Source organism: Bariatricus sp. SGI.161 (genome assembly GCF_050313695.1).
In the GTDB taxonomy this organism is placed as follows: domain Bacteria; phylum Bacillota; class Clostridia; order Lachnospirales; family Lachnospiraceae; genus JAFBIX01.
In genome coordinates, this window is record NZ_JBNPLX010000018.1 from 1 (window position 1) to 57,671 (window position 57,671).

Sequence of the window (57,671 nt, forward strand, 5' to 3'; positions counted from 1 at the left end):
GTCCTCTCACCGTACACACCCAATTATCGACTAACTCAACTAAATTCCCATCTAAAGCAACAACTCTTTTGCAACCCCTTCCAACGCACTCTTATAAGTAATTTCTTCTACCGTTTCCATCGCCAGAATATCTCTTTCTCCAATTTGATCTCCGTTCAAATAATATTGAATTTCTCCCAATTTATCACCTTTTTTCACAGGTGCTTTTATCTTCGAGTCAATGACTATCTTCCTTTCTATGGAATTTAAGTCAGAACCAGTCGTATCTATATAGGAAAAGGCGCCTTTCTGTTCTATTTTTACCTCTTTTTTCACACCTCGTTGTACAGATACAGGGGCTAATTTTTCCATATGCTCCTCTTTATATTTATTACATTTTCCAAATCCATAATTGAAAAGTGTAATTGCATCCTTTACGCGCGTTTTACTATCATCTGCCGCCATGATCACCGCAATCAAATCAATCTCATTCTTCTGCGCAGTTGCAGATACACAGAATTTTGCCTGACTAGTCGAACCGGTTTTTAAACCTGTCGCATATTCATATTGTCGAATTAGTTTATTGGTATTAGTCAATCCAAACTCAGAAGTACCTTTCTTTGTTGTGTGTGTGATATTTTCCATCCAGATTTTGCAATAATCGTATATTTGAGGATATGTAGTAATCAACTCTTTTGACATTAACGCAATGTCTCGCGCAGTCGTCAGATGTCCTTCTGCGTCTAGTCCATTACAATTTACAAAATGTGTATTTTTCATTTCCAGTTTTTCTGCCCTCTTATTCATTTGCTCTACAAATGCCTCTTCACTGCCACAGATATACTCCGCCATTGTTACGCAGGCATCATTAGCACTTGCAACAGATATACTTTTTATCAATGTATCAACCGTTTGCACTTCGCCAGGCTCCAGGAACACCTGTGAACCTCCCATAGATGCCGCATATTCTGAAGTTGTCACTTCATCTTCTAAACTAATCTTTCCTTCCTCTAGTGCATCAAAGATCAAGAGTAAAGTCATCACCTTTGTAACGCTGGCTGGTGGTCTCTGTGTATCAGCATCCTTTTCATAAATGACCTGTCCTGTCGAAGCCTCCATCAAGATTGCCGAGGGTGCACTAACTATAATTGATTCCTCCTTCGGACTTTCTGTTGTTTCCTGCGTATTTGTTGTTTCTTGCACATCCGTGTACAAAATTGGCCCTCTTATCTCCATAGCATATACAGGATGTACACATAATGCGACGCTTAGGATTACTGCCAGAACAAATTTCATACAACAACTCCTTCTGGATATTCGTCTATTACTACCATTCTAATAACAGCCTAAACAAATTATTCCAAATACATGCATACGATTTTACTATTGTTTTCTTCTTACAAAACTCCTATAATAGATTTCGAAAAAAGTTTATAGGAGGAACATTATGAAATTTATATATCCCGCAGTATTCCATAAGACAGAAGATGGAAAATACAAAGGGTACTTTCCAGATTTAGAATGTTGCTACGGAGAAGGTGAAACCTTGGATGATGCCATTGACAGTGCAAATGAAGCCGCCCGCGATTGGATTACATTAGAATTATCCGAAGAAGAACCTTTAATGCCCTATGTCTCAGATATTAGCGATATCGAACTTAAAGAAGGCGATATTGTAAGAAATATATCCGTAAACATCCGTTTTTATGAAGGCTGGGACGAATAGAACATTTTCTGTCATTCACTAAAATTCGAAAAAAGAAGAGCAGGTGGCAATATCGCCATCCTGCCCATATAGACCTCCACATTTTGTGGAGAAAGAAAGCGGAATTCATATCATATGTATTTCCGCTTATTAAATTGGACAGATTGTCCAATTGAACCCCTATCATAACCTCTACAAATCTCTGTAACATTTTGTATATATAGATTATCATAAACTGTCATAAATCTCAAATAATTTGTCTGATTTTTTATCGAAATATCATATTTTTTATCGACAATTTTTTACAATTTATTCATCTAGGTACACCACATTTTTCATTTAGGTACACCACAAAATGAAATTTGGGACGTAGACTTTTGCAAAAAGTCTACGTCCCAATTTCATTCATTTTTCTTATTTACCAGCCATCTGTTTTTCCTGCTGTTCGATCATTTTTTTAACCATATAACCACCAACAGAACCATTCTGTCTAGATGTCAGGTCTCCGTTGTAACCGTCTGTTAACGGTACGCCTAATTCGTTTGCAACCTCGTATTTAAACTTGTCTAATGCGCCTTTTGCTTCAGGCACGGCTGCTCTGTTTGATGAACTTGTCATTGTTATACTCCTCCTTTTGGTAACTTTGTAACTTTTGGTTTTGTTACAATCATAGTATATGGAGTATTTAGATTATTACACTAGTATTTCCTTCATAATTTGGAAGATTTTTCAACCAATCACACGCAGACTCTGTAAGGGTATCAGCGGCTTCATTTGCCATCTGTAATATCCGGGCATCCTGATATATATCGCCAAGTCTAAAATCCATCAGTCCACTCTGTCTAATTCCAAAGAGATCACCAGGTCCACGAAGTCTAAGATCTTCACTTGCTATCTTAAACCCGTCATTTGACTTATTTAATATATCCAGCCTTTCTTTGGTTTCTTTTGATTTTGAACCAGTCATAAAGATACAATAAGACTGGTGTTTCCCTCTCCCTACTCTACCGCGAAGCTGATGAAGTTGTGCCAATCCAAAACGTTCTGAGTTCTCGATCATCATAACCGTTGCATTTGGTACATCAATTCCCACTTCAATAACCGTTGTTGATACCAGAATCTGGATCTCATTCTTTCCGAATCGCTCCATAATGTCATCTTTTTCTGTCTGTTTCATCTTCCCATGAAGATAAGATACATTGATTTCTTCTCCCATTTCTTCTTGTAGTGCAGAAGCATAATCAATTACATTTTCAACTTCCAGATGTTCACTTTCCTCCACCATTGGACAAATAATGTAACATTGGCGCCCTTCGGCCACTTGTTTTCTCATAAATGAATAGGCTGTTTTCCTGTAACTGGTATCTACCACACAATTTTTTATTGGGAGTCGGTTTGCCGGCAATTCGTCGATCACAGAAATATCCAGATCACCATACAAGATAATTGCCAATGTTCTTGGTATTGGAGTCGCACTCATGACCAACACATGTGGCACTCTTCCTTTTTTGGCAAATGTCTCCCGCTGTTTCACACCAAAACGGTGCTGCTCATCTGTAACTACCAGCGCAAGGCAATCATAATTAACCCGATCTTGAATCAGCGCATGTGTGCCGATGATAATCTTCGCATATCCGCACTCGATCCTATCATAAGCTCTGCGCTTCTCCTTTGCCGTCATAGATCCCGTCAGCAATTCTACTTTTATCCGAATGTCGTATTCTTCAAATAACCTCGTAATCGATTCATAATGCTGCCTCGCCAACACTTCCGTAGGCGCCATCATTGCACCCTGATATCCATTCCATGCCGTATTCAACAACGCCAGGACTGCAACGATTGTCTTTCCTGAGCCAACATCTCCCTGCACCAAACGAGACATGGTCGTAACGGATGCCATATCAGAAGCAATCTCTTCCCACACTTTTCTCTGCGCATTCGTCAAACGATATGGTAAACGCCGGATAAACTCTTCTACCTCTGGTTTTTTGGAAATCACATATTCATTTTCCAACTTCTCATTCTTATCTTTTAGCTTTCGAAGTGTAAGAATAAATGCCAGGAATTCATCAAAGACCAGCCTCTCTCTTGCATGATAGAACACTTCTTTATCCTCTGGAAAATGAATTCCACGAATTGCGAAATTATATTCCGCCAGTCCATACCTCATTCGTATTTTGTCAGGCAAAAATTCTCGTGTCAGATCCAGACCATCCAAAGCCTGTTTGACTGCTTTTGATACCACATTATTCGACAATCCCGCTGTCAATCCATAGATTGGCTGCAAAGTGTTCAATTTCTCCTTATATTTTTCACTTGGATAAAAGATTTCCGGATGTTCCATTACCAAACCATCTCGTTTACGCACGACTCTTCCCCTTAGAGTAATCACACCACCTTTTGCAAGTGTATTCCGCAAAAAAGGCATACGAAACCAGATAACTTTTATTGTACCAGTCAAGTCTTTCACATACAGTGTAGTAACCTGCATACTTCTACTTCCGGACACTTGTATACGACCATAGACAGTACCAGTTATCGTCTGCGTCCTTCCCTCTTCTACCTCACTGACCGGCACCGCATCTTCATAGACATCATATCCTCTGGGATAGTATCGAATCAAATCCCCGACTGTGCTGACTCCGACTTTTTCAAATAACTTCTGTGTTTTCTCACCAATTCCTTTGATTTCTTTGATACTAGTCTGCTCTATCATATATGCTCCACCCGCAAAACCTTCCATCGAAAATTTTTCCAACTGTATGGCAATAAAAAGGCCAGCTCCGTTCCTAAGGGACAACGCCCTACAGTCACAGAAATCTGGCCCTGCCTATATATTATTTTATCTACCTGATGATTTATTTATTCAACTGCAAGAACATAATAGTATATTGGCTGTCCACCAAAATGTGCATCTACATCCACATCTGGATACAATTCTTCAATCTCTTGAATCAACTGTTCCGCATCTTCTTCCTTGACTTCCTCTCCGTAATAAAGACTGATCAATTCAGACTCCTTATCTACAAGTTGCTCCAACATTGCCTTCGTAGTCTCTTCAATTCCTTTTCCAACTGCAAGAATTCCTTTATCACCAATACCCATAATATCGCCTTCATGAATCTCTTTATCATCAATATGAGTATCTCTAACAGCATAAGTAACCTGACCAGATTTTACACGTTGAATCTCTTCAAGCATTGTCTCTTCGTTCATCTTCGCATCTGCATCTGGCATAAAGTTTATAATAGCAGTAATTCCTTGCGGTACAGTCTTGGTCGGGATTACAATGATTTCTTTATCTTCCACCAATGCTTTTGCCTGATTTGCAGCCAACACAATATTCTTATTATTTGGCAATATAAAGACTGTATCTGCATTCACTTGATCAATAGCATTCAGCATATCTTCCGTACTTGGATTCATTGTCTGTCCGCCTTCAATAATATAATCCGCTCCCAACTCTTTAAATATCTCATTCAATCCTTCTCCGATAGATACTGTAATAAATCCCATCGGTTTTCTTGGCTCTTTCGCTTTTTTCTGTGCTTCTTTTTCAGCCTCTTCGGCGGCCAATTTCTCTGCATCACGAATTAATTTTTCCTGATGTTCCTCGCGCATATTATCAATTTTCATACGCGACAGCTGTCCATATGTCAAAGCTCTTTGAATTGCCAGTCCCGGATCATTTGTATGCACATGAATCTTTACCACATCATCATCAGCGACACATACGATAGAATCACCGATAGAGGACAAATATGCCTTAAATTCATGCTCATCTGTTTCTGTAAATTCCTTCTCTGTCAGAATAATGAACTCAGTACAATAGCCAAACTTGATATCTGCTGTATCCTGTGCATTAATCTTCGTCACAGACATACCAGCGCTTGGGGAAATAGCACTATAGTCAATCTCTTTTCCCAAAAACGCATCATAAGCGCCCTTTATAACTTCTAAAAGACCTTGTCCGCCAGAATCTACAACTCCCGCTTCTTTCAATACAGGTAACATATCCGGTGTCTTGGCAAGCACTTCTTCAGCATGCTCAATGACTGCTGGGATAAAGACCTCAAGATCGTCTGTCTCTTCTGCCATCTGAGCCGCTTTATCTGCAATACCACTTGCAACTGTCAGAATCGTACCTTCTTTTGGTTTCATAACAGCTTTATACGCAGTATCTCTTGCTCTTGAGCAGGCAGCAGCCAATCCAAGAACATCAATCTCTTTTTCCTCACGGATAGATTTGGTAAATCCTCTTAATAACTGTGAAAGGATAACACCTGAGTTACCTCGTGCACCACGAAGGGATCCAGAAGAAATCGCTTTTGCCAGTTCTTTCATATCAGGTTTACTTAATGCAGTCACTTCTTTTGCTGCTGACATAATCGTAAGTGACATATTCGTTCCTGTATCTCCATCCGGTACCGGAAATACATTTAATTCATTGATAAATTCTTTCTTTGCCTCAATATTCTGTGCACCTGCCAAAAACATCTTTGCAAGCATGTCCACACTTATAGTTTTCGTAGCCACTTCTAATGCTCCTCCTTAACTAATCGATGACTCTGACGCCTTCAATGTAGACATTGATCTTATCTACCGGCATTCCCGAAAATTCTTCTACTTTATATTTTACATTACTGATCAAATTCTCAGTAACAGCAGAAATACTTACACCATATGCAACAATAATATGGAAGTTAATGCTGATATGATTATCATCTGAGATACCCACCTGAATTCCTCTGGTCAGACTCTCCTTTTTCAACAGATGAACCAAACCATCTTTTACATTTACTGCAGCCATTCCAACAATACCAAAACATTCCACTGCCACAGTTCCAGCATATTTTGCAATCACTTCAGAATCAATCGTCACAATACCAAGATCTGTACTCATACATCCCTTCATATCTAAAACCTCCAATTCTTCTCTAAACTTATGAAGTCATAATAATAAGCATATTATACTCTTTTTTTTTATATATTACAATACGAAAACGTTGATGCTTCGTATTACATAATTACTTTATTATATCAATTAATGGGCAATAAAAAACTCAGATTCCAAAGCGAAATCTGAGTTTTAACCTTCATTACGCACGCTCAACTCTGCCTGATTTTAAACAAGAAGTACAAACATACATTCTCTTTGTAGCTCCATTTTCTGTTTTAACACGAACAGATTTTACATTTGATTTCCACATCTTTGGTGATTTTCTATGAGAGTGGCTTACATTATTTCCAAAGTGAGCACCCTTTTCACAAATAGCACATTTTGCCATGACTGCACCTCCTAACGCTCATATATAGTCTGTTCTCCAGACTCACAACACTAGTTATTGTAACAGAAGAATATATGAATTGCAAGTATTATTTGCATTTTTCTTTGATTATAGTATCAATACAATGCACAAATCCACGATTCATCCTAGCATCATGCTTTGAAATAAGTATTAACAACAGAACAGGTTATATCCTGCTAATACACACAACAAGATGCATAACACTTCTATAAAAGTATTCGGCAAAATCAATGCCAGAATAATGCCAACTGCTACCCAGAACAAGGCAAAACCTACCACGCGCTTCATTGTCTTCACCTTTGCCTGCATTTTATATAATATATGCAAATTCATGCAAATTCATGACTAATCCTATTTTCCATCAGAATCCTGCTCTGCCTCATCCAGAATATCCATAACATCTTCTTCCGTCATCTTATCTTCTTTGTTCGAAGAAAATTTGTCAATAACGTCCGGTACCATATCCAGTATCTTGGTAATCGTATCCTGATTTTTTACATTGACAAGCTTAGTATGTCCATTCTGAATCACAAGCACTGCACTAGGAGTCATCTTTCCTCCCAATCCTCCGGCTCCTTTTTCTTTCTTATCTCCATTAAATGCTCCGGCTCCAATTGCAAATGATACATCCACCAACGGAAGAATAATGGTATCCCCTATATGAATTGCATCTCCAACAACCGTCTTTGAGGATACTACTCCATCCATTCCTTGAAAGAGCGCCTCAACCGTTCCTTTAAAATTATTATCTGCCATATCTTTCTTCCTCCTAAATGCTTATAATTCAAACTTCTTTATATCTCGATACGTCATTCGCACTTCCCTGCTCCAGATAAGACTCCACAAAAGTTTTATAAAAAAACTGCCTCGCATTTTTCCCGCTACATGCAGATTGCCTTCCAGAATCTGATTTTCAAAATCTGGTTCCACCCTAACATGGTCTTCTACGAAAGGATAGAGCATACTAAATCCTGCAAGCAACTGTCCTGTTCTGTAAGGGTCTTCAAAACCAAAACGAATGTCTGCTTCCAATCGCTTTGGTCTTAGCTTCCTCAAAAGACAAAAAACCTCATCTTTCACCTTGAGGAACGCTTTTTTATGAATCTCATCCGTGAGAAACATGCAGATTTTCTCTTTCTTTTCTAATAATGCTTTTATTTTATCACAGAAACCTTTGATTGTACATTTAATCTTCCGATAGATATCTTTTATCTTTTGAACACCTTTCTGATAGATTCCTGCAATTTTCTGCCATATGCGCTTCCGTTTTTTCTTACTGCCATCATCAGATTCTTCCCTTGCCTCATCAAAACAGGTTTCTGCTTCTTCCACTGCTTTTTGATCTTCTTGAAATTCTTCTGTAATTCTTTCAGATATTTGGGGTTCTTTTTTAATTTCTTCCGAAATGTCTTGATCGCTTTTACCGTGGACTTCCAGCCTTTCTTCCTGCTTCTTTTCCGACTCCTCTGAAGTTCCTTCTTCATCTTCCTCCAATAATTGTTCCAATTCTTTTTCATAAGATTCCACCTCTTCTTTCACAGATTGTGTTGATTCCTGCTCACTTTGAATATGCTTCCATGCAATCCTGATACACCAGAATAATTGTTTCTCCTCATAAGACGCCGTTATTTTTATCAGATGCAGCAACCAAGTCACTCTGGTTTTCGCTTTGACTCCGGAAAGGGTCCCATCACAAGAAGCTCCTACTTTGTATCTGATAGGAACAAAAAGGACAATACAAACCAGTAATACCAGTATCCCCAGTATCACTGCAATTATAATTCCTAGAATTTTCAAGATAAGCAATAGAATATGTAGCATCTTACTCTTCCTGTTCTTTTCTTAATATATAGGAACGAATATCTGCTCCTTTGGTCTCATTATACACTTCCTGAACAATTTCTTCCACAAGTTCCACCGCATCCTCATAATCTTTTGCGATTCCTACTACAAAGAAATCATCGTGAGGAAAATTCGGTTGTAATAATACTGCAGAATGATAGATTTCCAAATGGTTCTGTTTATTGTTTGCCAACGTCACAATATGAATATTCATCTGGAATTTATTGTTTTCCAGTTTTTCAATAATCTTTGACTTCTTTTTTTTCAGCCCTTCTGTCAGATACAAATGCCTATAGTACTGCATATTTCCACTCCTATGAACCCCGAATTAATAATAATATGCGTCAAATACTTGTTTTGCCACATTTACGGCTTTTGCAGAACCATCTGAAGCTTCAATAATTACGCTGATGACCAGTTCTGGATTATCTACATTCGACATTCCGATAAACCATGAATGATCCTTTTCCTTATCGGAACTATATTCTGCTGTTCCAGTCTTACCAGCCGCCGTATAGCTCTGTCCACTCAATACAGATGCTGTTCCATAATCTACCACACTCTTCATATATTGCTTTAATTGCGAAGCTTCTTCTTGCGTCATCAAAGTTTTATATTCTTCCGGAGTATTTTTCGTCACTTCCTGACCAGCATAATTCGTCACACAATCTACCAGATAAGGCTTCATTAATGTTCCCCCATTGGCAATCGCAGCTGTAATCAACGCCATATGATATGGGCTTACCTGCGTCTTTCCTTGTCCCATGGCTGTCATCATCTTATCTGCACTTCCATCACTAGTATTAAGTGAGAATTTACTCTTACTATATGATAACTCTGACGGAAGTTTTGAATCAAATAACAATTCCTTGGTTGTTTCCTGGAATTTGCTTACGTCTAATGACAAACCAATATTTGAAAATGATGTATTACATGAATAAGCCAGACTATCCTGAAAATCAACCTGACCATGCACATGACCGTTATAACAGTGAATAGAAACTCCATCCTGCTCTATGGTTCCCGTACAATTATAGCTGTATGTGTCATAATCTGCATGTTCCCGCATATATTCCAATGCCGTAATAACTTTAAAAGTTGATCCCGGCGCATACTGTCCCTGCGTAGCCCGGTTTAACAACACGCTATTTTCATCTGTATTTAAGGTTTCCCAGTTCTGTTCTACTGTATTCGGATCAAAATCCGGTTTGGACACCATAGCCAAAATCTTGCCGGTACTAGGTTCTATTACCACAACCGCTCCTTTATAATCTCCCAGCGCATTGTAAGCCGCCTGCTGAAGATTCAGATCCAAGGTTGTCACAACCGTATCTCCTGTATTCTTCTTATTCTGGAATTCGTTGACCAGTTTTTCCAGGAAAAATGCATGAGATGTCAGAAGCTCATAATTTTCTACCGACTCAAGCCCGGCTTTGCCTTGTACACTATATCCCACAACATGAGCAAACATATTCCCGTAAGGATATTCACGACTCTCCGTCCCATCTTCTGAGACGGATGACTGTGCAAGAACATTTCCATTCTTATCAACAATTTTTCCTCGGACCACACGATCTGCATAAGCGTCTTGTCTTGCATTATAAGGGCTTCTGATAATCTCTTCGCTCTTGACTACCTGGAAATAAACGATATATCCCATCATAACAAGGAACAATGCCACAAAAATATAAGTAACCCTAGCGAACTCTTTGTTCCTTGCGCGCTTTTCCTTTGCCTTGCGCTTGTCGTTTCGGTTGGCTTCTCTGCGCTCTTTCCGGGACATCTGCTGCTTTTCTTGCTCTCTTTTTATTCTCTTGTCCGCTTCTCTTTGCTCGTAGCCTTTCCTTTTTCTTTCTTTCAATATCTTCTTCCTCGTCTTCCCTTAATATATATAGTCCTTGAATAATTGCAAACATAATCAGTGTACTAAGGAGCGAACTTCCTCCATAACTTACCAACGGAAGTGTTACACCCGTTGATGGAATAAATTTTGTCACACCACCGATATTCAAGAACACCTGAAAGATATAACATGTTCCAAGTCCCAACGCAACCATCTTATAAAACATATTATGAAGTTGCATTGCGATATTCAAAAACATAATATAGCAGCTGACACAGATCAAGATTGTGCATAACGCAAATATCAATCCCAATTCTTCGGATATTGCAGAAAAGATAAAATCTTCATCTGCTACAGGAATCTGATCCGGCATTCCCTGATACAGTCCCATTCCAAACCATCCACCGGTCCCGATGGCAAATAAAGACTGTGCCACTTGATACCCACCATTATCATAAGAAGCGAATGGATCTTTCCACACGATCACTCGAGTCCTTACATGATTAAACAGATAATATGCTCCTACAGATGCTACACTTCCGGCACCGAGTCCTGCCAATATATAAAGAGGCTGATGTGTAGCAACATAAAGCATCGCAAGATACACTACAAAAATAATAAGTGCTGCTCCAAGATCTTTTGACACCACCAAAATCAATACATGAAAAGCTGCAAGTGCTGTTGTTATCACAATATTTTTAAATTCCAACGATTTCTTAAAACTTGAGGCAACAAAAAAAACAAAAATAATTTTCACTAATTCCGAAGGCTGTATGCTGATACCGCCTATCGTAAATCCCAACTTCGCCCCATAAGATACTTGTCCAGCTACTACAACAAATGCCAGAGATGCAATTCCAGCGATTGCATATAGATTTCTCCATTCGGAAAGTTTTTTGAATTTCCGGATAATGACCGGAACCACGAGACTGATTACAATCGCTCCAGCAGCAATCACATATTGCTTTACCGCCTTTTCGTAATTTAGCCTGGTCAGAATAATCATCCCGATGCACAAAAGCATGCACATATTATTAACGACTAGTCTGGATACCTTGGGATAGATATTCGTGTACAAAAGTATAACTACACCAAATAATACCACCTGCATTAAAAAAAATGCCAGTATTTTTATTTCTTCTGTCTTCAGGTACAATACCAGAAATGCAATAATATGTATCATAAACATTAATACATTTTGCTTTCTAAGCAGACTTTTTTTCTTATCCGGATCATAATATCCAAATATGCTGAAACATAAGTATGTATAAGCCGTAATCAGCACGATCATAAGATATTTTGACAATTCAACAATAATATTTACCAAATCTTCACCTACTTCACGCCCCGTTTAAAATGTCCCCTTGTGAATTCCGTTTCCGGTGTGGATACTTTTTGATGCTCCAGAAATGCTGACTGATAACATTCTACAATCTTCTGCATCTGCCCACATGTCTCGGTCGTAAAATCCATGCGTAATTCCGCCGGAGCAAGTTTTTGAATTTCTTCTGCTTTATCCGCCAAGAAAAGCGGTGCAGAATTATATATTATATTATAGCAGTATTGACAGCATCGTTTTACTGTAAACTTCTTCTGATATCTGTCGCGAATAGATAGATATCCTTCTTCCTTCAAGCATTTGCCACTAGTCTTCTGGATACAATTTGCCGTTACCATTACCGGTTGATATCCATACACAATCAGACTGGCATTATCAATTCCCAATTTGTCAAGTTCCCAGTCATTTAACTCCACCGGAGCGGTAAACTGAGCAATCCCTTGTTCTTGAAGAAACGCCCTGCCAGAATGATTGAAGACATACATATTGTGATCCGAACGGATTTCCTTATGAAAACCATGCTCTGTAAGCCATTGATAACTTTCCCAGTTACGGATTAGCACTCCATCATAATACTGTTGTAATATTGGATATTTCTTTTCATAATTCTTAATGGTCTTCTCTCGGAAAATATAAGGCATTGCCAGATAATACTTTTGGTTTTGAGCTTTTTCTTCTAAGATTTTAATTGCTCGCTGCCCCATTCCGACTGCACTGTCTACATAAACATTCTTTATTATCTCCGATTGTATAACAAACTCAAGCTGTTCTACTGATTGAACCGAAGCTGACAGAACGGTTGCTTCAAAGGATGAAGCAACATTTTTCTCATTCACAAATATTCCTGAAAATTGTGGAATATCCCTTCGGTATTTTTCAAGTATACATACTGACAATTTTTCAATTCCTTCTCTGCGAAGCTCATTTAATGCCTGCATCGGAAGAAATACTGCCCCATCTATCTCAACATCAAATCGATCAAATATAAATTGTGTATTTCCTGTTTTTCGCATCTGCTTTTCCACTCGCTTTTTATCCAGCGGCTGTCGCTTAGCTATATCCGGCGCAGCTCCTTCACAGACAATCTCACAATCTCCATATTCCAGAAACAGTTTAGCACTTTCCCCCAAAGAAAGTATTAATTTCCCATTAATTTTTTCTTGGGCTTTGTATTCTGGCAGCTCCATTACCTCTTCATTTCCTGTCGGACGTTGGAAAGAAATCATATTCTTTCCATTATGCTGCCTATAATATCCATCACTGTATCCTCTTCTCTGATAAGCGCCAAGCAATTTCTCATGGTCCGATTTCAGAACCTTATATCCAGAAGCCCCTTCCGCGAAATAAAGGTCTGTATATTTTCGATACATACTTACCACCGTATATACATAGTCTGGCTGCTTCATTCGCCCTTCAATTTTAAAAGAATCAATTCCAGCTTCTATTAACTCTGGCAGAAAATCAATCGTGCACAGATCTTTTAAACTCATGATATCTGCCGGTTTTTGCCCTTCGACACTATAAGGCAGACGGCATGGCTGGGCACATTGCCCTCGGTTTCCACTCCTTCCTCCAATCATGCTGCTCAAAAGGCATTGTCCAGAATAGCAATAACACAGCGCTCCATGCACAAAGCATTCAATCTCTAATCCCGTCTCTTCTTTCATCTTTCGAATCTCTGAAAGAGAGAGTTCCCGCGCCGGCACTACCCGTACGATACCTTGATTTTTCCAGAACTCTGCTCCCTTTTGATTAGTAATTGTCATCTGGGTGCTGGCATGAATCGCAAGATCTGGGAAATATTTCTTCAGGAATCTGACCACTCCAACATCCTGGACAATCACTCCATCCAATCCTTGCTGATAAAAAGGAAGAAGATATTCATACAGACTATTCAGTTCATCATCTTTAAGTAAAGTATTTACTGTAAGATAAATCTTTCTCCCATGTATGTGTACATAGTCTATAGCCTGAAGCATATCATCCTGCGCCAGATTCTTTGCATAAGCCCTTGCGCCAAACTGACTGCCTCCGACATAAATCGCATCTGCTCCTGCACATATAGCTGCTTTCAGGCTTTCATAAGAACCGGCAGGCGCCAGTATTTCAATTTTCCTATTCATATATCTTTTTCCTGCTTCCATATCAAAATTCATCTATATTCGAAGTATTCTCCTATATGATAAATAGGCTGTCCATAGACAGCCTATTTTTTATGATTATTTTTAATCTCTGTTTCCAGCTGGACAATCTTCATCTGAAGTTCCTTATTCTCTTCTTTTAGCTTGTCCATAGATTTCTCCGCATTCTCCAGCTTAATTTGAACAGATATCAATTCATGCTTCAGATCATACATCTCTTTATCCTTTGCTTCTATATCACTCTCTAGAGAGCCGCCTTGCTTTCTGGCTTTAAAGTAATCATCCGCAATGTTCAATGCCAAAAGAATACTTCTGGTCTCCGCACTTTGCTTACGATATCCTTCACTGTTGCTGCATTCTTCAATCTTATGATTTAAATAGGTAGATACCTTCTGCAAATAGTCCTCGCTTTCAAAGCCACTCAAGGTAAATACCTTTCCTCCTATTAATACTTCCGTATAGTTTTTTGATGATGCCATAGAAGCCTCCTCGAACTTTTATAATATCTGATAACTATTATAAACTAATCTGATATAAAAACCAACTATTTTTCTTCATTTTCACGTGAAATTCCCAGATGACAATAAGCGCTGTCTGTAACGATCCGCCCGCGAGGTGTTCTTTGAATGAATCCATTTTTCAGTAAATATGGTTCATAAACATCCTCTATGGTTCCGGAATCTTCACCTACAGTAGCTGCTAAAGTTTCTAAGCCTACCGGTCCACCCTGAAATCTTTCGATCATGGTTATCAGAAGATTCCTGTCGGTTTGATCCAAGCCTTCTTTATCCACATCAAGAAGATCTAATGCATAATTCGCCACTTCCTCGGAAATATATCCTTCATATTTAATCTGTGCAAAATCTCTGACACGCTTCAAAAGTCTGTTTGCAATTCTCGGCGTTCCACGGGAGCGCTTTGCAAGAGCGTATGCTCCTTTGTCATCAATTCCTACTTCCAGCACCTTTGCCGATCGAAGAATGATTGTTTTTAATTCTTCGACCGTATAAAATTCCAGACGGTTGACAACGCCGAACCGATCTCTCAAAGGAGCTGTCAACATTCCTGCTCTTGTCGTAGCTCCCACCAGGGTAAATTGGGGTAAATCCAGACGAATAGATCTTGCACTGGCACCCTTTCCAATCATAATATCAATAGCATAATCTTCCATCGCCGGATAGAGTACTTCTTCCACTTGACGATTCAACCTGTGTATCTCATCAACAAATAAAATGTCTCCTTCCTGAAGATTATTTAAAATCGCTGCCATCTCTCCAGGCTTTTCTATTGCCGGACCTGAAGTAATCTTAATATTTACATTCATCTCATTGGCTATGATCCCTGCAAGTGTCGTCTTTCCCAATCCTGGCGGACCATAAAACAACACATGATCCAACGCCTCATTTCTTGCCTTTGCAGCTTCTATATAAATTTTCAGAGTCTCTTTTGTCTTTTCCTGTCCTATATAGTCTTTCAACAACTGTGGACGCAGATGATTCTCTATCTTGACATCTTCTTCCAGATTTTCTGTTGTAACAATTCGCCTGCTCATGTCTTTCACCCTGTGCTAAAACATCATATATTTTAAAGCTTGCCTCAGCACATCCTCTACTTCCATATTTTCTTCAAATTCCACTTGTTTGACTGCTTTTAATGCCTCAGTATTGCCATATCCCAGGGCTACCAATGCCTGTACGGCCTCACTCTGTACCTCATTGTGGTAATTCACACTACCAGACATCACAGAATCAGAAGCACTGTGTTCCAAAGCATCCTCAAGACGTAACTTATCCTTTAATTCCAATATCATCTTTTCTGCTGTCTTCTTCCCAATCCCAGGTGCTGCACAGATTGCCTTTATATCATTTGACATCACGGCAAATCTAAGATCATCCGGGCTTAACGCTGACAAAATTCCTAAGCCACCTTTTGGACCGATTCCGTTTACACCAATCAACAATCGAAACACATTCAATTCATCTCTCGTTAAAAAGCCATATAACTGCATGGCATCTTCCTTCACGTTCAGATATGTATGTATCTTCACTTCTGTCCCGAGAGCCGGCATAAGCCCCATTGCCCGACCTGACATAAAGACACCGTAGCCAACTCCGCCTACATCAACAATCACTTTATCTTCTTCGTATGCTGCAATTTCTCCCCTTAAATAAGATATCATATATTCCTCCTAAAAATGTACATTCACCAGTCTTTTTAACATCTCATTTGACACAATTCCAATGAGCAGTCCAGTTATCATTCCAGCAATTAATAACACCGGAACGTAATATGCCACGCTAAATGTCTCCACAACCAACATAGCCACAATCAATTGCCCAACATTATGAAATACTCCGCCGGCAATGCTAATCCCCATAATACTGAACCCATCTTTTCGCTTAAAAACTGCCATAACTGTAAGACTAAGAAGCCCTCCTGCCAAACTATAGATAATGCTAAAATAATTACCGAAAATAAAACCGGACAATAAAACTCTGACAATCGACAGCAGATAAACTTCTCGCAAACGCATCTTATACAGTGCAATCACAATAATCAAGTTAGCAAGTCCCAACTTTACTCCCGGAATTCCAAAATTAATCGGTATCAAAGTTTCAACATAACTAAAAATCAACGCTAATGCCGTAAATACCCCAAAATAAGCAACTTTGCTCTTCACATGTATCTGCCTCCTAATTCGTCACCGCATCATATTCGCTATTTTCACTACTTTCAATCTCCACAACAACTCTGTTCGGAAGACAGATAATACTCTCATGATTCATTGAAATTTTTTTCTGGTGCACGCACAATTGATCTGGGCAGTCTGCCTCAATCATATCAGCCTTTCCATTTTTAATCTGAAGTATATTCGTTCCATGATTGATTTCTATCTCCTGATCTTCTGACAGACTGTAAACGCCCTGAATCTCTCCATTCACTTTAACAATTGCCTTACTTGCCCCTTTTCCTCCGATAAACACATGCACAAGTATCGTTAAAACAGCGATACATAGAATTGTCAGTATCAGAATACCATCTTTTTTCTTAAATTCCATTTTCATATTTCATTTACCTCTTTATTCCTATGAGTTTTATTCTAACACAACCCAATCTTACCTTCAACCACATGTTCGATTGCATATCTTCTTTTTTGTGTTATACTAAGACTATCAAAATCACGAGGTGTTCTATGAAATATAAACGATTAACCGCATTACTTATTTCTGCTGTTCTTTTAATATCTGGCTGCTCAGGGCTTCCCAAAGAACGTGATCAGACGTATACCGGAACTTTTTTTGATACCGTGATCAGTATCCAGATCTATGATGCCATAGAGGATGACGTTTTAGATGGCTGCGCAAAGCTCTGTGAAAAATATGATACTATGTTTTCGAATAAAACAGAAGATAGCGAAATATCTCAGATTAACCATGCCGGTGGAAATCCAGTCGAAGTATCAGACGAAACAATAACAATTATTAAAAAAGGAATCTATTACAGCGAGATGTCGAATGGTGCATTCGACATCACTATCGGCGCCGTCTCCAATCTCTGGGATTTTAAATCAGAAGCTCCTGAGATTCCAGCAGCTGATACCGTTGCCTCTGCAGTCAGTCATGTAGACTACAACCAGATTATAATTACCAACAACACAGTACGTCTGACCGACCCTTATGCATCTATTGATGTTGGGGCTATTGCCAAAGGTTACATTGCCGATCGATTGAAAGCGTACCTAAAAGAGCAAGGTGTAAAACACGCAGTTATTAATCTTGGCGGAAATGTACTGACAATGGGTGGCAAAATAGATGGATCAGACTATAATATCGGCATCCAGAAACCATTTGACGAAAGCGGGCAACCTATTACTTCTGTAAAGGTTTCCAATAAATCTGTGGTAACATCCGGTATCTATCAACGATATTTTGAATCTGATGGAAAGATTTATCATCACATACTTGACCCCAATACAGGTTATCCTTGTGAAAACAATTTATATAGTGTCACTATCATCACCGATTCATCTCTTACTGCAGATGCATTGAGTACAACCTGTTTTCTACTTGGATTTGATGAAGGTATGAAACTAATTAATCAGTTGGATAATGTTGATGCTGTGTTCATCACAAACGATAACAAAATCCACTATTCCAAAAATTTCCAATATTAATCAGCATAAAAAACATCAGGAAAGCATTCCTGATGTTTTTTATCTACTTATCTTATCAATATGTTCCTGATGCACTAAAAATTGCTACTCCAAAAATTATCATAAATACCAGATAAACAACCAATATGACTCCTGTAATAATCAAAGAAGCCCGACAATAATTTCTGCGGTTTACATTACCTTTTTTACTAAATGCCCAAACAAAGTAAATAACAATTCCGAAACATGGAATGCAGGATGCTAGAATCGTCAACACCCAATCACCCATAGTCATGGGACTATTATCCATACCCGGTTCATATGCCTGATTATAGGTTCCTGTATTATAACTATAATTATCCTGATAATTATAACCATTCTGTTGATTGTAATTATAATTCTGTTGCTGATTATAATTATAACCACTCTGGTATTGATTATAATCATTATTCTGGTTCGTATACTGATATTGTTGATTTTGGTATTGTGGATTCTGATAAGGCTGCTGTCCTGCATTTGGATCTGTATATTGTTGTCCATTTATATCCGCACTATTGTATGTCTGTTGAGAATCCTGAATTTCCTCTGGAATATTATCATTTTGGTTTTCCATCGTATTATCCTCCTTGCCTTATTAACAACTATATTCTATCATGCAGATACATGAATTTCAATCACTAAACAAACCATACATTTTGTATAACTTTTTGTATATATGCAAATAAATTATATTCATAATAACTCATTGGAGGGTCACCAGGAAAACAGACAAACATCCGCCATATATAAAACAACAACATCGCAGCCATAATTCCAATCATTCCCCACAACAATCCTCTCCCCATCTTGCGTCCCAACAGGTAGCGGTTCCACCCAAATATCACCAGATAGATCACAATCGGATATATAAAAGGATGTATAAAAAATGCATTCAAAAAATCGAAATGAAACAGACAGAATGCTGCTCTGGTTAATCCACATCCCGGGCATGGGAATCCCGTAATAAGCACCATCGGACATAAGCTATATAAAAATTTTTTCATGAACGCAAAATAGGCGATTATAAGAATAATCACCCATTTTGCCGCCTTAATATCTTCCCACAATAAAGTGAGAGCTCTGCATATGATCTTTTTTAAAGAACATTCTTTTCTTTTCATAAAATTATAAAATAATCTTCTTTGGACATTTTTCTGCACATGCTCCACAGTTCGTACACTTTTCTGGATCAATGTGTGCAATGTTACCTTCAACCTTTACGGCATCAAACTGGCAGACTTTTTCACACATCTTACATCCAATACAACCAACAGAACATGCTTTCATAACATCCTTACCTTTGTCTCTGGAACTACACTGAACCATATGTTTCTGTTCATATGGAACCAGCTCAATCAGCTTCTTCGGACATACAGCAATACATTTACCGCAAGCTTTACATTCTTCCTTATCAACAACGGCAACCCCATTTACAATATGAATTGCATCAAATGGACATGCCTTTACACAGCTTCCTTCGCCAAGACATCCATAATTACATGCCTTCGGTCCGCCGTCCTGCATCATGTTGACCATTACACAATCATTTAATCCATGATACTCGTATTCCTGCTGTGCTTTATCACAAGTCCCTGCACATTTCACGAATGCAACCTGATGAACCTGCTCTCCAGCTGCAATTCCCATGATCTCACCAACTTTTGCAGCAACTGGTGCTCCACCGACCGGACATCCACCAACTTCGGCTTCACCTTTTACGATTGCTGCTGCAAGACCAGAACATCCTGCATAACCACATCCACCACAGTTATTTCCAGGCAGAACTCCAAGAATAGCTTCTTCTCTCTCATCTACTTCTACTGCAAACTTCTTGCCAGCGACTCCAAGGAACACACCAATGAATAATCCGGTGCCGCCTACGATGATCGCAGCAATAATAATACCTGTAACACTCATTGTTATGCCTCCTTCTAAATCAGTCCTGAGAATCCACAGAATGCGATTGCCATCAGACACGCTGTAATCAGAACAATCGGAGTTCCCTGGAAGGACTCAGAAATATCATTATATTCAATCTTCTCACGGATACCTGCCATGATTACAATTGCAATCAGGAATCCTACAGAAGTACCAACACCATTGATAACACCTTCAAGAAGTGTATATTCTTTCTGAACATTCGTAAGCGCTACACCAAGTACCGCACAGTTCGTTGTAATCAACGGAAGATATACACCCAACGCATTATACAATGGCGGCATTGCCTTTTTCAGGAACATCTCTACAAACTGTACCAAAGCCGCAATAATCAGAATAAATACAATAGTCTGCAAATATTCGAATCTCAATGGTGCCAGAATAAACTTATAAATTAAACCTGTTACAAATGATGCTATTGTAATAACGAATACTACGGCGCCACCCATTCCGGCTGCAGTCTCAACCTTCTTGGAAACACCAAGGAACGGACAGATTCCAAGGAACTGGCTGAGTACAACGTTATTTACAAGAGCAGAACCTATTGCAATAATCAATAATTCTTTCATCTATGTACTCCTCCTACTCTCCATTTCCTGTTGGGAACACTTTTCCGTTACATCCGCCACAAGATGCACAATCTGTACCGCATCCCTGAGCATCAGCAATCTTCTTGCCTTTCTTTGCAGCATTCTTCTTAATCTTATTCATAGCAGCAACAAGGAATGCCAGAACAAGGAATGCTCCTGGAGGAAGAATGAAGATTGTTACAGGAACATAGCCGCCTTTGCCGGCAGCTGCATCCGCAAGTGGCAGAATCTGTTGACCAAAAATTGCACCTGTACCAATCAACTCACGTACAATACCGATACAAGTAAGACCAAAGGTAAAACCAAGACCCATACCAATACCATCAAAGATGGATGGAAGCACCGGATTCTTAGATGCATAACTTTCTGCACGACCAAGAATAATACAGTTAACTACAATCAGTGGAATGTATAATCCAAGTGCATCATAAAGGCTTGGAACGAAACCTTCCAGCAGGAATTGTACAATTGTTACAAATGATGCTACAACTACGATAAATGCCGGCATTCTGACAGAATCCGGAATAATCTTACGCAGCATAGAAATCAACATATTTGACAGTACAAGTACGACCGTTGTTGAAAGGCCCATACCTACACCGTTAATGGCGGATGTTGTTACCGCCAGGGTCGGACACATACCTAACATCAGAACGAAGGTAGGATTTTCTTTGATCAGACCGTTATATACTCTTTCAGTACATTTATTCATCACTTACTACCTCCTATTGAAATGCATTCTGGTAATATCCGAGAGCAGCGTTCACAGCTCCGGTTACCGCTCTTGATGTAATGGTTGCTCCACTCAGCGCATCAATCGGTTCTCCGTCTCCGCCGTCTTTGGATACTACGAACTTCTCAGCCTGTTTTCCTTCATACTGTCCATAGAATGCAGGCTCTGTTGCTTTCATACCAAGACCTGCTGTTTCACTAATAGATAAAATAGACACACCGTTTACAGTACCATCAGCTGTTATACCTACTGTAATCTGAATACTGCCGCCAAATCCATCTTTATCTGTTGTAGTTACAACATAGCCTTCTTCACCAACTTTACATGCCTCATCAATCGTTGCATTTACACCCATATCAGCAATCGCCTTATCCGCTGCATCCTGATCAACATCAATTTGTTCGAAATCATTCAAATCAGCTTCTGGAAATACTTGCTGCCATGCCTCTTTTTTTGCGGTCTCCTGCGCCTGTGCAATTGGAGCTTTTGTCACTTCATATACGAGACCAAGACCCAAACCAGCAACAAGTGTGATTACCGTAAGAATCAATGTATTTTTCAAAATTTTATTCATTATTTTTCTCCTCCTTTACCGAATGGTTTTGGAAGAGTAACCCTTTCGATTAATGGAACTAAAAGGTTACTGATGATAATCGCATAAGATACCCCTTCTGCTGAACCGCCGAAAAGACGGAACAATCCAGTCAGCACACCTAACAGAATTCCATATACATACTGGCCCTTCTTCGTAATTGGAGATGTTACATAATCGGTAGCCATGAACCATGCACCAAGCATCAGACCACCGCCGCACAGATGTGCAGTAATATATTGAGGATCAAAGAATCCAACATTCGGATTTGCAAACGGTCCGAAGATACCAATAAAAATTATAAAAGATACAATATAAGTTCCTGGGATTCTAAGATCAATAATCCCTTTCAAAATCAAAATAATTGCACCAATAATAATAGCAATTACAGATGTTTCACCAATCGTTCCTGGGATAGTACCGATCAGCATATCCATAGAATTTACAGCCTCTCCAGCTTTCAGCTGTGCCAAAGGGGTAGGACCAGATACTCCATCATATACAAATGTAGTCATCTGGCTTGTGAAAGAAATTAACAGAAAACATCTTGCTCCGAGTGCCGGGTTCATAAAGTTCTGTCCCAGACCACCAAATAACTGTTTTACAATCAGAATGGCAAAGATACCACCGATAACACCCATCCACCATGGAGCTGAAGCCGGCATATTCAGGCCAAGTAAAAGGCCTGTAACAACGGCACTCCAATCGCCGATTGTAATTTTCTTGTGCATTAATTTTTCATATATGTACTCTGTCAGAACAGATGCTGCAGTTGTACTGATCAGCATAATAAGCGCTGACAATCCAAAGTTCCATACACCAAAGGCTGAAGCCGGCAACAGTGCAATCGTTACCCACATCATAATACTGCTTGTGGTGTCTTTGGAACGAATGTGTGGTGAAGATGACATTTTTAATTTGTTCTCACTCACGTTTGTTCACCTCTTCCTCTTCTATTTGACTATTTTTTCTTTTTGCGGTTTGCCATCGCAATTTTTCTCATTGAACCAATTGCCTGTTTTAATGGGCGCTTTGCAGGACATACAAAACTACAAGAACCACATTCCATACATTCCAAACCTTCATGTTTTGTAAACGTCTCTTCGTCATGATGTTCTGCATAATCTGCAAGTCTTGACGGAATCAATCTACTTGGACAGGCATCTACACAACGTCCACAATTGATACATGCAGATGGTTCATATTGAGCCACTTCATCTTTTGTAAAGCCAAGAATAGACGAAGAAGTCTTAGTGACCGGCACATCCAGTGTAAACATAGAGAATCCCATCATCGGACCACCGGAGATTAATTTTTCCGGTTCACTTTTGAATCCACCAGCAGCCTCTACAAGTTCAGCCTGATTTGTTCCAAATGGTACTCTGAAGTTACCTGGTTCATTTACTGCATTTCCACTCACAGTAACAACTCGTTCCATAGATGGTTTTCCTTCTGCCACTGCCTGATAAATACTGATCAATGTTGCCACGTTATCCACAACACATCCTGCATCTGCCGGAAGCATTGCAGAATTAATTGCTCTTCCAGTTGTTGCATAAATCAATTGACGCTCACCACCCTGTGGATACTTGGTCTTTAACGCAAGTACTTCCATACGTGGTTCATCCTTTGTCAGTTCTTTTAACTTTTCAATACAATCTGGTTTATTATCTTCTACTCCAAAAACACCTTTTGCATTATCAAAAAGCTTTAATACAATTTTCATACCGCCGACTAATTTTTCCGGCGTCTCCATGATTGATCTGTAGTCAGCGGTGATATATGGTTCACACTCTGCACAGTTAGCAATAATGTAATCAATCTTTTCTGGTTCTTTCGGTGACAGTTTGACTCTCGTTGGGAATCCTGCACCACCCATACCTACAACACCAGCATTACCGATTGTATTGAGGATTTCTTCTTTTGTCATCTCATCCAAAGGTTTCACTTCTGGATATTGCACTTCCTCATATTCACCGTCATTTTCAATAACGATACTGTTTACCGTACCCCCTGTTGGATTTAAATGTGGGGCAATCGCCTTAACTGTTCCGGAAACCGATGCATAGATAGGCGCAGACACAAACCCCCCGGCTTCTGCTATCATCTGACCCTTTAAAACACGATCCCCTACAGCCACTATCGGATTGGCCGGAGCGCCAATATGCTGAGAAACTGGATATACCAAATCCCCTTTGGGTTTTACTTCGACAATCGCCTTATCTTTTGCCAGGCTCTTGCCGTCATCCGGATGAATACCACCCTTAAATGTTAACAATGCCATCCTTTTTCCTTCCTTCCTTTTTACTCTTTATATACTATACATGAAAACTCCCTAATAATCCAGTAAATCCAGGGATTTCATTGTATATTTCCGCAAACATCTTGTCGAAATTTTAACATATAAAAGATAGAGACCTAGCGGTCTCTATCTCTACAATCCCAACAATATTCAACATGCAAATTATTCTTCGCTAGTTTCCTCTTCAGCACTTTCATCCACGCTTTCTGCCTCAGTCTGTTCATTTGCTGCCGGCTCTAAAGCTTTCATACTTAAACTGATTTTTTTCTCATCCTCATTAAGGTCGACAATCTTAGCCGTAATTTCCTGACCTACAGACAATACATCTGACGGCTTGTCCACATGATTTCTTGAAATCTGAGAAACATGAAGCAATGCATCTACTCCAGGTGCAAGTTCAACAAATGCACCAAAATCAGTCATTCTAGCAACTCTTCCTTCAATCACAGTACCAACTGCATATTTTTCTGCTGCATTCGCCCATGGATTAGTCTCCGGGAATTTCAAACTCAAGGCAATCTTTGTATCATTGATTTCTTTAATCATTACTTCTAATGTCTCACCAACTTTGAATACCTTCTTTGGATTCTCAACACGTCCCCAAGACATTTCAGAAATATGAAGAAGTCCATCAACTCCACCAAGATCAATAAACGCGCCGAAATCTGTCACATTTTTAACAGTTCCTTCCATTCTGTCTCCAGCCTGGATCTTAGCAAATAATTCTTTTTGCTTTTCTGCACGTTCAGCAACAAGTAACTGTCTTCTGTCTCCAATTACGCGATTTCTTCTAGGATTAAACTCACTGATTACAAATTCAATCTCCTGATCCTGATACTTACTCAAATCTTTTTCATAAGTATCTGACACAAGGCTTGCAGGGATAAACACTCTTGCTTCATCAATCACAACACTTAATCCACCGCCAAGAATCTGAGCAACAGGAGCCTTTAATACCTCATGATTCTCATAAGCCTCTCTCAATCTTTCATTTCCTTTTTCTGCTGCAAGTCTCTTATAGGTCAAAAGCACCTGACCTTCTCCATCATTAACTTTCAGGACTTTTGCAGTCATTGCATCACCAACGGATACCATAGTCGTTAAATCTGCATTTGCTTCGTTTGTGTACTCGCTTCTTGTAATGATACCGTCTGCCTTGTAACCTATATTCAAGATGATTTCATCGGGCTTTACATCGATGACAGTACCATCTACGACCTCTCCATTTCTTATTGTTTTGAATGACTCTTCCAACATTTGTTCAAAAGTTAATTCTGACATTATTTTGAACCTCCTCAATTATATTATTGGGCGTGGATGCCCCTGCTGTAATACCTACTGTTTCCACGGACCTTAATTGATTCATATCCAAATCGTCAAGTGTCTGTATATAGTACGTATTCAAACATTCATTCTTACATATTTCAAATAACTTCTGAGTATTTGAACTACGTTTGTCGCCGATAACCACCATAGCATCTACTCTCTTTGCAATTTCACAAGCCTCCTCCTGACGTTCCTTTGTTGCATTGCAAATCGTATTTAAAACAATTATATCATACCCCTTTTTTGAGATTATTTCAACTAAATCTTTGAATTTATTGTAATTAAATGTCGTCTGAGAAACGACGCAGACCCTCTGTTCAGCATCTTTCAACTGAAACTGTCTGGCATCTTCTGCTGTCTGTACAACAATTACTTGTTTTCCTGCCCACCCTTTGATTCCTTCTACCTCCGGATGTTCGCTGTTACCAATAATGACAATAAATGCCCCTTTTTTGCTTTCTTCCTCAACGATTCTGTGTATCTTCTTTACAAAAGGACAGGTAGCGTCTACACAAGTCAGGCCTTTTTCCTGTATTTTTTTATATATGTCTCTGGCTACTCCATGAGAACGAATAATAATAACGCCTTTATCCACTGCATCTAATTCTTTTTCAGAGTCAATCACTTTAACTCCTTTTTTGGCTAGATCTTTTGTCACTTCTTCATTATGGATAATCGGACCATAGGTATAGATTTTATCTTCCCGATGCTGTTCTACCTGTTCATATACAGTGTCAACAGCTCTCTTCACACCAAAACAAAATCCTGCTGTTCTTGCCAACTCTATCTCCATTCTTTTCTCTCCTTAATCCACATTACCTGCACAATTCGACAATTTTATCCACGACTTCAGGAATTGTCATATAAGAACTATCCACCTTTACTGCATCCTCAGCCTGTTTCAGCGGAGCAATCTCTCTTGTCATATCACGGTAATCTCTTTCTCGAATGTCCGATTCAATTTCATCCAAATTACAAGGGACTCCCTTTGCCATCAGCTCATCATAGCGACGCTTGGCTCTCGTCTCAACACTTGCAGTTAAAAATATCTTCACGTCAGCATTCGGCAATACACAAGTTCCGATATCCCTGCCATCCATGATCACATTTTGTGTACGTGCAAGATTCTGCTGAAGCTCCAATAACTTGGCTCTTACTTCTGGGATTGCCGATGTCATAGATGCCATATTTCCAACTTCCTCATCCCTCAATCTGGAAGTAATATTTGCTCCATTCAGATAAACCTGCTGGATACCATTTTCGTAGCGAATGGTTACTTCAGCATCCCGGCATGCCTTAATCACTTTTTCCGTCTCATCCGCCTGAATTCCCTGATTCAGAAAATGAATCGCCAGACCTCTATACATGGCACCGGTATCAACATAGATAAACCCCTTTTCTTTTGCCACTAATTTTGCAATCGTACTCTTTCCTGCACCTGCAGGACCATCAATTGCCACATTATATCCCATGATATTTCTCCTTTATTCAATATTTACTTTTTCGATTCCTTTTTTAACTCCAGTACATTTCTGTATTAAAAATTGTTTAAATTCTTCAATATCAGCATCCTGAATCCCATCCTTTGGAAAACCAAAGAATTTCTTTCCGCCAGTTTCTACATAAACAATCATTGCTATAATCTTTTCACTTTCGATAATTCGCTCTACATTTTTATAATAAAGCGTCTGTTTATTACCATGTACAAAACTCGTCCAAGAATCTTTACCGAATTCCAGTTTTACATTAAAAGGTTCTTTCCATTTTTTCATTCTTTCTTCATACATTGTCTGCCCGTCTCCGGTTGACGCAAGCATCTCCATCTTTTTCCCGAAAGTTCTTGCCAGAACTTCTGCAATAACAAAAGCCAGCGCCCAACACACAAGATATTTTATCGCGAAAAAGACAATGCTGCCCGCTGTACCATGTAATACATTACTGTATACAAGCATGAACAATAATATGAATAATCCTCCCGTAAAAACCACGATTTTATAATTTTTTGAAATCTTAGTCATTCCATGGACTTTCAAAAAATCTGTCAATACTTCTTCTGTTTCTATATATCTAAATTGATATTTTCCTTTCATATTCTTCTCCTTCGCTCTATATAATACTATTTCCTGCCGCGTACGCAGTAGACCACGCAATCTGAAGATTAAATCCCCCCGTTACAGCATCCAGATCTAAGACTTCGCCAATAAAATAAAGGTTTTTTATCATTCTGGATTCCATAGTGCTCGGATCAATTTCTTTTATTCTGACACCACCCTTTGTGATAATCGCCTCATTATAATCACGAAGTCCAGTCAGCGTAATTGAAAGATTCTTAATCAACTCTGCAAAGAATCTTCTTTCTTCTCTAGAAATGATATTCACTTTCTTCTCTGGCGGAATATTGCTCAATTTTATCATAACCGGGATTAATTTGGAAGGAAATAATCCTCCAACCGCATTTTTAAATTGACGATTCTGATTTTCTTCAAAGTCTTTCAATATCCGATGATCCAACTGTTCAGCCGAAAGTGCGGGCTTCAAATCGATTGAAAGACGTAATTCTTTTGTTTTTAACCTCTTTCCCACATAACTGCTGGCAGTTAAAATTAGAGGACCACTGACACCATAATGGGTAAACAACATTTCGCCAAATTCATCATACAAGATCTTTTTACCATCACAAATGGTTATGTTTACATTTTTCAAGGATAATCCCTGCAGCTCTTTTACCCACGATTCTTTTGTCTCTATTGGAACAAGTGATGGCATACACTCTGTAACATGGTGTCCCAGATCCTCTGCAAACCGAAATCCATCTCCAGTAGCCCCTGTACTTTGATAAGACAAACCACCCGTTGCAATCATACAAGCATCTCCAGCAACTATCGTGCCATTCTCTAATACAATATGATGAAATACTCCTTCCTCTGATACGACCTTTTTCACTCTTGTCCGAAGAGATATCTCAACTCCAAGGCGATGCATCTCATCGGAAAGAACACGAATCACATCAGAAGAATGGTCAGATATCGGGAACACCCTTCCCCCACGCTCTATCTTCGTCCGAAGTCCAAGTTCTTCAAAAAACGCAATGGCATCCTGATTCGTAAACCCATAAAAACTACTATATAAAAACTTTGGATTTGAAACCACAGAATCAAATAACACATCCATATCACATGCGTTGGTCAAGTTACACCTTCCTTTTCCTGTGATGAACAGCTTTTTCCCTAGTTTTTCATTACTTTCAAACACCAGGACTTCATGCCCATTTCTCGCCGCAATAATGGATGCGAACATTCCTGCCGCGCCCCCGCCAATTATCAACACTTTACTCATCTTTCATATCCTTTGCGTTTTCATTTTCGACACTTCCCGATAATTCCACCTTATCGCCTACCATATTCAATTCATCTTTACTATACACCTGATATTCATCCCAAATCCGTTCTAATGTCTCCAGAGTGGAGATAACCTCTTTCTGCTTCTTCATACACAAAGCAACCACCAACGCATTAACTACACTTAAAGGTGCAACCAGTGAATCTACTATTGAAGCCATATCACTTCTTGCAATTAGATTACATGAAGAATATAAATTCATTGGAGAATGTACACTATCTGTCAGAGTAATCACCTTCGCTTTTCGATTACTTGCATACTCCAATGCTTTCAGTGTACGCATAGAATATCGCGGGAAACTAATCCCAATAATAACATCTTCTTCATTAATACGAAGTAACTGTTCAAAAATCTCACTGGAACTATTTGTATTGACAGCCACTACATCATCACAGACAAGATTCAGATAAAAGCACAAAAAACTGGCTAAAGGAGCACAGCTTCTAATGCCAACCACATAGATCTTTCTGGCATTCAATATCGTATCCACAGCCAATTCAAATGCCTCATGGTCAATTGCTTCCATTGTCAGTTTTATCTTCTCAATATCGGATTGTAATACAGAGGTCAGAATCTCTCCCTGGCTGATACGTCCATAAGTCACTTCCATACGTTGGATGGAATTCAATTTCGTCCGTACCAATTCCCCAAGTGCTTTTTGAAATCCCGGATAACCGTCATATCCAAGCGCTGTTGCAAAACGAACGACTGTAGATTCACTGACTCCGACTTCTTCTCCCATCTTCGCAGCCGTCAAAAAAGCGGCTTTGTCATAATCTTCACGAATAAAATCTGCCAGCTTTTTTTGACCTTTACTGAATTTCGGATAACCGTCTTCTATTTTCTTTAACAACTCATTTTTACTTTGCATGTGACATTTCTCTTTCCATTTCAACATTGTTTCCATTATATAGCCAAACCTCTTAAGATTCAAGAGGACATCTGAAGATTCTACTCTTCTTCACCAAAACAAGGTGTGCAAAAATCTGCACACCTTGTTCTTATCATGCTTTCTGTCATTCTATATCTCTGAATTAAACCGGATAACTTCCATTTTCCGTATCAGCTACTGTTGGATCCACTTTTGTCTGCTGTGCTTCTCTGTATTTAAAGAAGTCAACAGCTACTTGCGGGAACAACGCATAAGACAGAACATCCTCATCCTGTTGAATCCACTGCTCACACTCTTTACGCAATGTATCCAATTCATCAGGAATCAAATCTGCCGGACGGCAGGTAATCGTCTCAGCATTTTCACCCAATACTTTTTTCTTCACATCTTCGTTAAATGGTTTTACAGTTGCACCATACTTACCACTTAAGATATCTTTTGTCTCTTTAGTTGCCATCTTATATCTCTCACCCATCAGCACGTTAAACACAGCCTGTGTACCTACAATCTGGGAAGAAGGGGTTACAAGAGGTGGTTCTCCCAAATCTTTACGTACCTTCGGAACTTCCTCCAGTACATCATAGAATTTATCTTCTGCACCCTGCTCCTTCAATTGAGAAGTAAGATTTGACAACATGCCACCTGGTACCTGATATAACAGAGTCTTAATATTAACACCCATGTTCTTTGGATTCAACAGACCACTTTCCAATGCTTCGTCACGAATCGGACGGAAGTAATCAGCAATCTCAGCCAATAAGTTCTGGTCAAATCCAGTATCATATGGTGTACCTTTGAAAGTCTCAACCATAACTTCTGTTGCCGGCTGAGAAGTTCCAAGTGCGAATGGTGACATTGCTGTATCAATGACATCCACTCCAGCCTCTACAGCTTTCAAATAAGTCATAGATGCAACACCTGATGTATAGTGCGTATGAAGCTGGATTGGAAGATCTACAGCTTCTTTTAACGCGCCAATCAGTTCTGTTGCCTGGTATGGTTTCAAGAGACCTGCCATATCCTTAATACAGATAGAATCCGCGCCCATGTCCTGAATTCTCTTTGCAATATCAACCCAATACTCTAATGTATAAGCATCACCCAAAGTATAAGAAAGAGCCACCTGAGCTTCTGCCTTTTCCTTATTAGCTGCAGTTACTGCAGTCTGCAGATTGCGCAGATCATTTAAGCAATCAAAAATACGAATGATATCAATACCATTAGCTACAGATTTCTGAACAAAATATTCTACCACATCATCTGCATACGGACGATATCCTAAGATGTTCTGTCCACGGAATAACATCTGTAATTTTGTATTCTTAAATCCATCACGGAATTTGCGAAGTCTGTCCCACGGATCTTCTTTCAGAAAACGAAGGGATGCGTCGAATGTAGCACCTCCCCAACATTCCACTGAATGATATCCTACTTTATCCATCTTCTCAATAATCGGAAGCATCTGTTCTGTTGTCATACGGGTAGCAATCAAAGACTGATGTGCATCACGCAGAATGGTTTCTGTTATTTTAATTGGTTTTTTCTCAATTTCTGCCATTTTATATCCTCCTATAATCTATCAACAATTTTTAGATCATTATACACCTACGCCGAAAATCGCCATGAATGTTCCAGCTGCAACTGCAGTACCGATTACGCCCGCTACGTTCGGTCCCATCGCATGCATCAGAAGGAAGTTTGTAGGATCTGCTTCTGCACCTACCTTCTGTGATACTCTGGCCGCCATTGGAACTGCAGATACACCGGCAGATCCAATCAAAGGATTTACTTTTCCATGCGTTGCATAACACATCAGTTTACCGAATAGTACTCCGGCTGCTGTACCAAACATAAATGCTACAAGTCCCAGAACAACAATTTTAATGGTATCCATATTCAAGAATGCTTCTGCGCTCGTCGTTGCGCCTACAGAAGTACCAAGCAAGATTACTACAATATACATCAACGCATTAGAGGCAGTCTCTGTCAGCTGTCTTACAACGCCTGATTCGCGGAACAGGTTACCAAGCATCAACATACCAACCAATGGTGCTGTCGTTGGAAGAATCGTACACACTACAATAGTAACAATAATCGGGAAAAGAATTCTTTCCAATTTAGAAACCGGGCGAAGCTGTTCCATCTTAATCTTTCGCTCTTTTTCAGTTGTCAATAACTTCATAATTGGCGGCTGAATGATCGGAACCAGTGACATGTAAGAATATGCCGCCACCGCAATCGGCCCCATTAATGCCGTCTGCTGTAATTTACCGGCAAGAAAGATAGAAGTCGGTCCATCTGCACCACCAATAATAGAGATTGCTGCCGCTGCTTTATCAGAGAATCCCATTGCCATTGCACCAAGATATGCCGCAAAAATTCCAAACTGCGCTGCTGCTCCCAGCAGGAAACTCTTTGGATTAGCAATCAATGGTCCAAAATCTGTCATCGCACCTACCCCGAGGAATATCAGAGACGGAAGGATTGACCATTCATCCAAAACATAGAAGTAGTAAAGTAATCCTCCGGTTCCATTGGCCGCCTCATCTGCATGCAGCATAATATCTGGATAGATATTTACAAGAAGCATACCGAACGCAATTGGTACCAAGAGCAGAGGTTCAAACCCATGTCTGATTGCTAAATATAGGAAAAAACATGCAACTGCAATCATGATCAAATTGCCCCATGTGAGACTGAAAAATGCCGTCTGATGCACGAGGTTTCCTAATGTTGTTGTTATATATTCCATTTTTTAACCTCCAGTCGTGTTAAATAAACATAATCAGATTATGTCTCTAGTTTAATGTAGCAAGAACAGCTCCTGATTCTACAGCATCACCAACTGCCACATCAATACTTGCCACTGTTCCATCTTCTGGTGCCACAACTGGAATTTCCATCTTCATTGCTTCAATAATTACAACCGCATCGCCTCTTTTTACACTCTGTCCAACATTTGCTTCAATCTTGAACACTTTTCCTGCAGCTCCGGCTTTTACTTCAACAGAACCTGCTCCTGCAGCCGGTGCAGCAGTCTTTGGTGCTGCTGGTGCTGCAGCAGGTGCGGCCTTTGGTGCTGCTACCGGCGCTGCCGATGCCACACCTGCACCTTTTTCTTCTACTGTTACATCATATACATTTCCGTTTACTGTAATTGTATAATTTTTCATTTTAAATTCCTCCTTTGGGTAGTTATGCATTCCATTTATTTGACGGACGACGTCTGATACTTCTTACAACAAATCCATCTTTGCTGTATCCTTCTGCCTCTCTGGCGGCAGCAATTGCTGCAGAAATGACTGCGATCAATTCCAGATCATCTGCGACCGGAGTCTCAACTGCAGAAAGATTCTGAGCAGGAGCTTTCTCTGTCTTAGCTTCCTGTACAGGCTGCTTTTTGAATTTTTTCTCAATCGCAGGAATATATTTAAATAAGGAAATCAGGAACGAAATAAAAATCAGTACTATAAATACCGTTCCCATTCCAAGTATCGTATTTAATCCTGCTTTTTCCAATATTTCTCCTGTTGAATATTCTGCATCAACTGTCATGCTGTCCAGATAAGAATCTTCATCAAATACAAATGTAATCGTTGCTTCACGGTCTGAGAACTCAACTGCTGTTGTAACTTTAAGTTCATCTGTAGATGCCTCAAATGTATAATCACCATGACCTATATATTCACCACACTCTTTAGTAGCTGCTTGCCACGCCTCCAATGCTCCAAGGAAACTTTCCTGCGTTACAGGAATCCCAGCCTCAGTCAACTGTAGCTCAACATTGAAATCTGTCATGGACTTCCACTGTTCGAGCGTTGCTTCATCGGTACTCGCACAATAACTCAACAGAAATTCTGTCGTCTGTTCAATGGTAGCTTCATCATAATCCATTGTTTTATTGCCGCTTCCACATGCGGTAAAGCAGAGCATTGTCGCAAGCACACAGAGTAATAAACTAATCTTTTTTCTCACCTTACCTCACCTCTCTAAACTGCACCATGCTTTTTCATCGGGCGTTCTTCTCTCTTGGTAAATAACATCTCAAATGCACCGATGACATATTTTCTGGTATCAGCTGGTTCAATAATCGTATCCACATATCCTCTTCTTGCTGCTGAAAGCGGGCTTGACTGCAATTCTCTGTATTCTGCTGCTTTTTCTTTTACAGTAGCAGAATCAGAATTTGCATACATAATCTTAGCTGCAAGATTTGCATCCATCATACCAATCTCTGCAGTTGCCCATGCATACACTATATCTGCACCGATAGACTTACTATTCATTGCTACATAAGCACTTCCAAATGCTTTTCCAATCACAACATTCACTTTTGGAACTGTTGCATTGGCAAATGCATAAGTAAGCTTTGCAGCTTCTCTCGCAAGATTTCTTTCTTCACATTTTCCAGCTTTAAATCCAGACACGTTTGTCAAAGAAAGAATCGGAATATTAAAAGCATCACAAAATGTTATAAATTCCGCTGCTTTTCTTGCTCCATGAGCAGACAAGGAACCATCAAATTCTGCGACAACTTCTGCATTTTCATTGTATACTTTTGAACGGTTCGCAACAGCACCCACTGTCATCCCATTCAATCGAATAAATCCGGTCACCATATCCTTTGCAAAATTCTTTTTCGTCTCAAAGAACACATTACTGTCAGAAATACTTGCCAGCGCAATCGCAGTATCTTCAACTGCATTTTCGATCCCTTCGCAAGCACGGTTAAGATCATCTGTGCACTCATCATAGGCAACATTTTCCTCATTATTACAAGGAAGCATACAAATTAGGGCACGGATATTTTCAAGAATCTCTGCTTCTGTTCCCACCACATCTACAAGACCAGACTTTTCACTCTGATATTCTGCAGAAGAGGTATCCAGCTTTGAGATCTCATTGCCGGGAATTGCATTTGGTGAATTCATGAATAACTTTGCATCAGATGCTTCCATGAATGTAAAATCTGTCAAAGCAGGGACGAGAGCAAGTCCACCACCACAAGTCCCAAAGATTGCTGTAATCTGTGGAATCACACCAGAAGCCATTGATTGTTTTAAGTACAGATTACCAAATGCCTCCAATGCATCTGTCGCTTCCTGAAGTCTAAAACCAGCACAGTCTACAAGACCGATTACCGGCGCACCCATTTTCATTGCCATATCATAGATATTTGCAATCTTTTTCGCATGCATCTCACCAATTGCTCCATTTAATACCGTTGCGTCCTGGCTATATACATATACTAAATTTCCGTCAATTACTCCATAACCAGTAATTACACCATCAGCCGGAGTGTCTTTTACCTGCATGTTAAAATCAGTGCTTCTGGCAGTAACAGCACCACCGATTTCAACAAAGCTTCCTGCATCAAGTAAAGAAGCAATTCTTGCACTTGCTGCATTTTCTGTTGCCATGTTGCCCATAGTATAGTCCTCCATTTTCTTACATATTTAAATTGGGTTGATACTTAATTGTAAAGTAGAACCAAATTTTTGCCAATTGTATTATATCGTTTTTCTTCTCTCCATGCAATACTTTTCGCATTTTTCTGTTAAAATATTGTCGAATTATTTTTGTATTATATCAAGTTATCATGGCAGCACGTTAAAGTGATTGTGAATTTTGCACTATTCATTAACTTTTTCTTAACTTTTTATTGTACTTTAGTCTAATTTATGATATATTTATCATGGTTTTTAAATGTAGACATTTTTCTACACAAAAACCGAAACAATACTATATTTTTAATTGGAGGGTTAAAAATGGAAACAACAAAAAAGAAATGGCCATTTGGTTTCTATGTATGTAGTTTTTCTTTCACTCTTGAAAGACTTGCATACTACGCTGCTAAATGGGGCGTTGCCATCTTCATCGTTCTTTCTGCAGCAGAAGGAGGTCTTGGACTTTCCAAAGCTGAGGGTGCGTTGATGAGTTCCAACCTGGTAGCATTTACTTATATCACACCAGTTATCGGTGGATACATTGCTGACCGTTGGATTAGCCCAAGACTCCTCGTTCCAATCGGAGAGATTTTAATGGGTCTTGGTTATTTATGTGCATGGCAGGCACAGAGCAAAGGTATGGTTTGGGTTATGATTATCCTGATTGCTATCGGTACAGGTTTCTTCAAAGGAAATGTATCTGGTATCAACGGACGTCTGTTCCCATTAGCTGACGCAGATACTTTGGACTCTATCTTCAGTATCCAGTATTCATTCGTTAATATTGGTTCATTCTGCGGAACAACATTCCTGACTCTTGTTGCTACAAACTACAGCTATCGCTTCATGTTCCTTCTTTGCGGAATCTTCATGTTCATCGACTGTGCATGGTGGCTCTTTGGAATGAAGTTCTTAGGTGATGCTGGTAAAAAACCATTCCTTGTTGACAACAGAACTGAAGATGTTGACAAAGCTGACAAAGAGAAAGACAATGCTCCTCTTACAAAGCTTGAGAAAAATCGTGTTATCGCTATCTTAATCGTAACACTGTTCTCTGGTATCTTCTGGTTGATCTGGTACATGGTTTACATGCCAGTTTATTATGAGTTCGGTCCAATTGAACAGGGCGGTTCCGGATGGGCTAACTGGAACATCGGTTCTTTCCAGATGCCTACTGCATGGTTTGACTCTATGAATGGTCTTCTTTGTATTATTCTTTGTCCTGTATTCGCTGGAATTTGGGCTAAGATGAAACAAAGACCACAGGGCGACTGGGGAATGTTCACAAAGACAGCTATAGGTATTATTATCCTTGGTCTTTGTACAGCATCCATGGTACTTGCTGCATTCCTTAGCGGTGAAGGAACAAAAGATCCAGTTGGTATCTGGGTTATCATCCTGACAGCTGTTGCTATGACTGTCGGTGAAGTTATCTTCTCACCACTTGGAAACTCTTTCATCAACAAATATGCTCCTAAGAAACTGCTTGGAACATTGCTTGGTGTATGGCCACTCATCATTTTCTTCGCTGGAAAAGGATATGGTCCACTTTACAACTTCCTTGCACAGTTCTCATTCGTTAAAGCTTACGGTATCGTTACAATCCTGATCATCGCCTGCGGTGTTATCATGTTAGCGTTCACGAAGAAATTTGACGAAATGGTTGGCGGTAAATAAGTCAATACATAAAAGGGTTTACTTTTTGAAGGAAAGGGCTCCCGGTTCCCCGGGAGCCTTTTTTTTCTACAGGAAATCACATTTTCCAAAATATATCTGTGTATTTCATAATGAAATTACAATATAAAGGAGGCAATTGATTATGACAATTGTAGCAGAAAGAATTGCAAAACTTCGTGCTTTGATGGCTGAAAAAGGGATTGATGCATATGTTGTTCCTACTGCCGATTTCCATCAGAGCGAGTATGTAGGAGAACATTTTAAGGCAAGAAAATTCATTACCGGATTCAGTGGCTCTTATGGTACAGCCGTGATTACAAAAGATGACGGTGGTCTATGGACAGATGGAAGGTACTTCTTCCAGGCAACTAACGAACTGGAAGGAAGCGGCATCCGACTGATGAAAATGTTCGTGGGTGATACTCCATCTATCACAGAATATTTATGCGATAATGTACCAGAAGGCGGCACGGTAGGCTTCGATGGCCGTGTGCTTTCCATGGGAGAAGGTCAGGAATATGAAGATGCATTAACAGCAAAGAATATTCAGATTGATTATTCTGAAGATTTGATTGATGCAATCTGGGAAGACCGTCCATCTCTTTCTAAAAAACCAGCATTCTTCCTGGAAGAAAAATATTCTGGCGAGAGTACAGCTTCCAAACTTGCACGTGTACGGAAGAAAATGGAAGAAAACGGAGCAGATACACATATCATCGCTTCTCTTGATGATGTATGCTGGCTTCTGAATGTCCGTGGAGATGATATCGATTTCTTCCCATTACTGCTTTCCTATGCAATCGTAACCATGGATGCTGTTGAACTATATGTTGACGACTCCAAACTGGATGACCGAATCCATGAAGAATTAAAGAAGAATAACGTCAATATTCATCCTTACAATAATATTTATGAAGATATCAAGAATATCAGCACTGACAGTGTTGCACTGATTGACCCAATGAAAATGAACTACGCTTTGTACAAGAATATCCCTTGCAAAATCGTAGAAGCTGCAAATCCAACTATCCTTATGAAAGCCATGAAAAATGATGTAGAACTTAAGAACATCAAAAATGCTCATATCAAGGATGGTGTTGCAATCACCAAATTCATGTATTGGGTAAAAACACGTTATGACAAAGAACCAATCACAGAGCTTAGCTCTGCTGCAAAATTAACGGAGCTTCGTGCAGAACAAGAAGGCTATATCCGCGACAGTTTCGAACCACTGTGTGCATTTGACGACCACGCAGCCATGATGCACTACTCTCCTTGCGAAGAGTCTGACGTACAACTTAAATCCGGCGCATTTTTCTTAAATGATACTGGCGGTGGATATTATGAAGGTTCTACCGATATCACCAGAACATTTATCCTTGGTTCTGTTGACCAGCAGATGAAAAAATACTTTACTGCTGTTGTACGTGCCATGATGCGCCTGTCCCGTGCAAAATTCCTTTACGGATGCTACGGATACAATCTTGATGTCCTTGCAAGAGGCCCAATCTGGGATCTTGATCTCGACTATCAGTGCGGTACCGGACATGGCGTCGGATACCTCGGTAACATCCACGAAGCACCGACTGGCTTCCGCTGGTATGTCGTTCCAAGCAAGAATGAACATCATCAGTTAGAAGAAGGCATGGTCATCACCGATGAACCAGGAATCTACGAAGATGGAAAATTCGGTATTCGTATTGAAAATGAATTTGTCGTAAAAAAAGGCAATAAGAACAAATATGGACAGTTCATGCACTTCGAAACTATCACATTCGCTCCAATCGACCTGGACGGAATTGATCCTGATGAAATGAGCAGAGATGAAAAAGAATGGCTGAACAACTACCACAAAGAAGTATATGAAAAAATCGGACCACATCTGACAGACGAAGAAAGAGAATGGTTAAAAGAATATACTAGAGCAATTTAATTAATAGGGGACGTAGTAAAATTGCATTTTACTACGTCCCCTATTAAAAAATGTGGTGTACCCATTCGTCATATGCCCTGTACCCAATTTACAATTCTGCCATTCTTTCTAACACTTTATGATAGAATTCTTCGCAGCTTCCAATACGTCTTAGATCTTCCAGCACAATCCCATCTTTTAAAAATATGATTCTTTTGCATTTGCTTGCCATCTGTGGGTCATGCGTGACCATAATGATGGTCTTTTTCATAACTTCATTGATTTTTATGAATTCATCTACAACGATTTTCCCGGATTTTGAGTCGAGATTTCCGGTAGGCTCATCGGCTAAGATTAATTCGGGATTATTTAGAAGTGCCCGGCAGATTGCTGCTCTTTGTTTCTCTCCACCTGACAATTCGTATGGATTTTTGTTAAGAAGATGGGTAAGGCCGAATTGTTCTGCCAGGATTTCCGCTCTTTCGATGCATGATTCAGCTTCTGCTTTATCAAGAATCATCGGAAGCATGATATTCTCTTTTACGGACAGACTATCCATCAAATAAAAATCCTGAAATACGAACCCAATTTCTCTGCGTCGGATATCTGCTAATTCGTCTTTCCATAGTTTATCGATGTCCTTTTCTTTAAAATATATGGTTCCCTTTGTTGGTTCATCAATTAATCCCAACACTTTAATCAACGTAGTCTTTCCACAGCCGGATTTTCCCATAATTCCAACAAACTCTCCCTTTTCTACCTCTAGGTCAATCCCTTTTAAGACCCGGATATCATCTGGCTGTTCTTTCTTGCTGCCAGTTTTTGAATAACTTCTATATATCTTTTCAGTTCTAATGATTGTTTCCATGGCTGCCCTCCACTTTTCTTATGATATAATACTCCAGGCACTTCATCCCTAGTAATTCTACCGCTGTATAAATAAGGAAAATAATTGTCAATACTTTGGAATATGCAATACAGTCAGTCTGTGAAAATAATCTCAGTTTCCACGTTATTGCCGTAAATACTATAATCGAAATAATCGATATTGTCATAGGTACCCAAAAGTAGAACCCCAATTCTGACTTAATGATTTGTAAGCGTTCTCTTTTTCGCATACCCATGCACTCAAGAAATTCTTGTTGTCTCTTCTTCTCATCCATCTCAGACTCTACTTTCATGTAGAGAAGGAGCAAACTTACGATTGCCATAATTATCATGATAAACATACTGACTGCAATATTCATAAATCGTTCGGACTTTATCTGATCAATGAGAGTAGTTTTTGAGTACCATGACTGCACCTCACTGTCAAAAGAATTATCAAACAAATGATTATCCTCAAATATTTGCAGTTTTTCTTCCACATCTTGTTTCTGATCATCTGCCATATTTATTAAAACAAGCTGATCCGGCCAGTGATGGATCGTCACATCTTCTATTGCTTCTTCCTCGCTGATCTGCTCACCATTCCAGTATATCGTAGTTTTCCACATATCCTCAACTTCTGCGAAATATCCATCTGAGAAAACAACAATATTCTCATGTTCACCCTGTCTCAAATTGCCGATAAGGCTGGTTCGCTCCATTCCAATTACTTTACGTGGTTGAAATAATTTCTCTCGTTTAACATAATCATAAGCTATCAATGGCTGTCCAATATGAAGATAAGGAGTCTTCGTCCCCATATAATAATCAATCGGATGTGCTCTCACACTTTTATCTTCCTGATAGATGACATATATTTCACTTCCATCTTCTGCAAGATTCAGTTGTTTTGGCTTTTCTCCTATGTTCTCGCACAATTTTCGATAGGTAGACTCTGAGATTCCGATATGTTGTCCCTGAGGCTGGATACACTCCATTGCACCGTTGATATCTGTAGAATTATCTGCGTTACTGACTCGAACCATTGGATAACTTAACACTTCCGCCTGATTCTCATTTTTTATCTCTTCAAATATAGGCATATCATCTTCAATCGCCATACACACATAATCATATGGGAACATTATCTCTGGTTCTTCTTCAATCAGAGATGTGGTTACTTCACGCGAAAACACAAAAAGCACGCAGATATGTAATATCGTAAATAAAAATAAATACCGATATGCCGTCTTAAAATGATGATAAAAATAATTCTTCTTTAATATACTTCCCAAATAAATTGAATTCTTCTTTTTTCTCAAGCGCAAATACATATTCCAGCAATGTCGCATAAATAAATATAACCCAATCAGGAAAAATACAATATACACCATTCCTTCTGCATGTTCTCTCTGAAAAAATCCATAAACAGAAAACACAATGACTCCTGCTCCAAATATCATGAATAAAGGACTCAAAATGCCAGGCATCTTTTCTTTCTGTACAGCTTTATATCTCGCAGAAGTTCCACCCGTCTCATAATAAACATCATGAGTTGCCATGGCAGATATCAGATAGACTAGAAAACTGACCAATAGTGTCAACAAATAACTCTTAACCGTAATGTTTTCCAACAGAATTGCCCCGTCAAATCCATTCCGAATTGCGATACGGCATACAAACAGAATCACATTTCCCAAGATGCATCCACCAATCAATGCCAGTATCATGCATACTGCCAATTCTGTTCCTATAAACAAATACAGTGTTTTGCTTCGAATTCCAAGATTCTGAAATAATGAATAGCTACTCATATGATTTTTCAGGTAAAACATCAAAACAGATACTATCAGGAAAATGGATATTATGATTGCCGATGCAAGAAAATTTAGGAGGATTGCGCCAAGTCCCTGTCCGGTAAGGAGATTTTCCACTCCCTGCATCCCAGATAACATTTCTCGCATCCCCATACCTGCAAAAATAAAACTAATCGACACAGTATCTACCAGCACAAAGATACGATAAGTCGCCCAATTGCTCTTAAAATTCTTCCATACAACCTGATAAAATAACGCGGAGTACTTCCCTTCAAATACAAGCCGTTCTTTCCGCTCTTTTTTTACCTGTCGTTCATGCTCTTTAATCCGGCGCATCTCTTCGGTCGCTTCCACCCATGAATCTATCATACGATACCCAATGAGATTGATTCCCTGAAGTATCAGCATAATAAGGAGATACAACTTAGCAAACCAACTATCCATATAAAAAGTAGGGCCACTTGTTATGCTGAAAAGATTTGCAGCGCAGATCACCAGACACACGCCCGACACAAGTCCCTTCTTCTTATTCGAGAACACCTGTAAAATGCTTATAATCCCCAAAATCTGTAGCACAACTAAGAGAAGCAGCTGCCCAATAAACACAAACATCATGGATTGGATATCCGTCCAGTCCATCCAGCCTTCCCCGATTGATGCAAAATCCGCCCGCATTACTGTCTGCATATCTTCAGATGCATGCAAACGAAATAAATATGCATATGTATTATATCTTTTTCCTCCAAGCGAAATCCACGGAAGAAGCAATATGATCTGCATTATGATTCCTGTAACAAGCAGATACTTTCGATCAAGTGACAGTCTTTTCTTCATTCTTTCCCTCTCCTTGTTCCCCATATTATCTTATAAGTAACATTGCAATACCTACAATTCCACACACACGAGATCCCAACCTTTAAGGCAATAGAAACAGCCGACATTACCCACGCCACCGGATCCGCATTTCCTTTTTTTCTCTGTTGTCCATCCAAAAATATTCATGCAAAGTCCTATGCGATAGAAGGATACATTACGATAGAATATTGCAAGAAAGATCATCAGATTTGCAGGAATATCAAATTGAACTACTTTCGCCATAAAATCAGCCTTAACCTCTTTTTTTATTTCTTAGAAGTTTTTCTTCCTCAAGATAGTCTCCCATTTCTTCTCTCACGAACAATTCCTGCTTCATCCGATTCATATACTTTCTACATTCACTACATTCTTTCAGATGCTCTTCCCTCTTTATAATATCCTCTTCCATATTTTCTTTAGACTCATAATTCTTCGGAACCTCCTCTCCTGTAAAATGCATGCTCTTCCTACAATACGCATAATACTGGTTCTTCACAATCTGACATAGCCAAACCGACATCTTACACCTTCCCTGAAACTGATCCAAATGTTCAAACGCAGCTACAAAAGTGGCCTGAGTCAATTCTTCCGCAAGATCCGGACTGCCACTCAGTTTGAGTAAAAAAATACACATCCTTCATATATCCCATGTATACCTCCACAAAATCCTCCATCCCTGCCACCTCCTCTATAATAAGAGTCGGAATTCGACATTTTGTTACAAAAAATTCAATTGGGGACGGGGGTTTTTTCATTTTCCTCCGTCCCCAATTGAATTTGCCGTGTCCCTTTTTGTATTTATTATAACATACACTGTAGATGAATCCTATCAATTCTTTATGAAATGGGAATTTAGTTGAGTTAGTCGATAATTGGGTGTGTACGGCGAGAGGATGGATGGGATGGTTGCCATTGCGGAGTCCTTCGCTAAGAATCCATAACAGGAAAAGAAGCAGATATTTTGTGACCAGGCTGATTCACCCCGAAATTTTGATGATTTCGAGGTTCAGCAGCCTTCTCAGATCTGGCTTGAAGCCAAATCTTCGCACAAAATATCTGCTTCTTTTCCTGTAACGGATTCTAACGCTTGTCCAACGAACGGCAACCATCCCATCCATCTTCTCGCCTGACATCCCCCAAATCCGCAACTTCCTCATCTGGGAGAATTCCTGCGCGTCATGCAGAAGGAAAGATATCAGTAATGATATTGTCAAAAAACTGGCAGAATAACTAACTGATTCTTTCATTGAAATAATGATGAATAGTATAAAAACATCGCTCCCCATTGCGCTTCGCGCCAGGAATTCGTCCAGATGAGTTCGTTCAGTAATTGGGAATGTCAGGCGCAAGGGAGTTGGATAAGCTGGTCTGTATCCGTCCAGCCAAGCGATAGAATCCGTTACATAAAAAAGAGTTGCAATTCCGTGTGAGAATTTGGCATCCAGCCAAATTCGAAAGGACTGCTGAATCGAGAAATTATCCCAAATTTCTCGGTGAATCAGTCCGGTCACGAAATTGCAACTCTTTTTTCTGTTATGGATTCTCAGCGAAGGATACCGGATACAGACCAGCCTATCCAACTCCCTTGCGCCGTACACACCCAATTACCAACTAACTCAACTAAATTACCATCTACTTCTGATTTCTGAACTGCATTGGTGTCATGTTATAAGCTTTCTTAAACATTCGATTAAAATGCTCAACATTCTGGTAACCAACCGACAAGGCAATATTCTCTACCGTCATATTGCTGCTCTTCAAAAGTGCTTTTGCCTTTTTCATTCGGATCTTCTTAACCAGCTCTCCAAATGTCATTCCAGACTTCTCTTTGATATATTTAGAAATATATGGTTTGGAGAGATAGAATTTTTCTGCCAGATCATCCAAAGTAATGTCAATATAATTGGCCTGAATATAATTCATGATTTCAATCATTCTGGCATCTTTACATGGATCAGCAGATCCCAGTTCTTCTATCTTATTAACAGCTACAATTAATGCCTCAATGGAAGCACGGATAATATCTGCATCAATGCCAACGCCCCAGAAAGTCTTGCCTTTACAGATAATTCCAACATATGCTACTGCCTTAGAAGAAGATCCTTTAGTGAGTGAATGCTCCTCATAAAATGTAAGTTCATAACTAATGTTAAAATACTGCTTAATCGCGTTGCTGACAGCATCCAGACGTCCATTACCATTGGCAGTAATCACTCTACTCTCACCGGCATGATTAATTGTCACTTCTGCCGTAATTCCATCTACCTGTTTAAAATGACATTCATCCACATGGAAGATACTTTTTGTATTAATATAATTATCTGCAAAAATCTGATATACCCATTCAGGTGTAAGTTCTTTGTGTGCCTTGTCAGATACATCTTTTACGAGATATCCAACTTCTTCTCTCATCTTCTGTGGCAGATTGATACCATGACTTTGCTTCAGGATATAATTGACACCGCCCTTGCCAGACTGACTATTGATACGAATAACATCAGAATCATACTTTCTTCCAACATCCTGCGGATCAATCGGCAGATATGGAACTGTCCATGTATCACACTGTTTCTCTTCTCTCCAAGTCATACCTTTAGCAATTGCATCTTGATGAGATCCTGAAAATGCTGTAAATACCAAATCTCCAGCATATGGCTGACGCTCATATACATGCATTCTTGTCAAACGCTCATAAGTCTCTCTAATCTTCTGCATATTTGAAAAATCAAGTCCCGGATCCACACCATGAGAATACATATTCATTCCCATTGTAACAATATCTACATTACCGGTACGCTCTCCATTTCCAAATAAAGTACCTTCAATACGGTCAGCTCCTGCCAGAACTCCAAGTTCTGCCGTTGCCACACCACATCCCCTGTCATTGTGAGGGTGTAAACATAAGATAACGTTATCTCTATATTTCAGGTGCTTATTAACATATTCCAGCTGGCAGGCGAATACATGTGGCATTGCATTTTCTACGGTTGTTGGAATATTGATAATTGCTTTATTATCTGCTGTTGGTTTCCATACATCCAAGACTGCATTACATACCTCAACCGCATAATCCACTTCCGTTCCTGGGAAACTTTCCGGACTATACTGGAATGTGAAATTCCCATCCGTCTCAGACGCCAACTTCAGAAGCAATTCCGCTCCATCAATCGCAATCTTCTTGATCTCTTCTTTACTCTTTCTAAATACCTGCTCTCTCTGTGCAACAGATGTAGAATTATATAAATGGATCACTGCGTGTGGTGCGCCTTTCACTGCCTCAAATGTCTTCTTAATAATATGTTCTCTTGCCTGAGTCAATACCTGTACTGTAACATCATCCGGAATCATATTCTTTTCAATCAAGGTTCTCATGAATTGGTATTCCGTCTCAGATGCTGCCGGAAAACCAACTTCAATTTCTTTAAATCCTATTTCCACCAGCATCTGGAAAAATTCCAGCTTCTCATCCAAACTCATTGGTTCAATTAATGCCTGATTTCCATCTCTCAGATCCACACTACACCAAATCGGCGGTTTCTCAATATATTCTTTTTTCACCCAATCATAAGTAACCTCCGGTGGCATAAAATATGTTCTTTCATATTTCTTACAATTTTTCATACAAATACCTCTCTTTCTATGACAATTCGAATAAAATTCATCAATTTAATTGTTTTATTTTAATCATAACCTATCCTAACATATGTCAACAAAAAAGGAAAGTGATAATTTTAATCACTTTCCTTGATGTATTTTAATATTATGTCATTTCATTTTTCTTCATCTGGAATCAGACGAGAATCGCTTCTAATTTACCTCCAAAGAACGCTTTTTTGTAATGGTTACTTTCTCTTCATAACATTCAAATATGTCATCCACTTGCTTTTTGTTCATCTTTGGTGTGATCAGACTAACAATTGGTACAATAATCAAACCAACAATCATTGCAATTGCACCTGCATTGATTGGGGATGCAATATAATGCAAGAACATGTTGGAAACTGTGATTCCAACACCTGATGCAAAGCTTGCCCATACCGCAGCTTTTGTAACGCCTTTCCAATATAATCCATACATAAATGGTGCCAGAAATGCTCCGGCAAGTGCTCCCCAGGAGATACCCATAAGCTGAGCAATAAAGGTCGGTGGATCCAATGCGATTACTACAGATAATACAATGAAGAATACAACCAATACCTGCATTATACGTACTTGTTTCTTTTCGTCCATATCTTTCATCACATTACCTTTCAGAAAATCAAGCGTCAATGTAGAACTAGACGTCAGCACCAATGATGCCAGAGTCGACATGGATGCAGATAACACCAATACTACAACAATACCAATCAAAATATCCGGTAGCGTTGACAGCATATATGGAATAATTCCATCGTAGATCATACTTCCGTCTTCTGCATAAATGGTTGGATTATCGAATAATCTTCCAAATCCGCCGAGGAAATAACATCCACCAGAGATGACAACAGCAAATAAAGTGGAAATAACTGTACCTGTGTTGATAGATTTCTCATCTTTGATTGCGTAGAATTTGCCGACCATCTGTGGAAGTCCCCATGTACCAAGAGATGTCAGAATAACAACTCCCAGAAGATTCAGCGGATCTGGTCCAAAGAAAGAAGTAAATGCACCTGGCTGTCCCATCGTAACCGGCACATCACTTGGGATCTCTGCCATCTGACGGATTGCTGCAATAAATCCGCCCTTTCCAATTAAAACAGCTGCAATAACAGCAATGATACCGCCAAGCATAATAATTCCCTGGATAAAATCATTGATAGCTGTTGCCATATAACCACCAAGAATAACATAAATTCCAGTAAATACAGCCATTACAAGCACACAATATGTATAAGGAATATTAAACGCCATCCCGAATAATCTAGATAATCCATTATATACAGATGCAGTATATGGAACCAGAAAGATAAATACGATTGCTGATGCTGTGATCTTAAGCGCCTTACTGTCAAATCTCACTCCAAAGAAATCCGGCATTGTCTTGGAATTCAAATGTTGCGTCATAACTTTGGTACGTCTTCCTAAGACAACCCATGCCAAAAGACTTCCAATGATTGCATTTCCCAAACCGATCCAAGTGGAAGCAAGACCATATTTCCATCCAAACTGTCCGGCATATCCAACGAATACAACCGCTGAAAAATAAGAAGTTCCATATGCAAATGCCGTAAGCCACGGCCCTACAGAACGTCCTCCTAATACATAACCATCCACACTCGTTGCATGCTTTCTTGAATAAATTCCTACCGAAACCATAACGGCAAAGAAAACAATAAGCAATAACACTTTAATAACCATATGCTTCTCCTCAACTTTCATTCCCTTTTTGTTGCTTTAAACCGCAACACTTTAACGTATTAAAGTTTAACCTGAAAGTAGTTTATCATATAGTCTATTATATGTCAATGAAAGAATGCTCTGTTTATTTCATTTTCTCCACACGTTCCTGAACAGTCTTATTAAAATTCTCTACTTTTCTGCTGTATACACCATTCATATATTTAGAACTCAACATAAAATCTGCCGTTGCCAGATTATTCGCAACCGGAATGTCATATACAACCGCAATACGCAGTAATGCTTTTACATCTGGGTCATGTGGCTGAGCTTCCAGTGGATCCCACAAAAAGATCATAAAATCAATCTGCCCTTCTACAATCTTTGCACCAATCTGCTGATCACCTCCAAGGGGACCACTATTATATCCTTTTACTGGAAGTCCTGTCTTCTCAGATATTAATCTTGCAGTCGTTCCTGTTCCACATAAGAAATGTCCTTTTAAGATCTCCTTATTCTTATCACACCACTCTACCAGTTCTTTTTTCTTACCATCATGTGCGACCAATGCAATATGTTTTGCTTTTCCAATCTCAAATGTTACATAGTTATCATCTAACATATACTACTCTCCTTTCTATGAGTCCTTCCTATCGTACTACATTTTTTCACCATATACAAGAAATTATCATTCTTCTCCCGCTTCTGCATAGTATTTCATAAGAGCCTGCGTTCCAAGATTGCCGTAGCCGGCAGCCTCTAATTCTTCATAGTTTGCAAGCACGAGACTCAACACTTCCAAACTCAGTTCGCTCATATTAGCCTCAGTAAGCGCAAGTTTCATATCCTTTACAAAATGTTTCAGAAAAAAACCTGGTTCATAATCTCCTGCCAGAATCTTTGGCCCGAATATATCTAACTGCTTACTTCCTGCAGCTCCTGTAGATACCGAATCCAGAAATACTTGTGGATCTAATCCTTTTGCTTTTGCATAAGTCAGAGCCTCACAGACGCCAGACAAAGTTCCTGCAATCATAATCTGATTAGCAAGTTTGGCATGCTGTCCACATCCTGCATTTCCTTGATAATTTATATTTGTTCCCATTGCCTGGAATAATGGCATACATTTTTCAAAATCCTCTTTCAGACCGCCAACCAATATAGAAAGAGTTCCTGCCTTTGCCCCTGTATCTCCACCAGTCACAGGTGCATCAAGTACGTGATACCCCTTTTCTGTCCCCTCTTTATATATCTTCTCAGCAAGCATCGGACTTGTTGTCGTCATATCAATCAGATATGCTCCTGACTCTGCACTATCCAGAATATTTCCTTCCTCAAAGTATACTTCCTCAACATCCTTTGGAAAGCCTACAATTGTAATTACTGCTTCACAATCTTTTACACAATCCTGAATCGACTCATGGAAATTTGCCCCTTCACTGATTACATCCTTTACCTTTTCTTTATTTCTGGCATAAATATGAAGTTCAAATCCCGCCTTCATGAGATTACGCACCATAGATTTTCCCATAATGCCAACGCCAATAAAACCTATTTTATTCATAATACATTCTCCTTTCTCTATCTCTTTTCTACTATCTCTCCTTGTCTTTTATAGATACTATTTGCCGGCACATAGCCTCTGACACTTGAAAGCGGATAGATATTGGAATGGTTTCCTACCACACTTCCAGGATTCAAAACAGTTCCACATCCAACCTCCACCTCATCGCCAAGCATTGCACCAAATTTCTTGATTCCTGTCTCAATATTCTCTTCTGGTGTTTTAACCACGACCAGTTTTTTATCTGACTTAACATTAGATGTGATAGATCCTGCTCCCATATGAGCTTTATATCCCAAAATGGAATCACCAACATAATTGTAATGAGGGACCTGTACTTTATTGAATAAAATCACATTTTTTAACTCCGTGGAATTACCAACAACAGCACCTTCCCCTATGATAGCATTCCCACGAATAAATGCACAATGTCTTACCTCAGCATTTTTGCCAATAATCGCAGGTCCATGTATGTAAGCTGATTCAAACACTTTGGCAGACTTAGCAATCCACACATCATCACCTATTTTATCATAGTCCTCCTCCGGCAATGTCTCTCCCAACTTTAGAATAAATGCACTGATTTTCGGAAGAACTTCCCAAGGATAGGTCACTCCCTCAAAAATATCTTTTGCAATAGTCTCATCCAACGTATACAATTCCGCTACTGTCAATTCTTTCATATGATTCTAACTCCTTTATTTATTTTACTTTTTATTTGAATATTTTCGCCCTTGATTAGATTTTTTATAAAATTGTGCTGTTTTATCATAACAGGCGCGTAACTGATTCTGATTATAAAGCTCTTTAACTCCTTGCGTCCTACTTACAATAAAATGATCCAGTTTACGCATATATTCATCTGGCGTAATCTCGCCTTCTGCAACATAATTCAATCCCTTTTCCCAGCTCGCAGTCAATTCTGGATTTAAAAGAGATTTGATAGAATGATCCACCACATCATAGATCATTTCTCCAAGCATCGTTGGCGTCACAATCTGCGTCTTCTTATTCAAAGCCAGATATTTATTATGGAACAGCTTCTTAAGTATCTCTCCTCGTGTTGCACTGGTTCCAATACCACTTCCCTTAATCTGAGCCCGCAATTCTTCATCTTCAATCAGTTGTCCTGCATTCTCCATGGCCAGGATCAAAGAACCAGAATTATAACGTTTCGGAGGTGAAGTCTTTCCTTCCTTAATATCCAGCGATTGCACTTCTAAAATCATTCCTTTTCGCAAAGATTGTATTTTTTGAAAAAAGGAAGCATCTGTATCTTTTTCCTCATCCTGCCCGTCATCCGATGTAATAGTTTTCTTCTGTCCCGGAATTCCTGCAACCTTTAAGTAACCTTCTTCTGCAAGCACTTTAAAATTTGAAAAAAAGGATTCCTTCTTCATCTTGGTCACAATTGCTACTTTCTGATAAATCGCCGGAGGATAGAATATACTCAGGAATCTCCTTACAATCAAATCATAGACCTGACATGACAGATGAGACAGTGTACCTAACACATTCAATCCCTGTCCCGTCGGAATAATCGCATAATGATCTGTAATCTGCTTATCATTCACATAACGAGTTTTTTCTAACCCCTTATGACTTCCCAATGCAACAATATCTTGAAGATATGGCACCACAGGCTGATACTTCATCAGACCATTCAGATTCTTATGAATTTCCTTTGCCACGGCTGTAGACAGCACTCGCGCATCCGTTCTGGGATAAGTCACGAGTTTCTTTTCATATAATTCCTGTACGATTCGAAGTGTCTCATCCGGACTAATCTTAAAACGCTTAGAGCATTCATTCTGTAGCTCTGCCAGATTAAAAAGCAAAGGCGGATTCTTCTTCTCTTTTTTCTTTTCAATGGATACAATCTGACACTGCATAGGTTTCTCATCACTCAAATATGTAATCAGATCCTCTGCTTTTTCCCGTTCTTTAAATCCATTCTCTTTATACAAGTCGAAAGACTCAAACCAACGAGACCCTTTGACCGCTCTCCATTCACCTTCAAAACTTTGTTCCTGATCACCGATAGTACTGAGCACACGATAGAAAGGCGTTTCTACGAATTCCCGAATCTCTCTCTCCCGTCGTACAACCATTCCCAACACACAAGTCATCACTCTTCCCACAGAAATCACAGAATACTTTGTGTTCAAATAATTAGAAATACTGTTGCCATACTTTAATGTCAAAAGGCGAGAAAAATTAATTCCCATCAAATAATCTTCTTTCGCTCTCAAATAAGCTGATGCAGACAGATTGTCATATTCCTTCAGATCTTTTGCTTCCCGAATACCTCTTAAAATCTCTTCTTCTGTCTGAGAATCAATCCAGACACGGCGCCGTTCCTTTCCATGCACTCCTGCCTGCTGCTCCACCAGACGATAGATATATTCTCCCTCTCGTCCAGAGTCAGTACATACATAGATCACGTCAACATCTTCTCGGTTAAGAAGTCCTGCAACAATCTTATATTGCCTGGACACTGCCGGAATGACTTCATATTTAAACTCCTTTGGTATAAAAGGCAGAGTTTCCAAACTCCACCTTTTCAAATTCGGATCATACTCTTCTGGGTAGCTCATTGTTACCAGATGTCCTACACACCAGGTAACAATTGCCTCGTCTGACTCCAGGTATCCGTCTTGTCTTCTAGTCTTTATCTTCAGTGCCTTGGCAAATTCCTGTGCCACACTCGGTTTCTCTGCAATATACAGTGATTTCCCCATAAATCTTATCAAAACTCCTTATCTTTTCAAGAGCCCTTTCAACCATCTGCCCAGTCCATTTTCCTGCTCTGGCGTCTCCTTCTTGGCATGGATTGCCTCTTCCATAAAGACAGCCTGTGAATCAATCATTGGCTCTGATGCTTTCTTCTTTACAAAAGCTCCGTTGCTCTGTAAGACTCTGGCCTTGATATTATCACCAAGCATCACTTTCAGATAATGGTTGATCTGGCTTTTTATATTATCATCCAATACAGGGCAGGCGACTTCTACTCGCTTCTCCGTATTTCTCGTCATCATATCTGCCGAACCAATATATATCTTTTGATTTGCCCCCGTACCAAAACTAAAAATACGCGGATGTTCCAAAAATCTTCCCACCACGCTCATTACTCTCAGATTATCTGTATAGCCTGGTACTCCTGGAAGTATACAGCATATTCCTCTGACAATCAAGTCGACTTTCACACCAGCCTTTGACGCTTCAGAAACCTTACGGATAAAATCTACATCCGTAAGAGAATTCATCTTCATAATAATTCGTCCATTGTTTCCTTTTTTAATCTGCTCATCCATCAAATATAATATTTTCTGCTTCAGACTTGTAGGTGACACGATCAGATAATCATAGTTTCCATTTAGATTACCTATGGACATATTCTTGAAAAATTCAGCAGCATCTCTTCCTATTGCCTGATTTGCAGTCATCAAAGACAGATCTGTATACATAGTCGCAGTTTTCTCGTTATAATTACCAGTTCCAATCTGTGTAATATACTGTATCTCATTACGGTTCCGGTAAGTAATAAGACAGATCTTAGAATGTACCTTATATCCCTCAAATCCATAGATGACCCGACATCCTGCTTCTTCCAGACGCTCCGACCAATCAATATTATTCTGCTCATCAAATCTCGCCCGCAATTCAATCAATACAGTGACTTCTTTTCCATTTTCTGCCGCTGCACACAGATATTCTACCAGACGAGCTTTCTTGGCCAGACGATAAATTGTAATCTTAATCGTCAAAACATTTGGATCCACGGAAGCTTCTTTAATCAATTTCAAGAAAGGATTCATGCTCTCATAAGGATAAAACAAAAGGATATCCCTTTTCTTTACCTGCTTCATCACACTTCCATCCTGCACATGAGCTGAATTCTGCGGAGAAAATGGCGTGTATGTCAAAGACCGTTTCATAGACTCTGGAAGATTTCCTGCAATCGAAAAAATATAATCCAATTTCATTGGCATCTTGGTACGAAAGATCTGTGCCGGTGTAATGTTAAATTTTTCGCAGAAATACTTCTCCATATCCCCAGTCAGTTTCTCGGCGATTTCTAATCGTACAACCGCCATTTTGCGGCGTTTATGAAGAGTCTCTTTCATCAGCAGCCTGAAATCATCATTAACCTCCAGCGCCTCATCATCCGGTGATACATCTGCATTTCTTGTAACACAAATATAATTGGCATCCGACACCTCATACTGTTCAAAGACAAGATTCAAATATTCCATGATTACCTTTTCCATGCGAATATAACGGATATCATGCCCAGGCAAAACCAAAATATCTGATACGAACTGTGGAACCGGAACGATTCCAAGAGTCGTCTTCCCTTTTTCTGATTCCTTATGCTTTAAATTTGCCGTAACATAGATGGCTTTATTTAACAAATGTGGGAACGGATGATTCGCATCCACAATCTGCGGAGACAAAATCGGCAGAACTTGCTCTTTAAAATACTTTTTCACATATTTCTTCTCAGACTGTTCTAATTCTTTAAAATCCAGACCACAAATTCCATACGGCGACAATTGCTTCTTAATCTCCGCATATGTCTTATCCCGTTCTTTATAAAGAGGTGCAACTGTCTCATAAATCTTTTCCAATTGTTCTTTAGGCGTCATACCAGTACGGCTGTCCTTATTATTCGCATCTGTCTGTGCCATATCAAATAAACTTCCGACACGAATCATAAAAAATTCATCCAAATTACTGGTAAATATTGCAACAAATTTCATTCTTTCCAAAAGCGGAACCGTTGGATCCTGTGCTTCCTCCAGGACTCTCTGATCAAACCGAAGCCAGGATAATTCTCTGTTTTGCGTATAATTGTATATCTCTTTGTCCATATCTGCATACCTCGCATTTTTCACTATAACATCTTTTTTTATTTTAACACTTCACCATCACAAAAGGAAGAATGAAATGGGAATTTAGATTAGTTAGTTGGTAATTGGGTGTGTACGGCGAGAGGATGGATGGGATGGTCTGTTTCCGTCTAGCCAAGCGATAGAATCCGTTACATAAAAAAGAGTTGCAATTCCGTGTGAGAATTTGACATCCAGCCAAATTCGAAAGGACTGCTGAATCGAGAAATTATCCAAATTTCTCGGTGAATCAGTCCGGTCACGAAATTGCAACTCTTTTTTCTGTTATGGATTCTCAGCGAAGGATACCGGAAACAGACCAGCCTATCCAGCTCCCTTGCGCCGTACACACCCAATTACCAACTAACTAATCTAAATTCCTACTTCGCCTGAATGTATCCTTTGGCTGTCAGGGATTCTGCGCACAGCACTGCTCCGCCTGCTGCACCGCGTACGGTATTGTGAGAAAGTCCGACAAACTTATAATCATAGATGCTGTCTTCTCTCAGACGTCCGATAGACACACCCATACCATTTTCATAATCTACATCCATCTTTACCTGTGGACGATTATCCTCTTCCAGATACTGGATGAACTGCTTTGGAGCACTTGGAAGCTCTGCTTCCTGTGGGAATCCTTTGAAGCTCTCTAATTTTTCGATTAACTGCTCTTTGGTAGGTTTCTTTTCAAAGTTAATGAATACAGCTGCTGTATGTCCATTTAATACCGGTACACGCAGACACTGACAAGTAATCTTTGGTTCTTTTGCCAATGTAATCTGACCGTCTTCTAATGTTCCAAGTACACGGAGTGGTTCCTGCTCACTCTTTTCTTCCTCTCCACCGATATATGGAATGATATTCTCTACCATTTCCGGCCAGTCCTTAAATGTCTTACCTGCACCAGAGATTGCCTGATAAGTGGTTGCAACAACTTCTTTTGGTCCAAATTCTTTCCATGCTGCCAGACAAGGAGTATAGCTTTGGATAGAACAATTTGGTTTTACCGCAATGAATCCGCGTGTTGTTCCAAGGCGTTTTTTCTGTGTCTCGATCAGACCAAAATGCTCAATATTGATCTCTGGAATTACCATTGGTACATCCGGTGTCCAGCGATGTGCACTGTTATTTGATACGACTGGTGTCTCAGTCTTTGCATACGCTTCTTCAATCGCACGAATTTCATCTTTTGTCATATCTACTGCACTGAACACAAAGTCTACTGTTTCAGCAACCTTCTCTACTTCATTCACATTTAATACAATTAGATTTTTAACAGCCTCCGGCATCGGAGTATCCATTTTCCAGCGTCCTCCTACAGCCTCTTCATAAGTCTTTCCTGCAGAACGTGGACTGGCAGCCACTGTTACAACTTCAAACCAAGGATGATCTTCAAGCAATGAAATAAAACGCTGTCCAACCATTCCTGTTGCTCCTAAAATACCTACTCTTAGTTTCTTTTCCATCTTCACTCTCTCCTTCTCTTAGTATTCATCCATATATTTCTTATATACATCAATCACTTCATCCATTGCACTCTTACCTGGTGCACCAATAGTAATTCGTTTATTTACACAAGTTTCCAGACTAATCGCATCATAGATATCTTCCTCAAATACCGGAGATATCTTTTTATATTCTTCCAGCGAAAGCTCGTCTAACGCAATCTTTTTCTCCAGGCACAATAATACCAGCTGCCCTACGATCCCATGCGCGTCTCTAAACGCAACCCCATGATTCACCAGATAATCAGCAGCGTCCGTTGCATTGGTAAACCCATGCCTTGCACTGTCTTTCATTCGATCCTTGTTAAACTGCATCGTCCGAAGCATTCCCGTGAACAGAGTCAGACATCCCTTAGCGGTATCAATTGCATCAAAAGCCCACTCCTTATCCTCCTGCATATCTTTGTTGTATGCAAGTGGGATCCCCTTCATCGTTGTAAGTAACGCATTCAGAGCTCCGTATACTCTGCCGGTCTTACCACGGACAAGCTCCGCAATATCCGGATTTTTTTTCTGTGGCATGATACTGCTTCCGGTGCTGTATGCATCATCAATCTCAACAAATTTATATTCGTTGGAATTCCAGATAATCACTTCTTCCGAGAATCTACTTAAATGCATCATAATAATAGATAATGCGGATAATAATTCCAATAAATAATCTCTGTCAGAAACGCCGTCCATACTATTGAGCGTCGGTCCGTCAAATCCTAACAGACTTGCAGTATATTCACGATCCAGCGGATATGTCGTTCCAGCCAGCGCTCCCGAGCCCAACGGACACGTATTCATACGCTTATAGATATCTCTCAGCCGTTCATGGTCTCTTTTGAACATTTCAAAATAAGCACCCATATGATGCGCCAGTGTAATCGGCTGTGCTTTCTGAAGATGTGTAAATCCCGGCATATATGTATCTGTATTTTCTTCCATAATTGCAAGAATTGCATGTAACAATTCTTTCACCAGACTGTCCAGGAGATGAACCTCATCTCTTGTATAAAGTTTCATATCTAAAGCCACCTGATCATTCCGGCTTCTTCCGGTATGCAGCTTCTTACCCGGTTCCCCGATCCGATCGATCAATGTTGCTTCAACAAAACTATGAATATCCTCATATTTCTCCGAGATATCAAGCTTTCCATTCTCTACATCACTTAAGATTCCTTCCAGGCCTGCGATGATCTGCTCTTTCTCATTATCTGTTAGAATCCCCTGCTTTGCAAGCATCATGACGTGCGCAATACTGCCCTTGATATCCTGCGCATAGAATCTCTTATCAAATGAAATCGAAGCATTAAAATTATATACTAACTGATCCGTTTCTTTTGTAAAACGTCCACCCCATAACTGTGCCATATGGATTTCTCTTCCTTTCGTAAAAATATACTGTAAACGATTTTATCATATTTTTGCATAAAATCAAATGATTTCGTACTTTTTTGTATTTTCATAAATGAATTGCCACTATTATACTCAACGGTTTTCTTCCCGAATAGAAAACTCACATCCACAATAATTCTGTCTATAAAGACCATATACTTTTGATAATTCAATTGAACGTTTATATCCATTTCTCTTTTTAAAATCAGACTGCAGATAAGAAACGCCGTATTCTTCTGCAAGTCTCATTCCAATCTCATTTAACCGTTCTGCGTTCTTCATCGGACTAATACTCAAAGTCGTTGTAAAATAAT

Annotated in this window: 56 protein-coding genes (1 of these 56 running past the window's edge); 4 read left to right on the top strand and 52 right to left on the bottom strand. The window is 39.4% G+C overall.

The window, feature by feature from the left end; all coding sequences use genetic code 11:
* Positions 1–51: 51 nt before the first annotated feature.
* Positions 52–1,275, bottom strand: coding sequence for a D-alanyl-D-alanine carboxypeptidase family protein (locus ACQRBH_RS11140; protein WP_427761756.1), 1,224 nt, complete (start codon positions 1,273–1,275; stop codon positions 52–54).
* 151 nt (positions 1,276–1,426) lie between these two features.
* Between ACQRBH_RS11140 and ACQRBH_RS11145 the strand changes: the two genes are divergently transcribed.
* On the top strand, positions 1,427–1,705 hold the full coding sequence (locus ACQRBH_RS11145) for a type II toxin-antitoxin system HicB family antitoxin (protein WP_347376385.1): 279 nt from the start codon (positions 1,427–1,429) through the stop codon (positions 1,703–1,705).
* Between the two features lie 393 nt (positions 1,706–2,098).
* On the opposite strand, the gene ACQRBH_RS11150 is transcribed toward ACQRBH_RS11145, so the two are convergent.
* The 17 genes from ACQRBH_RS11150 to ACQRBH_RS11230 form a co-directional block, all read right to left on the bottom strand.
* Positions 2,099–2,302 (bottom strand): alpha/beta-type small acid-soluble spore protein, encoded by a 204-nt coding sequence (locus ACQRBH_RS11150; protein WP_159751513.1) that lies wholly within the window; start codon positions 2,300–2,302, stop codon positions 2,099–2,101.
* A 67-nt stretch (positions 2,303–2,369) separates the two neighbouring features.
* Entirely contained in the window at positions 2,370–4,400 is a 2,031-nt protein-coding gene (recG, locus tag ACQRBH_RS11155) for an ATP-dependent DNA helicase RecG (RefSeq protein ID WP_427761757.1), read from the bottom strand.
* A 146-nt stretch (positions 4,401–4,546) separates the two neighbouring features.
* Positions 4,547–6,220, bottom strand: a complete 1,674-nt coding sequence (locus tag ACQRBH_RS11160) for a DAK2 domain-containing protein (protein WP_235233150.1) — start codon at positions 6,218–6,220, stop codon at positions 4,547–4,549.
* 19 nt (positions 6,221–6,239) lie between these two features.
* Positions 6,240–6,599, bottom strand: a complete 360-nt coding sequence (locus ACQRBH_RS11165; RefSeq protein WP_235233151.1) for an Asp23/Gls24 family envelope stress response protein — start codon at positions 6,597–6,599, stop codon at positions 6,240–6,242.
* A 184-nt stretch (positions 6,600–6,783) separates the two neighbouring features.
* Entirely contained in the window at positions 6,784–6,972 is a 189-nt protein-coding gene (gene rpmB / locus ACQRBH_RS11170; RefSeq protein WP_235233152.1) for a 50S ribosomal protein L28, read from the bottom strand.
* A 171-nt stretch (positions 6,973–7,143) separates the two neighbouring features.
* Entirely contained in the window at positions 7,144–7,281 is a 138-nt protein-coding gene (locus ACQRBH_RS11175) for a hypothetical protein (protein ID WP_235233153.1), read from the bottom strand.
* Positions 7,282–7,344: 63 nt separating this feature from the next.
* Entirely contained in the window at positions 7,345–7,749 is a 405-nt protein-coding gene (locus ACQRBH_RS11180; protein WP_235233154.1) for a GerW family sporulation protein, read from the bottom strand.
* A 21-nt stretch (positions 7,750–7,770) separates the two neighbouring features.
* Entirely contained in the window at positions 7,771–8,814 is a 1,044-nt protein-coding gene (locus tag ACQRBH_RS11185) for a DUF2953 domain-containing protein (protein ID WP_427761760.1), read from the bottom strand.
* A 1-nt stretch (position 8,815) separates the two neighbouring features.
* Positions 8,816–9,139: a hypothetical protein gene (locus tag ACQRBH_RS11190; protein WP_235233156.1), complete on the bottom strand. Its 324-nt coding sequence runs from the start codon at positions 9,137–9,139 to the stop codon at positions 8,816–8,818.
* 24 nt (positions 9,140–9,163) lie between these two features.
* Positions 9,164–10,495: a peptidoglycan D,D-transpeptidase FtsI family protein gene (locus ACQRBH_RS11195; RefSeq protein WP_347376430.1), complete on the bottom strand. Its 1,332-nt coding sequence runs from the start codon at positions 10,493–10,495 to the stop codon at positions 9,164–9,166.
* A 37-nt stretch (positions 10,496–10,532) separates the two neighbouring features.
* Positions 10,533–12,005, bottom strand: coding sequence for an FtsW/RodA/SpoVE family cell cycle protein (locus ACQRBH_RS11200; protein WP_427761761.1), 1,473 nt, complete (start codon positions 12,003–12,005; stop codon positions 10,533–10,535).
* Between the two features lie 8 nt (positions 12,006–12,013).
* The gene (locus tag ACQRBH_RS11205; protein WP_427742117.1) at positions 12,014–14,140 is read right to left on the bottom strand and encodes a peptidase U32 family protein; all 2,127 of its coding nucleotides are present in this window, start codon (positions 14,138–14,140) and stop codon (positions 12,014–12,016) included.
* Between the two features lie 83 nt (positions 14,141–14,223).
* Positions 14,224–14,637, bottom strand: a complete 414-nt coding sequence (zapA, locus tag ACQRBH_RS11210; protein ID WP_235233159.1) for a cell division protein ZapA — start codon at positions 14,635–14,637, stop codon at positions 14,224–14,226.
* A gap of 65 nt (positions 14,638–14,702) precedes the next feature.
* Positions 14,703–15,710 carry a Holliday junction branch migration DNA helicase RuvB gene (gene ruvB / locus ACQRBH_RS11215; RefSeq protein WP_427742118.1) on the bottom strand — a complete coding sequence of 336 codons (1,008 nt, stop codon included), beginning with the start codon at positions 15,708–15,710 and terminating at the stop codon, positions 14,703–14,705.
* A 15-nt stretch (positions 15,711–15,725) separates the two neighbouring features.
* Positions 15,726–16,337, bottom strand: coding sequence for a Holliday junction branch migration protein RuvA (ruvA, locus tag ACQRBH_RS11220; RefSeq protein WP_427742119.1), 612 nt, complete (start codon positions 16,335–16,337; stop codon positions 15,726–15,728).
* Positions 16,338–16,346: 9 nt separating this feature from the next.
* Positions 16,347–16,838, bottom strand: a complete 492-nt coding sequence (locus ACQRBH_RS11225) for a Gx transporter family protein (protein WP_235233162.1) — start codon at positions 16,836–16,838, stop codon at positions 16,347–16,349.
* A 13-nt stretch (positions 16,839–16,851) separates the two neighbouring features.
* Positions 16,852–17,223 carry a NusG domain II-containing protein gene (locus ACQRBH_RS11230; RefSeq protein ID WP_347376394.1) on the bottom strand — a complete coding sequence of 124 codons (372 nt, stop codon included), beginning with the start codon at positions 17,221–17,223 and terminating at the stop codon, positions 16,852–16,854.
* A gap of 128 nt (positions 17,224–17,351) precedes the next feature.
* Here ACQRBH_RS11230 and ACQRBH_RS11235 point away from each other — a divergent pair, with 128 nt between their 5' ends.
* Entirely contained in the window at positions 17,352–18,332 is a 981-nt protein-coding gene (locus ACQRBH_RS11235) for an FAD:protein FMN transferase (RefSeq protein WP_427742123.1), read from the top strand.
* Between the two features lie 55 nt (positions 18,333–18,387).
* Here the strand turns inward: ACQRBH_RS11235 and ACQRBH_RS11240 are convergent, their stop codons facing one another.
* The 19 genes from ACQRBH_RS11240 to ACQRBH_RS11330 form a co-directional block, all read right to left on the bottom strand.
* Positions 18,388–18,924 carry a hypothetical protein gene (locus ACQRBH_RS11240; RefSeq protein ID WP_427742124.1) on the bottom strand — a complete coding sequence of 179 codons (537 nt, stop codon included), beginning with the start codon at positions 18,922–18,924 and terminating at the stop codon, positions 18,388–18,390.
* 64 nt (positions 18,925–18,988) lie between these two features.
* Complete coding sequence (locus ACQRBH_RS11245) at positions 18,989–19,387, bottom strand: DUF2752 domain-containing protein (protein WP_427742126.1); 399 nt, start codon at positions 19,385–19,387, stop codon at positions 18,989–18,991.
* A gap of 88 nt (positions 19,388–19,475) precedes the next feature.
* Positions 19,476–20,267, bottom strand: a complete 792-nt coding sequence (locus tag ACQRBH_RS11250) for an RnfABCDGE type electron transport complex subunit B (protein WP_235233167.1) — start codon at positions 20,265–20,267, stop codon at positions 19,476–19,478.
* 14 nt (positions 20,268–20,281) lie between these two features.
* Complete coding sequence (locus ACQRBH_RS11255) at positions 20,282–20,857, bottom strand: electron transport complex protein RnfA (protein ID WP_427742127.1); 576 nt, start codon at positions 20,855–20,857, stop codon at positions 20,282–20,284.
* Between the two features lie 13 nt (positions 20,858–20,870).
* Complete coding sequence (rsxE, locus tag ACQRBH_RS11260; protein ID WP_427761763.1) at positions 20,871–21,590, bottom strand: electron transport complex subunit RsxE; 720 nt, start codon at positions 21,588–21,590, stop codon at positions 20,871–20,873.
* A gap of 13 nt (positions 21,591–21,603) precedes the next feature.
* Complete coding sequence (locus tag ACQRBH_RS11265; protein WP_427742130.1) at positions 21,604–22,185, bottom strand: RnfABCDGE type electron transport complex subunit G; 582 nt, start codon at positions 22,183–22,185, stop codon at positions 21,604–21,606.
* Entirely contained in the window at positions 22,185–23,114 is a 930-nt protein-coding gene (locus ACQRBH_RS11270) for an RnfABCDGE type electron transport complex subunit D (RefSeq protein ID WP_427742165.1), read from the bottom strand. The genes ACQRBH_RS11265 and ACQRBH_RS11270 overlap by 1 nt, the downstream gene beginning before the upstream one ends.
* 50 nt (positions 23,115–23,164) lie before the next feature.
* Positions 23,165–24,487: an electron transport complex subunit RsxC gene (rsxC, locus tag ACQRBH_RS11275; protein WP_427761765.1), complete on the bottom strand. Its 1,323-nt coding sequence runs from the start codon at positions 24,485–24,487 to the stop codon at positions 23,165–23,167.
* 180 nt (positions 24,488–24,667) lie between these two features.
* Positions 24,668–25,786: a 30S ribosomal protein S1 gene (rpsA, locus tag ACQRBH_RS11280; protein ID WP_347376396.1), complete on the bottom strand. Its 1,119-nt coding sequence runs from the start codon at positions 25,784–25,786 to the stop codon at positions 24,668–24,670.
* On the bottom strand, positions 25,767–26,624 hold the full coding sequence (ispH, locus tag ACQRBH_RS11285; RefSeq protein ID WP_427742134.1) for a 4-hydroxy-3-methylbut-2-enyl diphosphate reductase: 858 nt from the start codon (positions 26,622–26,624) through the stop codon (positions 25,767–25,769). Before ispH ends, rpsA begins: the two co-directional genes overlap by 20 nt.
* Positions 26,625–26,646: 22 nt before the next feature.
* A complete protein-coding gene (gene cmk / locus ACQRBH_RS11290; RefSeq protein WP_427742136.1) occupies positions 26,647–27,303 on the bottom strand; it encodes a (d)CMP kinase in 657 nt (218 codons plus the stop codon).
* 12 nt (positions 27,304–27,315) lie between these two features.
* Positions 27,316–27,921, bottom strand: coding sequence for a YcxB family protein (locus tag ACQRBH_RS11295; protein ID WP_427761766.1), 606 nt, complete (start codon positions 27,919–27,921; stop codon positions 27,316–27,318).
* Positions 27,922–27,937: 16 nt separating this feature from the next.
* The gene (locus tag ACQRBH_RS11300) at positions 27,938–29,167 is read right to left on the bottom strand and encodes an NAD(P)/FAD-dependent oxidoreductase (protein WP_427742141.1); all 1,230 of its coding nucleotides are present in this window, start codon (positions 29,165–29,167) and stop codon (positions 27,938–27,940) included.
* The gene (locus tag ACQRBH_RS11305; protein ID WP_235233177.1) at positions 29,160–30,101 is read right to left on the bottom strand and encodes a MurR/RpiR family transcriptional regulator; all 942 of its coding nucleotides are present in this window, start codon (positions 30,099–30,101) and stop codon (positions 29,160–29,162) included. The genes ACQRBH_RS11300 and ACQRBH_RS11305 overlap by 8 nt, the downstream gene beginning before the upstream one ends.
* Before the next feature lie 163 nt (positions 30,102–30,264).
* Complete coding sequence (locus ACQRBH_RS11310; protein WP_235233178.1) at positions 30,265–31,680, bottom strand: oxaloacetate decarboxylase subunit alpha; 1,416 nt, start codon at positions 31,678–31,680, stop codon at positions 30,265–30,267.
* Positions 31,681–31,719: 39 nt separating this feature from the next.
* Positions 31,720–32,874 (bottom strand): sodium ion-translocating decarboxylase subunit beta, encoded by a 1,155-nt coding sequence (locus ACQRBH_RS11315; RefSeq protein WP_427761769.1) that lies wholly within the window; start codon positions 32,872–32,874, stop codon positions 31,720–31,722.
* Between the two features lie 46 nt (positions 32,875–32,920).
* A complete protein-coding gene (locus ACQRBH_RS11320; protein ID WP_235233180.1) occupies positions 32,921–33,295 on the bottom strand; it encodes a biotin/lipoyl-containing protein in 375 nt (124 codons plus the stop codon).
* Positions 33,296–33,317: 22 nt separating this feature from the next.
* Positions 33,318–34,097: an OadG family transporter subunit gene (locus ACQRBH_RS11325; protein WP_427761770.1), complete on the bottom strand. Its 780-nt coding sequence runs from the start codon at positions 34,095–34,097 to the stop codon at positions 33,318–33,320.
* 14 nt (positions 34,098–34,111) lie between these two features.
* Complete coding sequence (locus tag ACQRBH_RS11330) at positions 34,112–35,551, bottom strand: acyl-CoA carboxylase subunit beta (protein ID WP_427761772.1); 1,440 nt, start codon at positions 35,549–35,551, stop codon at positions 34,112–34,114.
* A gap of 339 nt (positions 35,552–35,890) precedes the next feature.
* On the opposite strand from ACQRBH_RS11330, the gene ACQRBH_RS11335 reads away from it, so the two are divergent.
* Together ACQRBH_RS11335 and ACQRBH_RS11340 are read left to right on the top strand one after the other, a co-directional pair.
* On the top strand, positions 35,891–37,246 hold the full coding sequence (locus ACQRBH_RS11335) for a peptide MFS transporter (RefSeq protein ID WP_427742148.1): 1,356 nt from the start codon (positions 35,891–35,893) through the stop codon (positions 37,244–37,246).
* A gap of 142 nt (positions 37,247–37,388) precedes the next feature.
* Complete coding sequence (locus ACQRBH_RS11340) at positions 37,389–39,179, top strand: aminopeptidase P family N-terminal domain-containing protein (protein WP_235233184.1); 1,791 nt, start codon at positions 37,389–37,391, stop codon at positions 39,177–39,179.
* Between the two features lie 88 nt (positions 39,180–39,267).
* On the opposite strand, the gene ACQRBH_RS11345 is transcribed toward ACQRBH_RS11340, so the two are convergent.
* From ACQRBH_RS11345 to ACQRBH_RS11415, 15 genes are all read right to left on the bottom strand, one after another.
* Entirely contained in the window at positions 39,268–40,026 is a 759-nt protein-coding gene (locus ACQRBH_RS11345; protein ID WP_427761774.1) for an ABC transporter ATP-binding protein, read from the bottom strand.
* On the bottom strand, positions 40,010–42,676 hold the full coding sequence (locus ACQRBH_RS11350) for a hypothetical protein (RefSeq protein ID WP_427761776.1): 2,667 nt from the start codon (positions 42,674–42,676) through the stop codon (positions 40,010–40,012). The genes ACQRBH_RS11345 and ACQRBH_RS11350 overlap by 17 nt, the downstream gene beginning before the upstream one ends.
* A 51-nt stretch (positions 42,677–42,727) precedes the next feature.
* On the bottom strand, positions 42,728–42,940 hold the full coding sequence (locus ACQRBH_RS11355; protein WP_427761778.1) for a hypothetical protein: 213 nt from the start codon (positions 42,938–42,940) through the stop codon (positions 42,728–42,730).
* Positions 42,941–42,950: 10 nt separating this feature from the next.
* A complete protein-coding gene (locus ACQRBH_RS11360) occupies positions 42,951–43,331 on the bottom strand; it encodes a sigma factor (RefSeq protein ID WP_427761780.1) in 381 nt (126 codons plus the stop codon).
* 343 nt (positions 43,332–43,674) lie between these two features.
* Positions 43,675–44,208 (bottom strand): hypothetical protein, encoded by a 534-nt coding sequence (locus ACQRBH_RS11365; RefSeq protein WP_427761781.1) that lies wholly within the window; start codon positions 44,206–44,208, stop codon positions 43,675–43,677.
* 121 nt (positions 44,209–44,329) lie between these two features.
* Complete coding sequence (locus ACQRBH_RS11370) at positions 44,330–46,318, bottom strand: 2-isopropylmalate synthase (protein WP_235233527.1); 1,989 nt, start codon at positions 46,316–46,318, stop codon at positions 44,330–44,332.
* 186 nt (positions 46,319–46,504) lie between these two features.
* Positions 46,505–48,034: a sodium:solute symporter family transporter gene (locus tag ACQRBH_RS11375; protein WP_427761782.1), complete on the bottom strand. Its 1,530-nt coding sequence runs from the start codon at positions 48,032–48,034 to the stop codon at positions 46,505–46,507.
* A gap of 124 nt (positions 48,035–48,158) precedes the next feature.
* A complete protein-coding gene (locus tag ACQRBH_RS11380) occupies positions 48,159–48,635 on the bottom strand; it encodes a methylglyoxal synthase (protein WP_427742154.1) in 477 nt (158 codons plus the stop codon).
* Positions 48,636–48,701: 66 nt separating this feature from the next.
* On the bottom strand, positions 48,702–49,577 hold the full coding sequence (locus ACQRBH_RS11385; protein ID WP_235233524.1) for an NAD(P)-dependent oxidoreductase: 876 nt from the start codon (positions 49,575–49,577) through the stop codon (positions 48,702–48,704).
* 17 nt (positions 49,578–49,594) lie between these two features.
* Complete coding sequence (locus tag ACQRBH_RS11390; RefSeq protein ID WP_427761784.1) at positions 49,595–50,260, bottom strand: UDP-N-acetylglucosamine pyrophosphorylase; 666 nt, start codon at positions 50,258–50,260, stop codon at positions 49,595–49,597.
* Between the two features lie 24 nt (positions 50,261–50,284).
* Positions 50,285–52,318, bottom strand: a complete 2,034-nt coding sequence (locus ACQRBH_RS11395) for a DNA topoisomerase (RefSeq protein WP_427761786.1) — start codon at positions 52,316–52,318, stop codon at positions 50,285–50,287.
* Between the two features lie 18 nt (positions 52,319–52,336).
* Positions 52,337–54,451 (bottom strand): polyphosphate kinase 1, encoded by a 2,115-nt coding sequence (gene ppk1 / locus ACQRBH_RS11400; RefSeq protein WP_427761788.1) that lies wholly within the window; start codon positions 54,449–54,451, stop codon positions 52,337–52,339.
* 398 nt (positions 54,452–54,849) lie between these two features.
* Positions 54,850–55,935, bottom strand: coding sequence for an aspartate-semialdehyde dehydrogenase (asd, locus tag ACQRBH_RS11405; protein ID WP_427761790.1), 1,086 nt, complete (start codon positions 55,933–55,935; stop codon positions 54,850–54,852).
* An 18-nt stretch (positions 55,936–55,953) separates the two neighbouring features.
* On the bottom strand, positions 55,954–57,333 hold the full coding sequence (gene argH, locus ACQRBH_RS11410) for an argininosuccinate lyase (RefSeq protein ID WP_427743992.1): 1,380 nt from the start codon (positions 57,331–57,333) through the stop codon (positions 55,954–55,956).
* A gap of 117 nt (positions 57,334–57,450) precedes the next feature.
* On the bottom strand, positions 57,451–57,671 hold the end of the coding sequence (locus tag ACQRBH_RS11415) for an epoxyqueuosine reductase QueH (RefSeq protein WP_235233516.1). The gene runs 391 nt beyond the window's last position; 221 of the gene's 612 nt are visible here — the last part of the coding sequence; its start codon lies off the right edge, out of view — the gene reads right to left on this strand; its stop codon occupies positions 57,451–57,453.

Coding starts and splice junctions, on each gene's coding strand:
- ACQRBH_RS11140 (WP_427761756.1), bottom strand. CDS start 1,275: ATGAAATTTGTTCTGGCAGTAATCCTAAGCGTCGCATTATGTGTACAT.
- ACQRBH_RS11145 (WP_347376385.1), top strand. CDS start 1,427: ATGAAATTTATATATCCCGCAGTATTCCATAAGACAGAAGATGGAAAA.
- ACQRBH_RS11150 (WP_159751513.1), bottom strand. CDS start 2,302: ATGACAAGTTCATCAAACAGAGCAGCCGTGCCTGAAGCAAAAGGCGCA.
- recG (WP_427761757.1), bottom strand. CDS start 4,400: ATGATAGAGCAGACTAGTATCAAAGAAATCAAAGGAATTGGTGAGAAA.
- ACQRBH_RS11165 (WP_235233151.1), bottom strand. CDS start 6,599: ATGAAGGGATGTATGAGTACAGATCTTGGTATTGTGACGATTGATTCT.
- rpmB (WP_235233152.1), bottom strand. CDS start 6,972: ATGGCAAAATGTGCTATTTGTGAAAAGGGTGCTCACTTTGGAAATAAT.
- ACQRBH_RS11175 (WP_235233153.1), bottom strand. CDS start 7,281: ATGAAGCGCGTGGTAGGTTTTGCCTTGTTCTGGGTAGCAGTTGGCATT.
- ACQRBH_RS11180 (WP_235233154.1), bottom strand. CDS start 7,749: ATGGCAGATAATAATTTTAAAGGAACGGTTGAGGCGCTCTTTCAAGGA.
- ACQRBH_RS11185 (WP_427761760.1), bottom strand. CDS start 8,814: ATGCTACATATTCTATTGCTTATCTTGAAAATTCTAGGAATTATAATT.
- ACQRBH_RS11190 (WP_235233156.1), bottom strand. CDS start 9,139: ATGCAGTACTATAGGCATTTGTATCTGACAGAAGGGCTGAAAAAAAAG.
- ACQRBH_RS11195 (WP_347376430.1), bottom strand. CDS start 10,495: ATGGGATATATCGTTTATTTCCAGGTAGTCAAGAGCGAAGAGATTATC.
- ACQRBH_RS11205 (WP_427742117.1), bottom strand. CDS start 14,140: ATGAATAGGAAAATTGAAATACTGGCGCCTGCCGGTTCTTATGAAAGC.
- zapA (WP_235233159.1), bottom strand. CDS start 14,637: ATGGCATCATCAAAAAACTATACGGAAGTATTAATAGGAGGAAAGGTA.
- ruvB (WP_427742118.1), bottom strand. CDS start 15,710: ATGAGCAGGCGAATTGTTACAACAGAAAATCTGGAAGAAGATGTCAAG.
- ruvA (WP_427742119.1), bottom strand. CDS start 16,337: ATGATATCTTATTTAAGGGGAGAAATTGCAGCATACGAAGAAGATAAA.
- ACQRBH_RS11230 (WP_347376394.1), bottom strand. CDS start 17,223: ATGAAAATGGAATTTAAGAAAAAAGATGGTATTCTGATACTGACAATT.
- ACQRBH_RS11235 (WP_427742123.1), top strand. CDS start 17,352: ATGAAATATAAACGATTAACCGCATTACTTATTTCTGCTGTTCTTTTA.
- ACQRBH_RS11240 (WP_427742124.1), bottom strand. CDS start 18,924: ATGGAAAACCAAAATGATAATATTCCAGAGGAAATTCAGGATTCTCAA.
- ACQRBH_RS11250 (WP_235233167.1), bottom strand. CDS start 20,267: ATGAGTGTTACAGGTATTATTATTGCTGCGATCATCGTAGGCGGCACC.
- ACQRBH_RS11255 (WP_427742127.1), bottom strand. CDS start 20,857: ATGAAAGAATTATTGATTATTGCAATAGGTTCTGCTCTTGTAAATAAC.
- rsxE (WP_427761763.1), bottom strand. CDS start 21,590: ATGAATAAATGTACTGAAAGAGTATATAACGGTCTGATCAAAGAAAAT.
- ACQRBH_RS11265 (WP_427742130.1), bottom strand. CDS start 22,185: ATGAATAAAATTTTGAAAAATACATTGATTCTTACGGTAATCACACTT.
- ACQRBH_RS11270 (WP_427742165.1), bottom strand. CDS start 23,114: ATGTCATCTTCACCACACATTCGTTCCAAAGACACCACAAGCAGTATT.
- rsxC (WP_427761765.1), bottom strand. CDS start 24,487: ATGGCATTGTTAACATTTAAGGGTGGTATTCATCCGGATGACGGCAAG.
- rpsA (WP_347376396.1), bottom strand. CDS start 25,786: ATGTCAGAATTAACTTTTGAACAAATGTTGGAAGAGTCATTCAAAACA.
- ispH (WP_427742134.1), bottom strand. CDS start 26,624: ATGGAGATAGAGTTGGCAAGAACAGCAGGATTTTGTTTTGGTGTGAAG.
- cmk (WP_427742136.1), bottom strand. CDS start 27,303: ATGGGATATAATGTGGCAATTGATGGTCCTGCAGGTGCAGGAAAGAGT.
- ACQRBH_RS11295 (WP_427761766.1), bottom strand. CDS start 27,921: ATGAAAGGAAAATATCAATTTAGATATATAGAAACAGAAGAAGTATTG.
- ACQRBH_RS11300 (WP_427742141.1), bottom strand. CDS start 29,167: ATGAGTAAAGTGTTGATAATTGGCGGGGGCGCGGCAGGAATGTTCGCA.
- ACQRBH_RS11305 (WP_235233177.1), bottom strand. CDS start 30,101: ATGCAAAGTAAAAATGAGTTGTTAAAGAAAATAGAAGACGGTTATCCG.
- ACQRBH_RS11310 (WP_235233178.1), bottom strand. CDS start 31,680: ATGGCAGAAATTGAGAAAAAACCAATTAAAATAACAGAAACCATTCTG.
- ACQRBH_RS11315 (WP_427761769.1), bottom strand. CDS start 32,874: ATGGAATATATAACAACAACATTAGGAAACCTCGTGCATCAGACGGCA.
- ACQRBH_RS11320 (WP_235233180.1), bottom strand. CDS start 33,295: ATGAAAAATTATACAATTACAGTAAACGGAAATGTATATGATGTAACA.
- ACQRBH_RS11330 (WP_427761772.1), bottom strand. CDS start 35,551: ATGGGCAACATGGCAACAGAAAATGCAGCAAGTGCAAGAATTGCTTCT.
- ACQRBH_RS11335 (WP_427742148.1), top strand. CDS start 35,891: ATGGAAACAACAAAAAAGAAATGGCCATTTGGTTTCTATGTATGTAGT.
- ACQRBH_RS11340 (WP_235233184.1), top strand. CDS start 37,389: ATGACAATTGTAGCAGAAAGAATTGCAAAACTTCGTGCTTTGATGGCT.
- ACQRBH_RS11345 (WP_427761774.1), bottom strand. CDS start 40,026: ATGGAAACAATCATTAGAACTGAAAAGATATATAGAAGTTATTCAAAA.
- ACQRBH_RS11350 (WP_427761776.1), bottom strand. CDS start 42,676: ATGAAGAAAAGACTGTCACTTGATCGAAAGTATCTGCTTGTTACAGGA.
- ACQRBH_RS11355 (WP_427761778.1), bottom strand. CDS start 42,940: ATGGCGAAAGTAGTTCAATTTGATATTCCTGCAAATCTGATGATCTTT.
- ACQRBH_RS11360 (WP_427761780.1), bottom strand. CDS start 43,331: ATGTGTATTTTTTTACTCAAACTGAGTGGCAGTCCGGATCTTGCGGAA.
- ACQRBH_RS11370 (WP_235233527.1), bottom strand. CDS start 46,318: ATGAAAAATTGTAAGAAATATGAAAGAACATATTTTATGCCACCGGAG.
- ACQRBH_RS11375 (WP_427761782.1), bottom strand. CDS start 48,034: ATGGTTATTAAAGTGTTATTGCTTATTGTTTTCTTTGCCGTTATGGTT.
- ACQRBH_RS11380 (WP_427742154.1), bottom strand. CDS start 48,635: ATGTTAGATGATAACTATGTAACATTTGAGATTGGAAAAGCAAAACAT.
- ACQRBH_RS11385 (WP_235233524.1), bottom strand. CDS start 49,577: ATGAATAAAATAGGTTTTATTGGCGTTGGCATTATGGGAAAATCTATG.
- ACQRBH_RS11390 (WP_427761784.1), bottom strand. CDS start 50,260: ATGAAAGAATTGACAGTAGCGGAATTGTATACGTTGGATGAGACTATT.
- ACQRBH_RS11395 (WP_427761786.1), bottom strand. CDS start 52,318: ATGGGGAAATCACTGTATATTGCAGAGAAACCGAGTGTGGCACAGGAA.
- ppk1 (WP_427761788.1), bottom strand. CDS start 54,451: ATGGACAAAGAGATATACAATTATACGCAAAACAGAGAATTATCCTGG.
- asd (WP_427761790.1), bottom strand. CDS start 55,935: ATGGAAAAGAAACTAAGAGTAGGTATTTTAGGAGCAACAGGAATGGTT.
- argH (WP_427743992.1), bottom strand. CDS start 57,333: ATGGCACAGTTATGGGGTGGACGTTTTACAAAAGAAACGGATCAGTTA.